Annotated in this window: 44 protein-coding genes and 1 pseudogene (1 of these 45 cut by a window edge); 30 read left to right on the top strand and 15 right to left on the bottom strand. The window is 38.6% G+C overall.

What is annotated here, in order from left to right:
• Nucleotides 1-111 precede the first annotated feature (111 nt).
• The 4 genes and pseudogenes from I6E85_RS08225 to I6E85_RS08210 all read left to right on the top strand — a co-directional run bounded on the left by I6E85_RS08225 (nt 112) and on the right by I6E85_RS08210 (nt 2,058).
• Complete coding sequence (locus I6E85_RS08225; RefSeq protein ID WP_197236821.1) at nt 112-456, top strand: hypothetical protein; 345 nt, start codon at nt 112-114, stop codon at nt 454-456.
• 26 nt (nt 457-482) lie between these two features.
• A complete protein-coding gene (locus I6E85_RS08220) occupies nt 483-641 on the top strand; it encodes a hypothetical protein (RefSeq protein WP_007378675.1) in 159 nt (52 codons plus the stop codon).
• Nucleotides 642-750: 109 nt separating this feature from the next.
• A pseudogene (locus I6E85_RS08215) lies at nt 751-1,155 on the top strand (hypothetical protein).
• 138 nt (nt 1,156-1,293) lie between these two features.
• Entirely contained in the window at nt 1,294-2,058 is a 765-nt protein-coding gene (locus tag I6E85_RS08210; protein ID WP_197236820.1) for a 2-keto-4-pentenoate hydratase, read from the top strand.
• Between the two features lie 73 nt (nt 2,059-2,131).
• Here I6E85_RS08210 and I6E85_RS08205 read toward each other — a convergent pair whose 3' ends face one another.
• Together I6E85_RS08205 and I6E85_RS08200 are read right to left on the bottom strand one after the other, a co-directional pair.
• The gene (locus tag I6E85_RS08205; RefSeq protein ID WP_197236819.1) at nt 2,132-2,995 is read right to left on the bottom strand and encodes a delta-class carbonic anhydrase; all 864 of its coding nucleotides are present in this window, start codon (nt 2,993-2,995) and stop codon (nt 2,132-2,134) included.
• Between the two features lie 103 nt (nt 2,996-3,098).
• On the bottom strand, nt 3,099-3,752 hold the full coding sequence (locus I6E85_RS08200) for a DUF6058 family natural product biosynthesis protein (RefSeq protein WP_197236818.1): 654 nt from the start codon (nt 3,750-3,752) through the stop codon (nt 3,099-3,101).
• 172 nt (nt 3,753-3,924) lie between these two features.
• Here I6E85_RS08200 and dapA point away from each other — a divergent pair, with 172 nt between their 5' ends.
• From dapA to I6E85_RS08095, 21 genes are all read left to right on the top strand, one after another.
• A complete protein-coding gene (gene dapA / locus I6E85_RS08195; RefSeq protein WP_197236817.1) occupies nt 3,925-4,842 on the top strand; it encodes a 4-hydroxy-tetrahydrodipicolinate synthase in 918 nt (305 codons plus the stop codon).
• Nucleotides 4,843-4,960: 118 nt separating this feature from the next.
• The gene (locus I6E85_RS08190; protein ID WP_197236816.1) at nt 4,961-5,674 is read left to right on the top strand and encodes a beta-ketoacyl synthase chain length factor; all 714 of its coding nucleotides are present in this window, start codon (nt 4,961-4,963) and stop codon (nt 5,672-5,674) included.
• The gene (locus tag I6E85_RS08185) at nt 5,667-6,449 is read left to right on the top strand and encodes a 1-acyl-sn-glycerol-3-phosphate acyltransferase (RefSeq protein WP_024591741.1); all 783 of its coding nucleotides are present in this window, start codon (nt 5,667-5,669) and stop codon (nt 6,447-6,449) included. Before I6E85_RS08190 ends, I6E85_RS08185 begins: the two co-directional genes overlap by 8 nt.
• A complete protein-coding gene (locus tag I6E85_RS08180) occupies nt 6,446-6,703 on the top strand; it encodes a phosphopantetheine-binding protein (RefSeq protein ID WP_007580830.1) in 258 nt (85 codons plus the stop codon). Before I6E85_RS08185 ends, I6E85_RS08180 begins: the two co-directional genes overlap by 4 nt.
• Before the next feature lie 21 nt (nt 6,704-6,724).
• Nucleotides 6,725-6,970 (top strand): acyl carrier protein, encoded by a 246-nt coding sequence (locus I6E85_RS08175; protein ID WP_002958648.1) that lies wholly within the window; start codon nt 6,725-6,727, stop codon nt 6,968-6,970.
• Nucleotides 6,971-6,974: 4 nt separating this feature from the next.
• Nucleotides 6,975-7,541, top strand: coding sequence for a hypothetical protein (locus tag I6E85_RS08170; protein WP_024591742.1), 567 nt, complete (start codon nt 6,975-6,977; stop codon nt 7,539-7,541).
• Nucleotides 7,534-8,898 (top strand): AMP-binding protein, encoded by a 1,365-nt coding sequence (locus tag I6E85_RS08165; RefSeq protein WP_197236815.1) that lies wholly within the window; start codon nt 7,534-7,536, stop codon nt 8,896-8,898. Before I6E85_RS08170 ends, I6E85_RS08165 begins: the two co-directional genes overlap by 8 nt.
• The gene (locus I6E85_RS08160; protein WP_024591783.1) at nt 8,882-9,247 is read left to right on the top strand and encodes a thioester dehydrase; all 366 of its coding nucleotides are present in this window, start codon (nt 8,882-8,884) and stop codon (nt 9,245-9,247) included. The genes I6E85_RS08165 and I6E85_RS08160 overlap by 17 nt, the downstream gene beginning before the upstream one ends.
• Complete coding sequence (locus tag I6E85_RS08155) at nt 9,240-9,989, top strand: glycosyltransferase family 2 protein (RefSeq protein WP_024591744.1); 750 nt, start codon at nt 9,240-9,242, stop codon at nt 9,987-9,989. Before I6E85_RS08160 ends, I6E85_RS08155 begins: the two co-directional genes overlap by 8 nt.
• Nucleotides 9,979-10,947, top strand: coding sequence for an acyltransferase (locus I6E85_RS08150; RefSeq protein WP_101216995.1), 969 nt, complete (start codon nt 9,979-9,981; stop codon nt 10,945-10,947). The genes I6E85_RS08155 and I6E85_RS08150 overlap by 11 nt, the downstream gene beginning before the upstream one ends.
• Nucleotides 10,940-12,484: a histidine ammonia-lyase gene (gene hutH / locus I6E85_RS08145; RefSeq protein WP_008137191.1), complete on the top strand. Its 1,545-nt coding sequence runs from the start codon at nt 10,940-10,942 to the stop codon at nt 12,482-12,484. Before I6E85_RS08150 ends, hutH begins: the two co-directional genes overlap by 8 nt.
• Complete coding sequence (locus tag I6E85_RS08140) at nt 12,477-12,905, top strand: thioesterase family protein (RefSeq protein ID WP_007580812.1); 429 nt, start codon at nt 12,477-12,479, stop codon at nt 12,903-12,905. The genes hutH and I6E85_RS08140 overlap by 8 nt, the downstream gene beginning before the upstream one ends.
• 23 nt (nt 12,906-12,928) lie before the next feature.
• The gene (locus I6E85_RS08135) at nt 12,929-13,438 is read left to right on the top strand and encodes an outer membrane lipoprotein carrier protein LolA (RefSeq protein ID WP_197236814.1); all 510 of its coding nucleotides are present in this window, start codon (nt 12,929-12,931) and stop codon (nt 13,436-13,438) included.
• Between the two features lie 46 nt (nt 13,439-13,484).
• The gene (locus I6E85_RS08130) at nt 13,485-15,725 is read left to right on the top strand and encodes an MMPL family transporter (RefSeq protein ID WP_197236813.1); all 2,241 of its coding nucleotides are present in this window, start codon (nt 13,485-13,487) and stop codon (nt 15,723-15,725) included.
• A 1-nt stretch (nt 15,726) separates the two neighbouring features.
• Nucleotides 15,727-16,965, top strand: coding sequence for an NAD(P)/FAD-dependent oxidoreductase (locus tag I6E85_RS08125; RefSeq protein WP_197236812.1), 1,239 nt, complete (start codon nt 15,727-15,729; stop codon nt 16,963-16,965).
• Entirely contained in the window at nt 16,953-17,513 is a 561-nt protein-coding gene (locus tag I6E85_RS08120; protein ID WP_024591750.1) for a DUF3261 domain-containing protein, read from the top strand. Before I6E85_RS08125 ends, I6E85_RS08120 begins: the two co-directional genes overlap by 13 nt.
• Complete coding sequence (locus tag I6E85_RS08115) at nt 17,510-18,679, top strand: beta-ketoacyl-ACP synthase (RefSeq protein ID WP_197236811.1); 1,170 nt, start codon at nt 17,510-17,512, stop codon at nt 18,677-18,679. Before I6E85_RS08120 ends, I6E85_RS08115 begins: the two co-directional genes overlap by 4 nt.
• Nucleotides 18,672-19,127 (top strand): hotdog family protein, encoded by a 456-nt coding sequence (locus tag I6E85_RS08110; protein WP_165722742.1) that lies wholly within the window; start codon nt 18,672-18,674, stop codon nt 19,125-19,127. The genes I6E85_RS08115 and I6E85_RS08110 overlap by 8 nt, the downstream gene beginning before the upstream one ends.
• Nucleotides 19,124-19,849, top strand: a complete 726-nt coding sequence (gene fabG, locus I6E85_RS08105; protein ID WP_007580797.1) for a 3-oxoacyl-ACP reductase FabG — start codon at nt 19,124-19,126, stop codon at nt 19,847-19,849. The genes I6E85_RS08110 and fabG overlap by 4 nt, the downstream gene beginning before the upstream one ends.
• On the top strand, nt 19,849-21,078 hold the full coding sequence (locus tag I6E85_RS08100; RefSeq protein WP_165722772.1) for a beta-ketoacyl-ACP synthase: 1,230 nt from the start codon (nt 19,849-19,851) through the stop codon (nt 21,076-21,078). The genes fabG and I6E85_RS08100 overlap by 1 nt, the downstream gene beginning before the upstream one ends.
• Before the next feature lie 90 nt (nt 21,079-21,168).
• Complete coding sequence (locus I6E85_RS08095; RefSeq protein ID WP_002958629.1) at nt 21,169-22,473, top strand: DEAD/DEAH box helicase; 1,305 nt, start codon at nt 21,169-21,171, stop codon at nt 22,471-22,473.
• A gap of 31 nt (nt 22,474-22,504) precedes the next feature.
• On the opposite strand, the gene I6E85_RS08090 is transcribed toward I6E85_RS08095, so the two are convergent.
• Together I6E85_RS08090 and I6E85_RS08085 are read right to left on the bottom strand one after the other, a co-directional pair.
• Nucleotides 22,505-24,004: an amidase family protein gene (locus I6E85_RS08090; RefSeq protein WP_197236810.1), complete on the bottom strand. Its 1,500-nt coding sequence runs from the start codon at nt 24,002-24,004 to the stop codon at nt 22,505-22,507.
• 95 nt (nt 24,005-24,099) lie between these two features.
• A complete protein-coding gene (locus I6E85_RS08085) occupies nt 24,100-25,707 on the bottom strand; it encodes an NAD(P)/FAD-dependent oxidoreductase (protein ID WP_197173683.1) in 1,608 nt (535 codons plus the stop codon).
• 194 nt (nt 25,708-25,901) lie between these two features.
• On the opposite strand from I6E85_RS08085, the gene fdxA reads away from it, so the two are divergent.
• From fdxA to I6E85_RS08065, 4 genes are all read left to right on the top strand, one after another.
• The gene (gene fdxA / locus I6E85_RS08080; RefSeq protein ID WP_002958626.1) at nt 25,902-26,225 is read left to right on the top strand and encodes a ferredoxin FdxA; all 324 of its coding nucleotides are present in this window, start codon (nt 25,902-25,904) and stop codon (nt 26,223-26,225) included.
• A 136-nt stretch (nt 26,226-26,361) separates the two neighbouring features.
• Nucleotides 26,362-28,605 carry a carbohydrate binding family 9 domain-containing protein gene (locus I6E85_RS08075; protein WP_197236809.1) on the top strand — a complete coding sequence of 748 codons (2,244 nt, stop codon included), beginning with the start codon at nt 26,362-26,364 and terminating at the stop codon, nt 28,603-28,605.
• Nucleotides 28,593-29,090, top strand: coding sequence for an Sbal_3080 family lipoprotein (locus tag I6E85_RS08070; RefSeq protein ID WP_231621024.1), 498 nt, complete (start codon nt 28,593-28,595; stop codon nt 29,088-29,090). Before I6E85_RS08075 ends, I6E85_RS08070 begins: the two co-directional genes overlap by 13 nt.
• Nucleotides 29,091-29,301: 211 nt before the next feature.
• Nucleotides 29,302-31,212: a bifunctional diguanylate cyclase/phosphodiesterase gene (locus I6E85_RS08065; RefSeq protein WP_197236808.1), complete on the top strand. Its 1,911-nt coding sequence runs from the start codon at nt 29,302-29,304 to the stop codon at nt 31,210-31,212.
• 63 nt (nt 31,213-31,275) lie between these two features.
• Here I6E85_RS08065 and I6E85_RS08060 read toward each other — a convergent pair whose 3' ends face one another.
• The 7 genes from I6E85_RS08060 to I6E85_RS08030 form a co-directional block, all read right to left on the bottom strand.
• Complete coding sequence (locus tag I6E85_RS08060; protein ID WP_024592113.1) at nt 31,276-31,977, bottom strand: TorF family putative porin; 702 nt, start codon at nt 31,975-31,977, stop codon at nt 31,276-31,278.
• Between the two features lie 9 nt (nt 31,978-31,986).
• The gene (locus tag I6E85_RS08055; RefSeq protein ID WP_197236807.1) at nt 31,987-33,204 is read right to left on the bottom strand and encodes a BCCT family transporter; all 1,218 of its coding nucleotides are present in this window, start codon (nt 33,202-33,204) and stop codon (nt 31,987-31,989) included.
• 158 nt (nt 33,205-33,362) lie between these two features.
• Nucleotides 33,363-35,030, bottom strand: coding sequence for a choline dehydrogenase (gene betA / locus I6E85_RS08050; RefSeq protein WP_197236806.1), 1,668 nt, complete (start codon nt 35,028-35,030; stop codon nt 33,363-33,365).
• Nucleotides 35,031-35,041: 11 nt separating this feature from the next.
• Nucleotides 35,042-36,505 (bottom strand): betaine-aldehyde dehydrogenase, encoded by a 1,464-nt coding sequence (betB, locus tag I6E85_RS08045; RefSeq protein WP_007580777.1) that lies wholly within the window; start codon nt 36,503-36,505, stop codon nt 35,042-35,044.
• 1 nt (nt 36,506) lies between these two features.
• Nucleotides 36,507-37,082 carry a transcriptional regulator BetI gene (gene betI / locus I6E85_RS08040; RefSeq protein ID WP_010553010.1) on the bottom strand — a complete coding sequence of 192 codons (576 nt, stop codon included), beginning with the start codon at nt 37,080-37,082 and terminating at the stop codon, nt 36,507-36,509.
• 378 nt (nt 37,083-37,460) lie between these two features.
• Entirely contained in the window at nt 37,461-37,796 is a 336-nt protein-coding gene (locus I6E85_RS08035) for a hypothetical protein (protein WP_197236805.1), read from the bottom strand.
• Nucleotides 37,796-38,053, bottom strand: coding sequence for a DUF3081 domain-containing protein (locus I6E85_RS08030; RefSeq protein ID WP_002958616.1), 258 nt, complete (start codon nt 38,051-38,053; stop codon nt 37,796-37,798). The genes I6E85_RS08035 and I6E85_RS08030 overlap by 1 nt, the downstream gene beginning before the upstream one ends.
• Nucleotides 38,054-38,199: 146 nt before the next feature.
• On the opposite strand from I6E85_RS08030, the gene I6E85_RS08025 reads away from it, so the two are divergent.
• Complete coding sequence (locus I6E85_RS08025) at nt 38,200-39,480, top strand: flavohemoglobin expression-modulating QEGLA motif protein (RefSeq protein ID WP_008169642.1); 1,281 nt, start codon at nt 38,200-38,202, stop codon at nt 39,478-39,480.
• 71 nt (nt 39,481-39,551) lie between these two features.
• On the opposite strand, the gene I6E85_RS08020 is transcribed toward I6E85_RS08025, so the two are convergent.
• The 4 genes in view from I6E85_RS08020 to I6E85_RS08005 are tightly spaced (at most 50 nt apart) and all read right to left on the bottom strand, a layout consistent with a single transcriptional unit that may run on beyond the window.
• Nucleotides 39,552-40,355, bottom strand: a complete 804-nt coding sequence (locus tag I6E85_RS08020; protein ID WP_197236804.1) for a DUF1338 domain-containing protein — start codon at nt 40,353-40,355, stop codon at nt 39,552-39,554.
• Between the two features lie 35 nt (nt 40,356-40,390).
• A complete protein-coding gene (gene astD / locus I6E85_RS08015; protein ID WP_197236803.1) occupies nt 40,391-41,857 on the bottom strand; it encodes a succinylglutamate-semialdehyde dehydrogenase in 1,467 nt (488 codons plus the stop codon).
• Between the two features lie 7 nt (nt 41,858-41,864).
• Nucleotides 41,865-42,899, bottom strand: coding sequence for an arginine N-succinyltransferase (gene astA / locus I6E85_RS08010; protein ID WP_007580762.1), 1,035 nt, complete (start codon nt 42,897-42,899; stop codon nt 41,865-41,867).
• 50 nt (nt 42,900-42,949) lie between these two features.
• Nucleotides 42,950-43,026: the final stretch of an aspartate aminotransferase family protein gene (locus tag I6E85_RS08005; RefSeq protein WP_007580760.1), read on the bottom strand. It continues 1,129 nt past the right edge of the window; 77 of the gene's 1,206 nt are visible here — the last part of the coding sequence; its start codon lies beyond the right edge, outside the window — the gene reads right to left on this strand; it ends in the stop codon at nt 42,950-42,952.

The raw sequence follows: 43,026 nt of genomic DNA, 5'->3' as shown, positions 1-43,026 counted from the left end.
AAAAAGCAGTTAGCTTATGAGCAACTGACCACTTAATCTAGCCAAAACAAGTTATGCACTTACAATTTGAATCTAGGGCCTTTAGCTGTATCAATTTATATGGAAATAATAATGAAAAAATTAATCGCAATAATAGCGTTGTTAGGCTTTGTCTCATTTGCACAAGCTAATGATAGTTTTGTAGTGAATGCCAAGTTTTATGATAATAAAAACTTAATTGGTTCACCTATTTTAGTAGTAAATTCAAACGAAGAGGCGTCAGTTTCAGTTGAAAATTCGTATAGTTTTGCTCTTACAGTAACGCCAATTGATGATTCTACTGTTAGTTTAGCAACTGACCTAAAACTAGGTGGAAAACATATGGCTCCCTCTTTAGTTGTTGAACTAGGCAAAGAAGCAAGTATCAATATTGATGGTAAAGAGCTTTCAGTTTTAGTAATAAAATCAAGCAGCTAACAAGTTAAAAATTAGGAGTGTAATTAATGAGAAACTCAAGAAATGAAATAGTAAAATATGGAGTCTCTTTTGGTACAGCCCTAGCAATTGCTATTTCATGGAGTGCTAACGAGTCTGTGTTATGGGCAATTTTGCATGGTTTTTTATCTTGGTTTTATGTTATTTGGCATGTAATTACGCGATAAGTGTTTTCGCGTGTGCACGGATTGATTATGTAGACCGCGGTCAATGTTAATAGTCGAGTAATTACCATTTAAAACGATTAAGTTAAAAATATAAAAGGAATAATTAATAATGAAAGGTGCGGGTGGAAGCTCTGGTGGTATTGGGCATTTTTTTATTGGTTTGATTATGATGTGCGGTGGCTTTTATATGCTGCTAAACGCAATTTCGGTGACCTCTAATTTTGGACTAAGTTCTCGCATTTATAGTGTTAATGCTTTAGGTGGCTTTGGCGTTACAGGCGGCATGGTTATGATCCCATTTATTTTTGGTGTGGGTCTGATTTTTTACAATTCTAAAAATATTTTAGGCTGGGTGCTATCTCTAGGTTCGTTAACCGCACTAATATTTGGCGTTATATAGAGTGTTCGATTTAGTATGCGAACTATGACGTCGTTTGATTTGATTGTTATTATAATTTTAGCGTTTGGTGGCTTAGGGCTGTTTTTACGTTCGCTTAAATCTATTGATACTTAAATAATTACCACGCTTTGTTTTAAATACAATTTTAATTATAGGCATTTAACATGATGTTCTAATGCCTAAGCTAATACATTAATAATATAACCCTTCCTATTTACTGCTTAACCAGTAACGTATTTTAAAGAGATTTATGTGAACAACTCAATACAGCTAAAACTAATTGCTACTCACTTATTAGCACAAAGAGAAGAAAACCCAGCGCGTTCAAACTTTCCTAAAGAGTTAGTACTAGACTCGACTGACGATGCAATAGAAGTACAAAAGTTGATGATTTATTTAAATGAGCAAACTATATATGGCTGGAAGTGTATGCTGCCTTTAGATGATGGCTCAATTATATTAGCGCCTCTTTTACATGCACCTATAAAACAAGCTGAAAATTGCCCACTGTATACAACAAACAACAAAGCGCTGATAGAACCTGAAATTGCATTTATTTTGCAAAGCGATTTACCAAGTGATAAAACCTATACAAATGAAGACGTAGATACTGCATTTGCCAGCGCCCATTTAGCACTTGAGCTTATTCAAAAAAGGTTTGATGAAGACACTCCAAGCACTCACATTGAAAAGCTGGCCGATGGCCTATCTAATCAAGGCGTGTATTTAGGCCCGCAAATAGATAAAGCCAAAGCGTATAACGCAAGTACTGTAAATATCAACGTTAAGCAAACTGAGCTGGAGTTAAACTTGGCAGGTGTGCACCCTGCAGAGCTTGCGCAGCTTCCACTTTATTGGGCGGTTAATTACTTATCAGCAAAGGGAATTAATTTAAAAGCAGGGCAAGTGTTTATAACTGGTTCTTACTGTGGTGTTGTTGAGCTTAATACCAATGAGCAAACATGTATTACATATGAAGATTTAAATACATTTAATGTGACATTTTTATCCCATTAAGCGTAATACTCATTTTAACGGTCATAATAAAACAACCCACTAATTAGCGGGTTGTTTTTTATTTGGCTAAATTTTAATTATTGATTTTAGAGAGTAATGCAGGATTTATTACGAGATTTCGTACGCCGTGAGCATGATCTTCATTAAAGGTGTTACTTTCACACCATTTGCCAACACTGTTTATATCAACCTTTGCTACTTTTGGTTTAACTGACCATGTTACTTGAAAAGGAGAGCCTGTCTCGTTGTAACTAGGACCAGTAGTTGAACCGCTATAAACAACCGGTTTACCCGTATTTATAGGTGTAGCAATAGCTTGATAGTAACCATTAACAGATGACACGGTGCTTATTTCAGCAAAATCAAGTGCGTTAGCATCGTTTACTAATACATATACTTGGGCTTCAACACGTAGTTGCGGATTTTTAATCGAATCACTTAAACAGCTACCCAAGGTAGGGCCTGGTTTTACAATTGCTGACGTATGAACGTTATGAACCTCAATGGTATCGCCAACTAAAAGCGCGCCGTGATCGCTTGGACAAATTTCAATTTTTGCTGGTTTACTTTCACTTTTAGTTAAAGAGCCTGAATATAAGTAGCCACTTTTAAAGCCTTTTCCATTACCATTTCCGGCATATTTACTAAACTCGCCACCGGCATGTTCAGCATTTTTATGAAAGTGTATATTACATAAGTTCATATTTGATGAAGTTGGGGCATGAGAGAAAACTACGGTGTTTTCGCCTTTATAATTATCAATATTGCGTGGAGATTGTGGGCCAAAGCCTTTATTCGCAGTGTTTTTAGCAAGTGCTGCACGCTGCATTTTTATTATGTCGTCATTTGCTATTTCGTGGTTAGCTTTAGCTAGCGTATTAAAAGATAGGATAGTGATTACAGCAGAAATTACACTTATTTTTGTTTTGATTGTCATTGAGTCAGTGCCTTTAAATCATGTTTTACGTAACAATTAAGTTAACAGATCTTGTTTTTCGTAAAATAATCCTAAAATGATAAATAATCAAACTATTGCAAAACTATTTTATAGATAAGTCGTATTTTAAAATAAGTGCATCTATATAGCGGGTGCGTAATGTGTGTTGTTTTTCATGATCGGCGCCATGCCCTAATGCTTTGTTTAAAAGCTTCATGGCGGGGTGCAGTAGCGCTCTTTCTTCTTGGTTTAAGCTCGCTTTACTGCGCAGTTCTGTAATGTCGTCAACTAATAGCCTGCCAATATCTACCGAGACTATTTCGTCTATTAATCCATTTTGAGTAAGCACGCCGTACTTACTGCATAAAAACTGTTGCCAAATTTGCTGCAAGTGCTCGTCTATTTCGCAGCCAAATAGCTCTTCGCTAAACGTAAATCCTTGCTGAGCGAGTTTAGTTAGGCTTGCAGTATATTGCTGTGCAAAATAATTAAAAGCATGGCTTGATGATTCTATTTTTTGTTTTAAAAGACCTTGACCCCAATTAACACAGCCGCGCGGGTAATAGTCGTCATACTCTTCGCATTCATACAAACCTGAATATGAGCTGCAGCTAAGTTGACTTTTAATACAATAGCTTGGTTTGGGGAAAACGCTGCGCTCTTGCCACGCTAAAAGCATGTCTGCATCTATATTTAATGCTTGGCATAGTTCATCGGTATTATAAAAATGAGTTGCTAAGTAGTCAGATAAACGCATAAAGCCTCTGGTATTGTTAAAATAAAAAGCACTGTTTATATATACAGTGATTCATTTTGTATTACCAAACTCAATAACACAAGAGATTTTATAATTAAATGTAGGCTTACACCTCCAAAAATATCGGCAAGTATGTTACAAATGGCGCAAGTTTTATAAATAATGAATTTTTATGCGCACCCTAGAGCAAATTAAACAAGCAAGCCTTATTACAGCGATTAAAACGCCATACTTAGCAGATGGTGAAATAGACCTAGCAAAATACGATGAACTCGTTGAAATACAAATTGCAGCGGGCGTTGATGGGATTGTAGTAGGTGGTACAACAGGCGAAGGCCAGTTAATGAACTGGGAAGAGCATTTAATGCTTATAGCGCACAGTGCAAACAAGTACGGTGACAAACTGGTTATTGTTGGTAATACCGGTAGTAACAACACGCGTGAAGCGATTAAAGCAACTAAATATGGCTTTGCCAGCGGTATGGATGCAGCACTGCAAATTAATCCGTATTACGGACGTACGTCAATTGCGGGTGTTAAAGAGCACTTTAAGCGCGTACTTGATATTGGACCTGCCTTTATTTACAACGTAGCAGGGCGAACAGGTCAAGACCTAACACCTGATATTATTGAGCCACTCGCTAAACATGAATATTTTATTGGTGTAAAAGAGTGTGGCGGTAATGAACGTATTGCCCATTATGAACAACAAGGTATTGCATGTTGGTCGGGTAACGATGACGAAAGTCATGATGCGCGCCACACACATAAAGCGCACGGTGTTATTTCGGTTACTTCTAACCTTATACCTGGTTTGTTCCGTCAGTTAATGGATACTAAAAATGATGAGTTAAATACATCATTACAACCATTAATGAACTGGTTGTTCTGTGAACCAAACCCCATTGCTATTAATACCGCGTTGATGATGACAGGTGCAGTAAACCCTGTATTTAGATTACCGTATTTACCGCTTAGTGATGAGCAGCAAGCTCAAGGCGAAGTATTAATTAATGAGTTGAATAACAACGATGTTGTTGGCGGCACAGCTAAGTGTATAAAGCAGGACGATATAGCCCTCCTTTCCTAGCAATATGAGCAAGCACTGAACAAAGTGTTAGTTCAGTGCTTTTTGTTAATGATTATTTACTTCTATTGCTAAAATCGGTAAAATTCCTTCCCTTATATCTTATAAAATATGCAGAGCTGTGAAATTTGTTGTTGAAGAACTCGCTATATGGATAAAGCCCGAACAGCGACAAATAAAAGAGAGTAATTGGTTTGATTCCTCTGTATTAAATCTTAGTTGGGTGCCTGCTATGCAGCGACGCCGAATGACTTCCTTTATTAAAATGGCACTCTTTAGTGCTCATCAAGTAAGCACTCAAGGTAACTACGTTAATTTACCGAGTGTTTTTTCTTCTCGCCACGGTGATTTTCACAAAACGTCTAACTTACTTATTGATGTAGTAAATGATCAGCCACTGTCGCCCACTGGTTTTGGGTTAAGTGTGCATAATGCCGCATCGGGACTTTTTGGGATAATACAGGGTAATACAAGTGCTACAAATGCTATTGCTGCAGGAGCCGAAAGCTTTATTTATGCACTCGTAGATGGCTTTGTAAGACTTGCTGATAACGATCAGCAACACATGTTAATAGTTCATACCGATGAGACTCTCCCCGATATTTACGCTCAGTACGCCGATGAACAGCAAATAGCACACTCTATTGGTTTAATAATAAGAGCGCCGCAAAAAGGCGAACCCCATTTTAGTTTAAACAAAGTATTTAATACGGGCATGGAAAAAAGCGACTTACCAATGAGTATTCAATGCGCTAAAGCTTTGTGTGAGCGAAGCAATACATTACTTGTTCATAACACGCTTGAGCACGATTGGCAGCTTACATACCATGCTTAAAAATGTACAAAGGCTATGTGGGTTGATTTGGCGGACTATTGCTACTGCATTTTGCTTTTCAGTTTTTGGAATGGGTGGTTTAGTATTAGCCTTTATTGTTTTTCCTGCTCAGCGCCTATTTCAAAGTGACTCAGTTAAACAAAAGATTAAGGCTCGAAAAACAGTACATTACAGCTTCAAATTGTTTGTTAGTTTAATGCATGTAACGGGCGTTATTCGATTTCATGTTAACGATAAAGCAAAAATTGAAGGCTTAAAAGGGCAACTGATATTAGCAAACCATCCTTCTTTAATTGATGTTGTTGTCTTAATTTCGGTAGTAAAAAATGCAGATTGCGTAGTAAAGGCGCATTTATTTAAAAATCCTTTTATGCGCGGCGTTATTAAAAGCACCGGCTATATAAGTAATGACGATCCGCAGGAGCTATTACGAGAGTGCGAGCGCAGTTTGCAAAAGGGTAATAACTTAATTGTATTTCCTGAAGGGACACGGACAGAGCCTCACAAAACATTAAAGTTTAAACGAGGCGCTGCAAATATTGCAATTAGATGTCATGCGCCCATTACTACTTTTTTAATTAAAATGAAGCCAAACACTTTAACCAAGGGCACACCTTGGTATAAGGTCGCGCCATATCAGGCGCATTTTACAATGGGGCTTGCGAGCCAGCAGTTTAATTGTGCAACGTACGACAGCGATATGCCTGCGATGCAATCACGCCAATTGACTAAAGATTTACAACATTATTTTACACAAGAGCTAAAAAATATATGAGCGAATTAAAAGAACAAATAAAACAACTGATTATCTCAAGCCTTGACCTTGAAGACATGACCACTGCTGACATACAAGATGATGACGCTTTATTTGTAGATGGCCTAGGACTAGACAGCATAGATGCATTAGAGCTTGGTCTTGCGATAAAGAAGCAATTTGATGTGAAAATAGATGCAAACTCTGATCAAACTAAAGCGCACTTTGCCTCAGTTAATTCTTTAGCAAAATTTATTGAACAAGCACGTTCTTAATATATAAAAGTAGGAAGAAAGATGAAAACCGCTGCTGAAATTTATGATGTATTACACGGCATTTTAGAAAACGAATTTGAAATAGACCCAGAAGATATTAGCTTAGAGGCTAACCTGTACCAAGATCTTGATTTAGACAGTATTGATGCAGTTGACTTAGTTGTGAAATTAAGAGAAATCACAGGTAAAAAAATTGAGCCTGATGCCTTTAAACTTGTGCGCACAGTGCAAGACATAGTCACCGAAATAGAAAAGTTAGTTAACTAATACTATGTTAAAAGCAGTTTTAACAACGTTAATTATGATTTGCTTGGCTTGCTACCCTATTATTGTGTACGTAGGCCTTACGCGTTTTAATAGTCAGATTATTACAGTATTACTGCTATTTTTACTCGGGCTTAGACTTTGGTTAAGCAGAGCCTTGTTTGATAAAATGCCGTGGTTAAAGCCCGCTACATTTTTAGCTGCCATTACTATTTTGATTTCCAAGGTAATGGATAGCGATTTAGGGCTGCGTTTGTATCCCGTAATCATTAATTTAGTCATGTTAGTTGTGTTTGCGTATTCTTTGTATAAAGGGCCTTCTATTATTGAAACCTTTGCGCGCATTACTGAGCCCTCACTTGATGAAAACGGTGTAATTTATACAAAAAAAGTAACGCTAGTGTGGTGTGTTTTTTTTGTATTAAACGGTGGCATTGCCCTGTACACCAGTATTTTTAGTAGCCTAGAAACCTGGGCTTTTTATAATGGTTTTATTGCTTACTTAGCTATGGGCACATTGTTTGCTATAGAGTGGCTAGTCAGACAAAAAGTAAAAAGGAACGCCGGTGTTTAATGCTTTTCAAAGTAATGCGATAAGAACATGTTTTAATCATACTGATAATGATATTTCGGAGCGTCAGTTTGTTAGTGATATAAACGAAGTTTTAGCAAAGCTATCAACGTTAAATGCTAAATCATCGGTTGTTTTATACACCACAGACACCTACAAATTTGCCGTGTACTTATTTGCTTTGGCACTACACGGAAACACAGTGATTTTGCCGCCTAATGGGCAACCTGCAACGTTAAACTCCTTGCTTAAACAAACACCTTTTTTTATTGGTGAGTCTGAATTAGTAGCCGATTTAGAGGCTGATTTTTTAGATATAGGAACCTTAGTCAATCAACCTCACTTTGTATCTATTGAAACAATTAAATGGCCTCAAGAAGGCACAATTGTTTTTTACACGTCGGGCTCGTCGGGTAAAGCAAAGCCAATTGTAAAAACGTGGCAGGTAATAAATAAAGAATTAAGTACATTAATTAATAGCTACGCACTGATTGATAATCCTATTTTTATAGCGAGTGTTTCGCATCAGCATATATACGGCTTATTGTTTAGATTGTTGTGGCCATTACGTGCAGGAAAGGTTGTAAATACAGAGCTATTGCATTATCCAGAACATATAGCTACAAAGCTCAAGTTATTTAAAAAAGTAGTGTTTGTTTCAAGCCCAGCGCAGTTAAAACGGTTATGTATTGATAATGTTTTAGTGGATGATAAGTCTCATTTACAATGGATTTTCTCATCAGGTGGACCGCTATTAAACGAAGATGCTGTATCGTTGTTTACGCAATTAAATAAACCAGTTACACAAGTTTTTGGTAGTACCGAAACCGGTGGTATTGCATATCGACAAGTTACTTCACTTGAAAAGGTTAGCCTTTGGCAGCCTTTTTCGGGTATTAAAGTACGGGCTTTGGACGATCAGTGTTTAATTTTAAACTCACCGCTCGTTCGCGACAAAAATTACCCTTTAGATGATAGAGGCGAAGTACTTAAAAATGGTCAATTTAGATTATTAGGCCGATTCGATCGAATTATAAAATTAGAAGAAAAACGATTAAGTTTAGATGAACTAGAACAACATTTGTGTACTAGTGAGTGGGTAAGTGAAGCTAAAGTAATCGCCTTGCCTGGTGAGCGGTTAATTGTAGGCGCTATTGTTGTGCTTACGCATAAAGGGCAGATATTTTTTAATGGTGACGGTAAGTTAGCTACAAATAATTTATTAAAAGCGCATGCATTAGCGCGCTTTGAGCGAATTTGTATCCCTAAAAAGTGGCGTTTTGTAGATCAATTACCATACAACTCACAGGCAAAGTTAAATTTAAAAGCATTGGAGAGTCTTTTTGCAAAAGTTGACTAAAACACAGCCTGATTTACTGTCTTGTGAAAAAGCAGAGCAAAAGTATAAATTAAGCTTACTAGTTCCTCATGATTTAGATTATTTCAAAGGACATTTTACGGATGGCCCAATACTCGCAGGTGTTGTGCAATTAGACTGGGCTGTGGCTGCAATTTGCAAACATTATAATGTTCAGCAACCTGTTAAAAATGTTGAAGTATTAAAATTTCAGGTAGTGATTACCCCAGGTATAACAATCGAATTATTGCTAGAGCAAAAAGCAGAGAATAAATATACCTTTTCGTATAATTCAAACAAAGGACAGCATGCATCTGGCCGTGTTATTTTTGATAGCCTGATAAATGAATAACTTTTGTATTGTTATCCCAAATTATAATCACATTACGGTTATTGATGATGTACTGAGCCAATTATCGTCATTTAATCTTCCTATTATTATGGTTGATGACGCAAGCAACGTCGAAGCTAAAAATGTGTTTAGTAAGCTTGATGCAAAACACGCGCAGTTGAGTGTAGTTACCCACGACGATAATCAAGGCAAAGGCGGCGCGGTACAAACCGGCTTAAAGCAAGCATATAAGCTAGGTTTTTCGCATGCGATACAGGTTGATGCTGATGGTCAGCATGACTTATCTGATATTAAAAAACTAATAGCGCTTTCAAACGCTCAGCCTAAAGCGCTTATAAGCTGTTGCCCAATATATGACGATTCAGTGCCTAAACACCGTTATTTAGCACGTTATTTAACGCATGTTTGGGTATGGATTGAAACGTTAAGTTTTACAATTGTAGATTCGATGTGTGGCTTTAGAGTGTATCCGCTTGAGCAAAGTACAAAGCTAATTGATGAGGTATCGCTTGGAAAACGCATGGATTTTGACCCCGAAATTTTAGTGCGTTTATATTGGCGCAATGTGCCTTTTGTATTTTTACCTAGCCAAGTAATTTACCCCGAAAATGGGCTTTCTCATTTTCAGCCATTACACGATAACGTGCGTATTTCGTGGTTACACACCCGCTTGTTTTTTGGAATGTTGATTCGCTCTCCTGTGTTAATTTGGCATAAATTAAAGAGGCGTTATGGCCGCTAAACACTGGTCTAAAATGCAAGAGCGCGGTAATTTCTTAGGTATTCAAATACTGTTATTTGCTCATAAATTACTGGGTAGAAAAGGGCTGTGGATTGTTTTGTTTCCTGTGGTTTTTTATCTTTTTTTAACAGGAAAAGTAGCGCGTGTAGCATCTAAAGCGTTTTTAGCGCAGGTTAATGTTTACCAAGGCTGCAAACAACCTGTTACGTTTAAAATGCAATTAACGCACTTTTGCAGTTTTGCAGATAGCGCATTAGATAAAATTGATGCTTGGCTTGGGCGAATAACCCAACGTGATATTAAATACACTAATGAGCATTTATTTGCTGAGCTAGATGAGCAAAATCAAGGGGCTATTTTTATAGGTTCTCACTTGGGTAATTTAGAGGTGTGCAGGGCACTTAGCCAGCACCGCAGCAGTAAAAAAATAAATGTACTGGTGTTTACCCATCACGCTGTTGAATTTAATAAAATGCTTAAAAAGATTAACCCAGATGTGTCGGTTAATTTAATACAAGTGACTGATATGGGGCCTGACTTAGCTATTTTACTAAAAGAAAAAGTAGAGCAGGGAGAAATAATCGTTATTGTTGGCGACAGAACAAGCACAACAACGGCTTCTCGGTCGGTACAGGTACCATTTTTAGGCAAAAATGCCCCATTTTCACAGGGGCCTTTTATATTAGCCGCGCTGCTTGATTGCCCTGTTTACTTTTTGTTTTGTTTAAAAGATAAAAAAAGCAAAAAGTATCAAGTGATATTTGAACATTACAGCCAATCATTAAAAATGCCTCGACGAGAGCGACAGCAGGCGCTAACACTTATTATTACTGACTATGCACAGCGTTTGAGTTATTACGCAGCTTTATATCCTTATCAGTGGTTTAATTTTTACGATTTTTGGAAAAGTGATCAGCAGGTAGTGCGCGATCAATCAATGGAGAACAAGTGTGACTGAACAAAATATACAGCTTTTTGGCAATCAGCGATTATCAATTGAAGATATTGTTCGAGTTGCCTTTAATGAAACACAAGTGCAATTAAATAGCTGTGAAACTTTTAGCGTTAAAATTAATAGCGCTTTGCGTTTTTTAGACACACTTTTAAAAGAAGATGGCGTGATTTACGGCGTTACTACTGGTTACGGTGATTCTGTAACGGTGGCTGTACCCCTTGATTTAGTTGATGAACTACCTCTGCATTTAACTCGCTTTCACGGCTGTGGACTCGGGGATGTATTTAATAAAGTGCAAGGGCGTGCAATTTTAGCGACCCGCTTAACATCACTTTCACAGGGCTACTCTGGTATTAGCTGGGAAATGCTGCACCTACTTAAAGATTACTTAAATAACGATATAGTGCCTGTGATCCCACAAGAAGGGTCAGTAGGTGCCAGTGGCGATTTAACCCCGTTATCTTACGTTGCAGGTGCGATGGTAGGCGAGCGTGATGTGTTTTACAAAGACCAAGTACGTAACAGTGCAGAAGTTATGAAAGAAGTTGGCTTAGAGCCACTAACACTAAGGCCAAAAGAAGGTCTTGCGGTTATGAATGGCACAGCGGTAATGACTGCATTAGCGTGTTTAGCGTTTGATAGGGCTAATTACTTAGCTAAACTGGCAAGCCGTATTACTGCATTATCAAGCTTAGCGCTTAAAGGAAATAGCCATCATTTTGATGAGATATTATTTTCAGTTAAGCCACATCCTGGGCAGCAACAAATTGCTCGTTGGATAAGAGAAGATTTAAACCATCACGATCACCCTCGTAATGCAGACAGACTTCAAGATAGGTATTCAATCCGTTGTGCACCCCATGTTATTGGTGTTCTGCAAGACAGTCTGCCGTTTTTTAGGCACATGATAGAAAACGAGCTTAATTCAGCAAACGATAACCCAATAATTGACGGCCAAGGTGAACATGTATTACACGGCGGGCATTTTTACGGAGGCCACATTGCAATGGCAATGGATAGCATGAAAACAGCCGTTGCAAACCTTGCTGATTTAGCCGACAGACAAATCGCTTCTTTGGTTGATACTAAGTACAACAATGGGCTACCTTCAAACTTGTCTGATAGCGCACCAGAGCGCCGTTATATTAATCATGGTTTTAAAGCGGTTCAAATTGGCTGTAGTGCTTACACAGCAGAGGCATTAAAACTAACCATGCCGGCCAGCGTTTTTTCTCGCTCTACGGAGTGTCATAATCAAGATAAAGTGAGTATGGGGACTATTGCGTCTCGCGATTGTTTACGTATTTTACAGCTAACAGAACAAGTGTTAGCAAGTACGTTATTAGCAAGTATTCAAGGTGTTAGATTGCGTATAAAACAAGGCGATCTTGAGTTTTCGACTTTAACGCAAGATATGCAAAACATGTATACCGATATAACTGATTACTTTGAAAACCTCACTGAGGATAGACCAATGGAAGCCGTGCTAAGGCAAACAATAGGGTATATTCAAACTAAACGTTGGGCGTTGTATGAATAGTAAAGGTGCATTATTAACGCATGTTGTAGAAATTGAAATTCCATTTCATGACTGCGATCCAATGAATGTTGTATGGCATGGTAACTACCCACGTTACTTAGAAGTAGCGCGCTGCGAGTTACTGCGTTTATTTGATTATGATTACCCACAAATGCATGAATCGGGCTACGCGTGGCCTATTGTTGATATGCAAATAAAGTATGTCGCCTCAGCGGTATTTACTCAAAAAATTAAAGTAGCGGCTTATTTAAAAGAATACGAGAATAGACTACGGATTGATTACGTAATCACTGACTCGCTAACTAATAAGCGCCTTACTAAAGCCTCAACCACGCAAGTTGCGGTTGAGGTTAGCTCCAAAGAAATGCAATTTGAATCACCCGCTATTTTATTTAATAAGTTAAAAGCGGTTTTGAATTAAATTTTTATTTTATAGGCGATTAAATGAATTTTTTAAAATGTTTTACATTGAGCATAGCCATTAGCTTTTTACTGTTTTGCTCTGTAGTAAATGCAGCAGTTATTAAAGGTGAGTTTAAGCAATATAAGCAATTTAATGGATTTGCTAAGCCTTTTATTTCGTCGGGTGTTTTTTCGTTAATTGATGAAAAGCTCATTTGGCAAGTGAAAATGCCTGTTGAGAGTATGCTCATAATAGAAAACGGCAAAGTGCTTGCACAAAATGCCAATGGTGAGTTAATACCACAACCCGGTAGCGAGCAATTTGTAGGATTACTGAGTGACTTACTTAGCGTAAATATGAGTGCGCTGGAAACACGTTTTGATATTGCTAAAATGCAAGACAGTTGCACACAGTTAACACCAAAAGAAGCGATGCTACAGCAATTATTTAGTGATTTTATTTTATGTGAAACTGCTAAGCAAGTGAGCAGTATTACACTAAATGAGCACTCAGGAAATAACACAAAAATTGAGTTTACTTATTCCAAATAAAATTATGTTTTTAAATAATGCAGTGGTTAATTAAGGGAATAGTGCAGTGACAAAACGAATTACCGTTATTGTAGGGTGGTTTAGCAGTTTAATTTTACTTTTTGCTGCAGCTTTTTGGCTGTCTAAACCAACGTTTAGCGCCGATATGTTTAGCTTATTGCCAAAATCGCATTCCCAAATTGCACATGCGGAAGATGTTTTTTTTCAGCAAAATGCTAATCGTATTATGTTCTCGATTGCAGGAAGTAATAAAAATAAAGCATTTGATGATTTCCAAAAATGGCTCGGCGATAATGCAATTAAAAGCACATTTAACTTTCCGTCCATTAACGATTTAGCGCAAACATTCTCACCTTTCAAACATGCGTTATTAAGTGATACTTACAAGCAAATATTAAGCAAAAAAACAACGTTTGAACATTATTACCTTGAGCAAATAAATCAGTTAGGCAACCCATTTGTAAGTGCTACCTTAAGCAAAGATACAAGTTTGAGCTTAGCGGCCTTTATAGAAGATAACTTAAAACAAAGCCAATTGTTTACGCTTGAACAAGGTCGTTTAACTCGACGTTTGAATGGCGTTGAATACCGTGTCATTTTGGCAAACTTAGCGCCCGAAAATTTAGGGGTTAATAAATCAATTGATTTAGCTGGCGCGATAATTAAACAGATCAATATACTTAATAAAACCTACCCTGATTTAAGCATTACTTACTCTGGTGTGCTATTTCATACGGCTGAAAATGCTAAACAAGCTAAATACGAGATGAGCCTGTTTGGTGGCATTAGCTTATTAGCTCTTATTGCTATGGTATTTTGGGTATTTAGGCGTTTAAACAGTATTTTATTAGCAAGCTTTACCGTACTGAGCGCACTTATTGGTGGCGCTATCGCTATGGTGTTTCTGTTTAATACTATTCATTTATTAACGCTTGTTTTTGCAGTTACCTTGATTGGTATTGCCATTGATTATGCATTTCATGGTATGACTGATTTAGCCAAAAAAGAGCATGAAAAAGGCTACAGCAAAGGGACACAATCTGCGCTTTTATTGTCTCTTATTACGACTATGTTGGGTTATTGCTGCTTACTAGGTGCGCCACTAACGTTATTATCTCAAGTTGGTGTGTTTGTTATTGCGGGTTTAGTGAGTGCTTGGCTATTTACAGTTTTAGTTTTGCCATTGTGGCAATCTACACTCACGTTATCGCCTTCGAGTTTATTGATGAGTCAAAAGCTCATTAAGGTTTTTTTATACTGCAATAGTTTAAAAAAACCAATACTCATTACGTTATTAGTCCTTATAAGTGCGTTATTTTTGATAAAACCTATTAGCTTTAATGACGATGTAAAGCTATTAAATGCAAGCTCCGAACATTTAATGCTAAACGAAAAAAAGCATTTGTTATTACTTGGGCAATGGGATAGCCAAATTGTTTTTATGTTTGCAGATAGCGACGAAGCGCTATTACAAAAGCAAGAACAGTTTTTAAAACGCTTAACCCAACTAAACCCTAATTTTAAACATAATAGCATTAGCCATTGGTTGCCTAGTTTACAAAAGCAGAGGGATAACCAAGCCTTGTTTGAACAGGCTAAAAACAAAGGGACTTTGGATATTGCAGAGCGCATTACAGGGCAAGCGTTAGTAAGTACAAAGGCACCGTTATTAACTTATGAAACACTCGCCACGAGTACATTTAAACCATTACTGCTTTCTCAAATGGTTGTTGAGTCAGAACAATCGATAACGTGGGTGTCTATTTCGGGTATTTCATCTGATCAACTAATTAATGAGGTTGAAAAAAACAATGGAATTTACCTTTATAATAAACCTAAACAAATTAGTGCTTTATTAAGTGATTACCGTGAATATTTACTATTAAGCCTAGTGCTTGCGGGTTTTATTAGTTGGCTGCTTTTTAGTTGGCGATTTACGATTAAGATAGCGCTGCTGCAGGTGACCATTTTATCTGTTGTGGTGTTGAGCATGCTTTGGGTATGTAATGCGATTCAAGGTAGCTTGTCGTTATTTAATTTACTCGGTGCGTTACTTGTTATTGCCTTAGCAATTGATTACCTCGTTTTTTATCAAATAAATAAGTTAGAGCCCAAAAATGTGTTAGCGATTAGCTTATCGGCTGCGTCATCAATGTGGGTATTTGGCATGTTGAGTGCATCTGATACACCCGCTATTTTTAGCTTTGGGCTGAGTGTAATGGTAGGGATTTTAGCTATTTACTTTTTATCACCGCTGAGTGTTTTAAAGCCTCAAAAGGAACAATAATTTGAATAACCTTGAGCAGTACGATGTTGTTGTTATTGGCGCTGGGCCTTCGGGTGCATTGGCTAGTAGTCTTTTAGTTCAAAAGGGATGGCGGGTACTGGTACTTGAACAGCAGGCGTTTCCACGTTTTTCAATTGGTGAAAGCTTACTGCCGCAATGTATGGCGTACTTAGAAGACGCGGGCTTAATCGATACATTACATGACAATGCAGCGGCTTTAGGTTTTCAGTTTAAAGATGGCGCTGCTTTTCATCGGGCAGGGCAAAATACAACTATAAACTTCACCGAAAAATTTACTAAAGGCCCAGGCACTACGTATCAAGTGAAAAGAGCCGACTTTGACAAATTATTAGCAGACAAAGCACAAGGGCAAGGCGTAGAAATCAGATATAAGCACACGGTGGTTGACTACTGTGATGAGCCAAATGGTGCATCATTAGTGGTACACAATGAGCAGCAGCAAGCTTATCGCGTTAATGCCCGATTTGTATTGGACGCAAGTGGCTTTGGGCGTGTATTACCAAAATTGTTAGATTTAGAGCTTCCTTCTAACTTTCCTGTTCGAAGCGCTTATTTTAGTCACTTTAAAGACAATATTAGTGATACAAGCTTCGATCGAAATAAAATTTTGATTACCGTACACCCTCAATATTCAGACGTGTGGTATTGGCTTATTCCCTTTAGTGATGGTACTGCGAGTATTGGGGTTGTGGCGCAGTCAGAGCGTTTTAATGATGATGAATCTAGCGATTTACTAAATCAATTTATAGAGCAAGACCCTTATTTAAAAACACTGTTAGCACAGCGTGAGTTATTAACTCCAGCAAAAGATATAAAAGGCTACTCGGCAAATGTGAGTAAGTTATATGGTAAGCACTTTGCTTTATTGGGTAATGCGGGGGAATTTTTAGACCCGGTATTTTCATCAGGTGTAACAATTGCACTCAAATCTGCAAATTTAATTGCCCCACTTGTTGATCGCTATTTAAAAAACGAAGTCGTCGATTTTGACGCTCACTACGCACAGCCATTACAAGCTGGGGTCGATTGTTTTAGAACATTTGTAACAGGGTGGTACGATACGCGTTTTCAGGATGTGATATTTTACTCTGAACAAAATACTCAGGTGCGAGGAATGATTAGTGCTATTTTAGCGGGTTACGCATGGGATACAAATAACCCATTTGTTGCACAAAGTGAACGCCGTTTAAATGTGTTGGCTCAGTTATGTCAAAATTAATTAAGTATGTGGTGTGTAGTGTATTTATATTTGCTGTATTGAGCGCATGTACGAGTTTTACAGCATCTAAAAATAGAGTGTATCTATCACCTAATATTCAATTAAATATTAATAGTGTGCCAGCACAAATGTTTGATAAGTCTTGGCAGCATGTTTTGTATATTACGAATCAGCAAAACACACACACTGTATTTGCCCAATTAGCTATAAATGACAAAGGTGCAATTAAGTTATTGTTAATGACAGTGCAAGGCTTTCCGATTATGGAGCTTGAAAAACCTTTAAATGGCCCAGTAAAAACACGAAATATGCTGGCGGTAGAAGGGATAGACCCTCATTATATTTTAGCGGATATTGCATTAGTACATTGGCCAGTAGCATTTTTACAAAAGCAGTTAGAGGGTGCTTTAATAGAGCAGGTTGGCTCTAATCGGGAAGTATTTAACGATGAAGGTACATTTATCACCATTGACTATAGTGATGAGTCGACAACGTTGAACAATATTTTACATCAGTATCAAATAACATTTAAAAAGGTAGAACAGTGACATATTGGCTGAATGATTTAGGCATTGTGAGTGCGATGGGCATAGGCCAAGATGCAACCACAACAAGCTTAAATAAATATAACCCTGCAACTCCTTTATTAACTTTAAATAAAAGTTTAAGTGCTGAGCAAACTCCGCTGTATGTCGGGCAAGTTCAGTCTATTGCTTTATCAAATAATAAACGTATCAATACATTTATTGATCTAGCTTTAGAGCAGATTAAGCCAACCTTAGATAAACTTTCGCATATTGATAAGTCGCGTATCGCAATTGTAATGGGTACTAGTACATCAGGTATTCATGATGGCGAAAGAGCGCGTAAAAACTATGAAAGTACAAAACTCTGGCCTGATGACTTTAGTTACAGTGATCAAGAGTTAGCTACACCCGCTCATTATATTGCACATAAAATAGGGGCTCTAGGGCCTTGTTACAGTATTTCTACTGCGTGCACGTCGAGTAGCAAAGCGTTAATTAGCGCCCGAGCTTTGCTAAATGCTGATTTAGCCGATGTGGTAATTTGTGGTGGTGCGGATAGTTTGTGCCAATTAACAATTAATGGCTTTGACTCGCTCGCTTCTTTAAGCTCGGGTTTATGCCAGCCTTTTTCTAGCACCAGAGACGGCATTAATATTGGTGAAGGGGCCGCTTTATTTGTAATGACTAAAAATAAGCCAATAACAAATAACGGCGTTATGTTACTAGGCAGTGGCGAAAGCTCAGATGCGCATCATATGTCAGCCCCCGATCCTAATGGGATGGGCGCCCAAGCCTCAATGGAAAAAGCACTAAAAAGCGCAAAGTTATCCTGTGGTGATATTGATTATATTAACGCTCACGGTACGGCTACTGTAAAAAATGACGAAATGGAAGCACTTGCAATTAATCGCGTGTTTGGCAACAATACCCCGCTTAGCTCAAGTAAGCATTTAACAGGGCATACTCTTGGTGCTGCAGGCGCCATTGAAGCCGGTATATGTTGGTTATTATTAAAAGATAGCGGCCAACATATGCTGCCGTATAACGTGATTAAAGAAGGCAGTGATTTGGCTGATATAAAAATAATAAAACAAGCGTTTAAGCCCGCTCTTAAATATTGCTTATCTAATTCATTTGCGTTTGGCGGTAATAATGCCAGCTTAATATTGGGAGTTAACGTTGACTAATTACCCTATAGAGCAAGTAGTCCCGCATGATGCGCCTATGATTTTAATAGATAGCCTTTTAACACACAGCGAAGATGAAGCTCAATGCGGCGTTACTATCACTGAGCAAAGCCCTTTTTTTAGTCCTGCAATTAACGGCGTACCTAGCTATATTGGTGTTGAGTACATGGCGCAGTCTATTGCCGCTTACGCTGGTGCGTTAGCGAATGATGAAAATAAACCTGTAAAAATTGGTTTTTTAATTGGCACGCGAAAATATCAAACTTATCAACCGTGTTTTAAAAACGGCAGTAAGCTGACTATTGAAGTGAAAAAGCTATATCAAGAAGAGTCAGGTTTAAGTGTATTTGAATGCCAAATACTCGCGTGTGAAACTCTACTTTGCCAAGCAAAAATTAATGTATTTCAGCCTGAAAACCCGTTGGAATTTATAAGAGAAAATCAATGACAAAAAGAATTTTAGTTACGGGTTCAAGCCGTGGTATTGGTAAAGCTATTGCGTTAAAACTTGCTGAGCAAGGGTTTGATATTGCAGTACATTGCAGAGCGGGTGTTGAGCAAGCTCAAGCAACATGCGATGAAATTAATGCATTAGGTAGAGCCACCAGTTTATTACAATTTGATGTATGCGACAGAGAGCAGGCCAAAGCACAAATAATAGAAGATATAGCTCAGCATGGCGCTTATTATGGTGTGGTGTGTAATGCAGGTATTACTAACGATATGGCATTTCCTGCTATGCAAGGGGAAGACTGGGATTGTGTAATACGTACAGGCCTTGATGGGTTTTATAATGTAGTACACCCAACTGTAATGCCTATGGTACAAAGCCGTAAAGGTGGGCGAATAATTACAATGTCATCGGTGTCAGGTATTGCAGGTAACCGAGGGCAAGTAAATTATAGTGCAGCAAAAGCCGGTATTATTGGGGCCACTAAAGCACTTGCATTAGAATTGGCAAAACGCAAAATCACAGTTAATTGTGTGGCACCTGGTTTAATAGAAACCGCGATGACTGATGAATTACCTATTGATGAAATGATGAAAATGATACCCCTTAAACGCATGGGGAGCGTTAAAGAAGTTGCGGGAACAGTCGCTTTTTTAATGTCTGATGATGCAGCTTACATAACACGCCAAGTGATTTCGGTTAATGGTGGCATGGTTTGATTAAACGCGTTGTTGTAACAGGGATGTCGGTGGTCACTGCATTGGGCGATGATTGGTCTGAATTCAAACAAGCCTTAATTAAAGGCGAAAATGCTGTTGTTACTATGCCAGAGTGGGATATAGCTGACGACCTCAATACTCGTTTAGCCGCGCCAGTTAAACACTTTGAGCGACCAAGTCATTACAAACGAAAACAAATCCGTTCAATGGGGCGAGTGTCACTTATGTCAACTCGTGCTACTGAATGCGCACTTGAACAAGCCAAACTACTCGAGCACGAAAGTCTAACAGATGGCTCTACGGGCATAGCGTATGGCTCATCTACGGGCTCTACTGAGCCACTACTCGCCTTTGCAAATATGATGGAAACGGGGTCGATGTCAGGTGTAACAGCCACGAGTTACATTAAAATGATGGCGCATACTGCCCCTGTAAATGTTGGTGTGTTTTTTGGTTTAAAAGGGCGTGTTATAACAACAAGCTCTGCTTGTACATCGGGATCTCAAGGAATAGGCTACGCCTATGAAGCGATTAAGTTTGGCCGACAAAAAATAATGGTGGCTGGTGGAGCTGAAGAGTTATGCATTACTGAAGCCGCCGTATTTGATACGCTTTATGCAACATCTACAAAAAATGAAACACCAAAACAAACACCAAGACCTTTTGATAAAAATCGCGATGGCTTAGTGATAGGCGAAGGCGCGGGTACACTTATTTTAGAAGAATACGAACATGCAAAAGCGCGCGGAGCAACAATATTAGCTGAGGTGGTTGGTTTTGGTTGTAATTCTGATGGACAGCACGTTACTCAACCAACATCAAAAACAATGCAACTAGCGATAGAAATGGCACTGCAAGATGCCAATTTAGAACCAGAAAAAATTGGTTACGTTAATGCTCATGGTACATCAACAGATAAAGGTGATATTGCCGAGTCTCACGCAACGTTTAAAGCATTGGGCAGCAAACCTATTAGCTCGTTAAAAAGTTATTTGGGGCATACATTAGGTGCTTGTGGTGCAATAGAAGCATGGGCAAGCATTAATATGATGGCAGATAACTGGTTTGCACCAACAATTAATTTAGATAACGTTGATGACGAATGTGCTCAGCTTGATTACATAAGGCATCAAGGGCGTGAGATTAATACCGATTACGTGATGAGTAATAACTTTGCGTTTGGTGGTATTAACACCTCTTTAATATTTAAACGCTATAAAGTAGATTAAACACGTTAAAAGATAAGTTATAACTAACTGTTAGCTCGTTTTTACTGTATAATTTGCGACCCTTGATAATGTGGCCGTAGGTTATACAGCATGAATTTTAAATCTTTTAGTTTCGCTCCTGAAATCATCCAGGCGTTGGACGAACTTAACTATCACACCCTTACGCCCATTCAGCGCGCAGCAATTCCTGCTGTTCGTAAAGGTAAAGACGTTTTAGCCAGTGCACAAACTGGTACCGGCAAAACTGCCGCGTTTGCTTTACCTATCATCCAAAAATTGGTTGAGTCTGAACTCAGCACAACTAATGCACCTCATGCATTAGTACTTGCTCCAACGCGTGAACTTGCAGAACAAATTGCAAATAATTTTAGAGATTTTGCAAAGCATACATCACTTAAAGTCGTTAGCTTATTTGGTGGTGTTAGCACTGCCGGCCAAGCAAATGCTTTAAAAGAAGGTGTAGATATTGTTGTTGCAACGCCAGGTCGTTTATTTGATCATATTCGTTTAGGTAACTTAAGCCTTGCAAGTGTTAAGCACCTTGTTCTTGATGAAGCTGACCGTATGCTTGATATGGGCTTTATTGAAGATATGCAAAACGTTATTAAAAGCTGTGCAGAAGAGCGCCAGATTTTACTTTTCTCTGCTACATTCCCTGCAGCAATTAAACAATTTGCATCTAAAGTATTGAAACAAGCTGAAATAGTCCGTGTTGATCAAACTAACAGTACAGCAAGCACCGTTGAGCATGTTGTTTACCCAGTTGAAGAACGTCGTAAGCAAGAGCTACTTTCTGAATTGATTGGTAAGAAAAACTGGCAACAAGTGCTTGTCTTCGTAAACATGAAAGAAACAGCTGACGAGCTTGTTAAAGAGCTTAACCTTGATGGTATTCCGGCAGGCGTTTGCCACGGTGATAAATCTCAAGGTAACCGTCGTCGTGCTTTACGTGAATTTAAAGAAGGCAAGGTACGCGTATTAGTGGCTACAGAAGTCGCTGCTCGTGGTATTGATATTGATGGCTTACCTCGTGTAATTAATATTGATTTACCATGGCTTGCAGAAGATTACGTTCACCGTATTGGCCGCACAGGTCGTGCTGGTCGCCAAGGTCAAGCAATCTCATTTGTTAGCCGTGAAGAAGAAAACACTTTGTTTGAAATTGAAACGCTAATCGGCCAAAAAATCAAACGTGTATATTTAGAAGGTTATGAAGTAAGTAACCGTGAAGTACTAATTGATAAAATTGGTAAAAAACCAGCGCATTTACGCCGTACACGTTCTAACAAGTTATCAGGACAAGCAACCGGTGAAGCGAGAGCAGTAAATCGCTCACGTATTTCAAGCGTTCGTAAAAGCTTAAAAGGCGAAAAACTGTCACTTAAAAAGTCATAGTTAACGCCGTTTAGTTTAAAAAAACCTGAGTTTACTCAGGTTTTTTTGTGCCTGGTGATAACACCTCATCAATAATATTTGCGTATAAATAAGCCGCTTGCTCGTCCTCTTTATTTGCTATTATGGACAAACCAACAGGTAAACCACTTACTTTTCCGACCGATAGGGTTATGTGCGTTGTGCCTGCAATAGCAGATAACGAACTACTACTGCCATTAAAATTATCACCATTAACTAAGTCTGTTTTCCAGGCGGGGGATACTGTAGGCGCTATAACAATATCAAGCTTGTTGTTTTTATATACATTAACAATGGCTGTCGTTGCTAAAGTGCGATAGCGTTCTTTAGTCTCCTGGTATTTTTGTTTGTTAGTTAAATCAATAGCCTGCGATTGAACTAGGATGTCTTGCTCAAAGTGGGGCATTTCTGTTTTTTTATTTTGAATATTAAAATTAATAAGTGCTTTTAGGCTTTTAACAGCCACTTGTGTTGGAGTGTTTGCGAGGTAATGATTAATTTCGGCTTTGAAGTCGTAAAGTAAAATATAGTATTCATCAGCAAATAGCGTATCTAAGTTATCAGTAATATCTACATTAATAACAGTATGCCCAGCCTGTTGTAATGCTTGTAACTGCTTGGCATAAAGGCGCTGCGTTTCAACTGTAAATTTGTCGCTAGGCAGTGCACCAATAATAAGTGACGATTTTGATTTTATATTACCTGTTTTTAATTCAAACCCTGTAGTTGTTGCATCAAGGGAGTCCTCACCTTGCAAAACTGATAAAACCAGCAGCGAATCTTTAAGTGAATGCGCCATCGGCCCTACTGAATCTTGGCTACTTGAAAGAGGCACAACACCTGAGCGTGATACTTGGCCCATACTCGGTTTTATTGCATAAACTCCATTTACTGAGGCTGGGCACGTAATTGAACCGTCTGTTTCAGTCCCTAATGCTATGGGCGCAAAGTTAAGTGCTACCGCAACTGCAGAACCTGCGCTAGAACCACATGGATTACGTGTTACATCGTGCGCATTATGTGTTTGTCCGCCTACGGCACTCCAGCCTGAAGATGAATAGGATGAACGAAAATTTGCCCACTCACTTAAATTAGCTTTACCTAAAATTATAGCGCCCGCATTACGTAGTTGTTTAACAACAAAAGCATCATTATCAGTAACGTTATTTTTAAGTGCTAAAGAGCCAGCCGTTGTGGGAAGTGTGCCTTTAGTTTCTATATTATCTTTAAGAAGTACAGGTATGCCGTGTAACGGACCTGCCCACGTGCCTTTGGCGGCAAGTTCATCTAACGTTTTAGCTTGAGCAATAGCTGTAGGCTCTAAACTAATAACCGCATTATAGTGTGGATTAAGTTTATTAATTCGGTCTATATAATTTTGGGTGAGTTGCTGTGCATTAATAGAATTATTTTTATATGCACTGTGAATTTCATCGATGGTTTTTAGCTCTTGTGCTTTAGCGTTAAAAATTGCTAATACACTAAGCAACGAAAAGGTAAATGTTTTGATCATTGTTGAGGTGCTTGGGTTGTTATTATTTTCTATACATTTAGCACAAAAAAGCCTCACAAAGTGAGGCTTTTCGATAAACAGCTTAAAAAAGAGGTTTAAGCGTTTTCTAACATAGACAGTGCGACCGCTTCAGCCGCTTTAATACCATCAATACCCGCTGATAAAATACCGCCCGCGTAGCCTGCGCCTTCGCCTGCAGGGTAAAGCCCTTTAGTGTTGATGCTTTGGAATGTTTTATCACGCTTAATACTAATAGGCGACGAAGTACGTGTTTCAACGCCGGTTAGTAAACCGTCGTTAGTTGAAAAGCCACGAATTTGTTTATTAAACGCTGGTATCGCTTCGCGAAGGGCATCAATAGCAAATTGTGGTAGTACTTTACTCAAGTCAGTTAACTTAATACCGGGTGTGTAAGAGGATTGTACTTCACCTAAGTTTTCTGATGATTTACCTTTCAAAAAGTCGCCAATTAACTGTGCTGGTGCATCGTAGTTGCTACCACCAAGCTCATACGCTTGTTCTTCAAGTTTGCGTTGTAAGTCTATTCCAGCAAGAGGGTTACCCGGGAAATCTTGCTCTGGTGATATACCTACCACAATAGCGCTGTTAGCGTTGCGCTCACTGCGTGAATATTGGCTCATACCGTTGGTAACAACGCGGCCCTTTTCAGAGGTTGCAGCGACTACTGTGCCACCTGGGCACATACAAAAGCTGTAAACTGTGCGGCCATTGTCGCAATGATGAACAAGTTTATAATCGGCAGAGCCTAAAATTGGGTTTCCTGCATTTGTACCAAAACGACATTCATCGATCATTGATTGTTTATGTTCGATTCTAAAACCGACTGAGAATGGCTTTGCTTCAACATAAATCCCTTTTTTGTGGATCATATCAAACGTGTCACGTGCGCTGTGACCAACGGCTAATACAACATGGCGAGTGTTTAGTTGCTCGCCATTTGAAAGCGTTAAACCTGTTACTTGCCCGTCGTCTAAATGAATATCGTCAACACGTGTGCTAAAGCGAATTTCGCCGCCTAGTTCTATTATACGAGCGCGCATTTTTTCAATCATGGTGACAAGCTTAAACGTACCAATGTGTGGCTTACTTACGTATAAAATTTCATCGGGTGCGCCTGCTTCTACAAATTCAGTAATGACTTTACGACCGTAATGTTTTGGATCCTTTACTTGGCTGTATAACTTACCGTCTGAGAATGTACCTGCGCCACCTTCACCAAATTGTACATTTGATTCGGTATTAAGTGTGCGTTTACGCCAAAAGCCAAACGTGTCTTTTGTACGTTCACGTACCTCTTTACCGCGCTCTAATATAATGGGATTAAAGCCCATTTGAGCAAGTAATAAGCCTGCAAATAAACCACAAGGGCCAAAACCAATCACGACAGGGCGCTCTGTTATATTTTCGCTGGCTTGGGCTACAAATTTATAGTTTGTGTCTGGCGCTACTTTTACATGTTGGTCTTTTTCAAATGCCGCGAGTAGCTCGGCTTCGTTATCAACTTCTATATCGAGTGTATAAATCAGTAAAATAGCTGATTTTTTACGTGCATCATAACCACGCTTAAACACATTAAAACTGTGCAATTGTTCTGGTTGGATTTTTAGTTTATTTACAATTGCTTGACCAATTGCATCTTCGTCATGATCAAGTGGCAGCTTTATTTCGGTTAGACGTATCATTTATATCTCTTTTAGGTGTCATAGCGGGGTATTATTACCGCTCACAATAAGGGGATGCAGGGCACAACGGGTGTGCAAACATAAGGCGCGTATTTTACGTTAAAATAGGGTGATATGGCACTTATTTATTGTATTTTTGGAGTGGATGGGTATGATCCACAACTGTTGTTTAAAATCTTAGGTATTAAAATAGTATGGCGTTTGTAGTCACCGAAAATTGTATAAAATGTAAGTACACCGATTGCGTATCAGTGTGCCCAGCAGATGCATTTTTTGAAGGCCCTAATTTTTTAGCAATTAGCCCGATTGATTGTATCGATTGTGGTTTATGTGTCCCTGAGTGTTCAGCTGATGCTATATACCAAGAAGATGAATTACCAGAATCTCAAAAAGAGTTTACTGAATTGAATGCTGAACTTGCACTGGTCTGGCCGCGCATTACAGAGGTTAAACCTGCACCAGAGGACGCTGATGTATGGAATGGCATAGACGATAAACTTAAACTACTCGAAACATAATACGTAACAATTAGTTACTCCTTTATCATTAAATAGTTAATTTTTTATTTCAAAGTATTAACAAATGTACCTGGATAAATTACAATCCCCAGCTTAAGTTACTCCCTATGAGTAATTACAGTCTAAATGGATGTTTATGCAGTACTTTATAACTATAATAAAAAAGTTTACCTTCCTATTTTTAAGTTTCGTTTTATTACTCTCAAGCCTTGATGTAGCGGCTAGTAAACAGCAAGTATCCTTATCTCGTATTGATTCAAATATCACTATTGATGGTGTTATGGATGAAGCGCACTGGCAAAATGCGACACGTATACCTCTACTCTACCAAGATGAGCCTAACGAAAAAGGCACACCTCCTGTAAAAACTGATGCCTTTATTTACGAAGATGGCACAAACTTATATGTTGCCTTCATTGCAGAGGATCCAAACCCTGAACAAATTCGTGCATCACTTCGTGACCGCGATACGCTATGGGAAGACGACGTAGTCATTCTTGTTATTGATACATTTAATGATGAACGCAGTGGTTATGAATTTCATGTGAATCCCCTTGGTGCACAAGGCGATATAAGAATGACCGATACCGATGGATGGAGCTCAGATACCTCATGGAATGCTATTTGGGATAGCGCGGGACAAATTAACGAGAAAGGTTACGTTGTTGAAATGCGTATTCCTTTTAAGGCACTGCGCTTTCCTGAAAATAAAAAAGAGCTAACGTGGGGTTTTTCAGTCATGAGAAACTACCAACGTGATGTTTTATATCAGTTATCAAATATGGGGTTTGATAGAAATATAAAATGTAGCCTTTGTCAGTTTGATAAGTTAGTGGGTTTTAGCGATATTGAATCGAGTAAAAATATTCAATTAACACCTACATTGACAGCACTTCGTAACGATAATAAATCTGAATTACCGGGTAACTGGGATAATGGCGATATAGATACCGAAGTGGGCTTAGATTTACGCTGGGGTTTAACCAAGGACGCTGTTTTAAATGCGACTATCAACCCAGATTTTTCGCAAGTAGAAACAGACTCTTTAGAGCTCGATGTAAATACAACCTTTTCTATTTATTATGCTGAAAAACGTCCTTTCTTTTTAGATGGAGCTTCTTACTTTAAAAGCAGCTTATTTGAGCTTTTATACACGCGTACAATTGCAGAGCCTACTTTAGGTGCAAAATTAACGGGTAAAACGGGTGATCATAGTTATGCGTTAATGCTCGCTGATGACGACAATAGTAATATTTTACTGCCAACGAATCAGGGCTCTGGCTTTGCAAGCTTAAACGAAAAAACGAATGCGGCCGCAGGGCGTTATCAATATGACCTAGGTCAGCAGGGTACTATTGGCCTTTCAAGCACGCACAGAGAAAGTGATGACTATCACAACACTGTATTATCAGTGGATGGTAGCTACTGGTTTAATCAATCGGATACTCTTTTGTATCAAGTATCATCTGCTAATACACGTAACTCTGAATTTTTAATTCAAAATTATAACTTATCTGAAACTCAGTCAGATGAAGCATATGCTCTGGAACTTACCCGCGATAAACGTGATTACAAATTATTTGCATCTTATGAAAATATTGGGCAGGACTACCGCACCGATTTAGGTTATCAAGCTAAAGTCGATTATGAAAAAGTTGGCTTTGGTGGCGGACAAACATGGTACAGAGATGAATCTGATTTACTTACCTCATGGTCATACGAAGCTGACTGGGATAAAACGTGGGCGCAAAACGGCGACTTACTTGAAGAAGAATACGAAGGTTTTTTAAGCTTCAAAGGCCAAAAACAATCTATTTTTGAAATTGGTTTAGTGCACCGTTATGAAAACTATAACGACAATTTTTATAATCAAAATATTGGTTTTATTTATACGGGCTTTAAACCCACTAAAGATTTAAAGCTTTCGTTATATATTGAATACGCTAGCCGCATTGATTATGCAAATGAGCAATTAGGCGACGCGTTTGACACTCAAACCCAAGTGGTGTGGGACATTAACGACCATTGGCAGCTCGATGTAAAACATAACTACAGTCAATTAGATAACCCGCAAGGGGATCGCGTATTTACTGCTAACTTGGTCGACTTTAGGCTTCATTATAAATTTAGCATGCGTTCAATTCTTAAATTAATTTTACAATTTGAAGACATTGATAGAGACGAAAACGCCTACTTTTACCAAGTTAGTCAAATCAATAAAGACTACGGGAGCCAGCTTGTTTACTCATATAAAATTAATGCGCAAACACTGTTTTATTTGGGTTACTCAGATAGAGGTTACCAAGACGATTCTCTTAAAAATATTGAGCGAGATCAGCGTACATTTTTTACAAAAGTTAGCTATGCATGGCAGCTTTAAATATTAAAAATAAAAAAGGAATAAATATAAATACGTTAAAAATAACAGTTGCAGCAGCAATGGTTGCCACCTTGGCCGGTTGTGCTGCAAAGCAAGACATTACTCGATTTGAAACAAACATACCTAAAACAGTATGTATTGCTGAACATAAGGCTGTTAAAGCTGGTGTTATAGATGCAATGAAAAAAGGTTTTGCAAAGCATGATGTTGAAACTCGGGTAATTCCAGCCAATTATGTATTGAAACACCAAGACTACCAGACCGAATTACCAGGTGCAGATACGACAGGATGTAATGCAGTGGCTTACTACGTAGCAAATTGGCGTTGGGATATAGCGCTCTATATGGCATACGCAAATATTTGGATTAAAGACGTTGAAACGAATGAAAAAATAGCACAAGCATCTTATCGCACCGGTGGTGGATTGGATAAGTTTATAGACGCTGAAGAAAAAATTATAGAGCTTATTGACGGTATGTATTAAATTTTAAACAATTAGAACCTTTTTGTTTATTTTTGTTAATCCCACCTATACTATATATCAAATATAATTAGTTAATCCGTTATTGTTACAATTTTTTGTTATTCTAATGGCTTAGGATTATATCAATGCTTGCGTAGTACTAAATGCAAGCGATATAATCCGTTTTTGGTAATAGGTTTGATAGGAGAAGCAAAGTAGATGGATTTTTTTTATGAGTAAACTTAAGCCGCTCGGTTTTATTTTCCTAATCATAATTCTATTTTGTTTTTGCATAAACATAGAGTTAACGAATCAGATTAATCGTATAAATTTATTTAGTACCAGTATTGATATACGAAATTTCGAAATAACGAATACCACTCTTGATATGGCTCCTTGGTATAATCCGATCTTAAATGGCCACTATATAATTGAGCTGCCCACTGCTGACTTTTTGCTTATTAAAACCACTGACACCCAGTTTGTAGCTGCTGATTCAAGTAAGTTAATTATAATGACACTTGCATCACCTATTAATTTTTTACTTTTATGTATCTTAATATTTGGTTCTGGCCTGTACTTACGCAGAGAGCGTAGAAAGCGTCATTATAAAAATCAAATAGCGGAGCTTAATCTTCAAGCCAATAGCTTACTCACTGCATTTAATTTGCAAGTAAAATCGGCAGAGAACCCTTTGGGTGTAAGCAGCTTAAGCCAATCAATAAATAGTTTAAATACGCATGTGGCTAATTATGTAAAACAAACTCAAACCAGTATATGCCAAGATAAACTGACGTTATTAATTGACCGTCATGCATATATTGAACATATCGACAGACAAATTAATCATGCTAATCAAGAAGATCTCAAGTGTGCGCTCCTGTTTATAGACCTTGATGGCTTTAAACAAGTAAACGACTCGTTTGGTCACAGTTTTGGTGATGAAATATTAGTTCAAGTTGCTAGCCGACTTGCGAATGTATTACGCCACCATAAATTAAGTAACATAAATAGTGCTAACCAATTAGAGCAAAACTTATCAAGGTTAGGAGGGGATGAGTTCTCCATTTTTATAGAATTACTTGATGATAGCGACAGAGTCGTTGAAATTGCTAAGCATGTGCTAAGTGAGCTTGAAAAAGACTTTGTGCTTGGCAATAAAATAGTAAAAATTAGTGCCAGTATTGGTATTGCGGCTTACCCAGAAAGTGCATCAACGCCTCAAGCGCTTTTACAATTAGCCGATGTAGCTATGTATAGAGCTAAAAGTGATGGTAAGGGAATATTTAAAGTTTACTCGCCAGAAATGGGTAACAAAATGCGCCGTTACCATTATTTACTTGAAGAGCTGCGTTTAGCAGTCGCGTGTAAAGATTTTTACTTATCTTTTCAGCCAATTGTGCATGTTGAAGATTGTATGATTGATTATTTCGAAGCACTTACCCGATGGGACCACCCAGTTGAGGGCATGATCCCCCCTTCAGAATTTATTCCAATAGCAGAGGAGTCTAATTTAATATTAGAACTTGGCGATTGGATTATGCTTGAATCATGTAGGCAAATGGCTGCATGGCACAATGCAGGTATGCGTAAAGTAAAAATATCAGTAAATGTTTCGGGCATTCAATTAAAGCACCGTGACATTTATGATTGGATAATGAAGAAGCTCAAAAAAACCGGTTTACCGGCTACGTCTTTAATGCTTGAAATTACCGAATCAACATTTATTAAAGCCAGTCCTAAAATAATTAAAGAGCTAAGTAGGCTAAGAGAAGAGGGTATCACTATTGCTATTGATGACTTTGGCACAGGTTTTAGCTCGTTGAGCACATTAGCGGATTTACCAATAGATGTTATTAAAATTGATCGCTCGTTTATAGCTCAAGCTAATAAAAGCCAAAAATATAATGATATATTAAATACAATTAGTGAGCTTGGACAAAAGCTTGGCCTTAAAATTGTAGCAGAAGGCGTTGAAGAAATAGGGCAGTTTGAACTTGTTAAAAAAATGGGTGTGAGTTCTGTTCAGGGTTATTTAGTAAGTCGACCTGAGTCATCAGCTAATGTAGGTAATAAAGTATTACGCAATAACACTAGTAACCTTTCAGCATCGGGTACAAGTGCTTGGGATATAGTTAGTTAGTTTACAAATAAAAATGCCACTCTAAATAGAGTGGCATTTTTTGTTTAATCAGTAATTATTGTATTAAAGATCAAATGTGCGAGAAACGGCAAGTACGATACGCTCATCAGCATAATCGTAATCTAAGCTTGTGTTTTCAGCGGCCACTTCAATACCAAACCCTTCATAACTAGTTTGATATGCTAAACGGTAATGATTGTATGATTTTTTCTCGTTTACGTCCCACGCCCATTTTTGTCCATCAAGCGAGTTTGAAATATCAAAGCTTGCACGTAGTGCATGATTTGGAGCCAGCTCATAGGTGTGTGCAATCATTGAGATTACATGGCCTCCACCTTGACCAAAATAATCCCAGCTGTACCAAAAGTTAAGCTCAGTTTGGCCGTATTCACTTGCATAACCAAACTTAGTGTAAGCTTCAGCGTAGTTACCATCGCTGTTATTACCTTGATAAGTGTAATAAGCAATACCGTAGTCAACGCTCAATTGCTCATTAAGCTGCACATACTTACCTACATAAGCATCAAGTTCAAAATCAGTGTCATCACCAAAATCAACATTTGAAGCCCATACGCCTGCGTATACACCGCTATCAAAAGCATAGTCTAAACTGCCTTGAATAGCAGGATCGCTATCAGTTTGGCTCACACCGTTAAATGTATAATCAGAGGCTGCAGTGATTGTTGTTGACCAATCAGCAGCTGCGGTTGTTGATAAAAGTGCAAATGGTAGTGCTACTACAAGTTGTTTTAGTTTGTTATTCATTATTAATCCCTAGTGTACTGTATCTATTTTTGTGTAATCAATTTCGTTTGCTTTTGGTGAGCTGTCTATGTTTGTAACTGTTTTAAACTTGCTGTATCCGATAAAACCAGCACAGATAAAGAACAATCCAATAACCAATGCGCCTACCCACTGAATTTGTAAAAATTCTAATTTAAACAATAGTGTAAGTAACGATAAAGCGACAACATTTCCGATCATGTATTTCATTTTGCCAAAACGCTTTACGGTAAAGTTTAGGTTATCTGTATATAAACGCACTAACGAATCAAGTGAGTTAATTACAAATACAATACCTACAAATACCATTGCAAAGTTTTTAATGCCTTGAGTTGGAATGCCCGCTTCATGGTATTGGTATAGCACGCTAAACCAAATCGCAATAGGAATAGAAGGGAAAATCAACATAGCACCTAATACTTGGTATGTTTTAAGTCCACCAACAAAGCGTGATGTAAATTGACCAATCATTATGCTCCACGCAAACCACCAGAATAAGTAGAACTCATGGTAATCATTAAGCGGTAAAACAAATTCATTAATGTTTGCAAAGTAAGTACCAATAGAGCCTAAGTTATCTGTAAATGCTGACATTTGACTATCACCAATCACAAATGCGCCAGCCCACATAAAGGCGATTAAAGCTAAAAATAACCACGTAGTAGAAATACTTAAAATACGTACATATTTAATATCAGTACTTGAGTACACAGCAAAACAGATAGCCGCAAACACAATTAAGTAAAACTCAGAAACTATACTTGTTCCATCACCTAATTCGGGTAAATACCACGGTAGGTTTGTAAGCAGCAAATAAGCGGTAAATGCACATGTACCAATAATTACAACGTTATTGATAAATTTAACCCAAGGAATTTCGAAAAATTTCACTTTAGGTTCTATTACACAGAAATAAAAGCACGTAAGAAAGTAAAATCCCCAGATCAAAAATCCCCAGTAGCCAAACTCAATAGCCAGTGGATTTGCAAACGCGTATTCTGGGCTTGCTTTTATGTCTGCATAACCTGCAAACTCAGTTAAAGGAAACATGATAAGGCCAACATCTAGGCCAGAAGTAAATAGTATTGCTATAAACGTAAAGGTTCGAACTGGTGTTACACCTACTACGCGAACATTACCCCATTTAATTAAAATAGTGATAATGGCAAGTAAGGTAAAAATGATCCCTGCATTAAGCCAAATAGTCATTGTTACCCTCCAGTAATGAATAAAAATAATTCATAAGCACTCCGTATTTTATTGTTTTATTCTCGCATTAACACAACGTAACCTATTTACATCGTGTGCCACTGCAAGGCACGCATTGGCTTAGCCCGACGAGACTAAACCTAAGCATGTGGCTAAAGTTAGATCTCCGTACTACGTTGTGTTTCTTGCCAGTTTGTTGTTATGGCAACATTCACATCCGATTTCTGTAATGGGTCTTTACCTAAAATTATGTCAGCTGCTTTTTCGGCAACCATAATAGTAGGCGCATTCAAGTTTCCGTTAGGAACAGTTGGGAATATAGATGAGTCAACAACTCGTAACCCTTCAATACCACGTACTTGCGTATTTGAGTTAACAACGGCCATATCATCTTCACCCATTTTGCATGAGCAAGAAGGGTGGTAGGCACTTTCTACGGCTTGGCGTACAAAGGCATCTATTTCTTCATCTGTTTGAATATGTTTACCGGGTTGAATTTCTTCATCGCGGTATTCATCAAAGGCACTTTGTTCGATTATGTCGCGTGTTAAGCGAACGCATGCTCTAAAGCCTTCAATATCGTCTTGATGTTCAAGGTAATTAAATAAAATGGTTGGTGGTTGCTCAGGATTAGCAGAAGCAATAGTCACACTACCGCGACTTTTTGGTTTGTTATGACCAACATGTACCTGAAAACCATGACCTGCAAATGCACTTCTACCATCGTAACGCATAGCCGCTGGTAAAAAGTGATACTGAATATCTGGCCATTCAACACCGGGCTTTGAGCGAATAAACGCACACGATTCAAAATGATTCGTTGCACCTAAACCCGAACGCGTTAATAACCAGCGCGCGCCAATCAAACCTTTTGAAACAATGCCTAGCTTGCCGTTAAGTGTGATAGGTTGCTTACACTTGTATTGAAAGTAAAACTCAAGATGATCTTGTAAGTTTTGACCAACACCTGGTAAATGATGCTGTACTTCAACGCCTGCTTTTTCAAGCACTTGAGTATCACCAATACCAGAGAGTTGTAAAATATGTGGAGAGCCAATTGGCCCTGCACTTAGTACAACGTCTTTTGCAGCATGTGCAGTTTTAACGTCGCCATTTACTTTGTATTCAATGCCAGTGGCTTTTTTACCATCTAAAATCACGCGTTGTGCTAGTGCACCTGTAATAATTGTTAAATTACTACGCGATTTAACAGGGTCTAAATACTCACGAGAAGCAGAGCTGCGCACGCCGTCTTTTACGGTCATGTGCATTGGGCCAAAACCCTCTTGCTGCGACGCATTATAATCATCTGTAGAAGCATAACCGGCTTGTACACCTGCTTTGATAAAGGTGCGGTAAAGCGGGTTTTTCATTTCGTTGCCGTTATTAACGCCAAGCGGGCCTTTGCCACCACGGTAAGTATTTTCACCAAGGTAAAAGCTTTCTGCTTTTTGAAAATACGGTAAACACGATTGGTAATCCCAGCCGTTTGCACCGTGTTGCTGCCATTCGTCAAAATCTTTTGCGTGGCCACGTACATATACCATGCCATTAATAGATGACGAGCCGCCTAACACTTTGCCTCGAGGACAATGCATCTCACGGTTATCTAAATGAGGCTCAGGCTGCGTATGAAACTGCCATGCGTATTTGTCACTATTCATAGGAATAGATAACGCGGTTGGCATTTTTATAAAAATACTTTTATCGCTACCGCCAGTTTCAAGTAGTAACACGCGGTTGCTTGAATCTTCAGATAAACGGTTTGCTAAAACACAACCAGCCGAACCCGCGCCAACAATAATATAGTCGTAATGATTACTCATAGTAGGGCGCCTTAAAATGGGCTTTCTATGTCGGCCATACCAACATAAATAGACTTAGTTTGCGTGTATTGATCAAGAGTTTGTATACCATTTTCACGGCCAATACCCGATTGCTTATAACCGCCAACTGGCATTTCAGCAGGTGAGTTACCGTATGCATTAATCCAACAAATACCGGCTTGTAACTTATGAATTACGCGGTGCGCACGTTTAATATCGCTAGTAAATACGCCTGCAGCTAAGCCTAGGTGAGTCCCGTTAGCGCGTGCAATAACATCGTCTTCATCGTCAAAAATAAGCACGCTCATTACAGGGCCAAATATTTCTTCTTTAACAATAGTCATGTCGTCATTACAATCAATAAACACAGTCGGTGCTACAAAATAGCCATTAGGTGCAGATTTAGGTGAAAGCGTTGTACCACCGGTTAATAGCGTTGCACCTTCTTCGATGCCTTTATTAACGTAGCTCATTACTAGTTCTTGGTGCTTTTTAGAAATAAGTGCGCCAAAGTTAGTATTTAAATCTTGTGGGTCGCCAGCAATAATGTTTTTCTCAGTGCGCGCTTTAAGCTCATCAATAAACTGCTGATATACATTTTTATGAACGTAAATACGTGTACAGTTAGTACAAATTTCGCCTTGCGTATAAAAGTTACCTAACATAGCAGCGCTAACTGCTTGCTCAATGTTGGCATCATCAAATACTAATAATGGAGATTTACCACCAAGTTCCATCGTGACATCTTTTAAAGTACCGGCAGCACTTGCCACTACTTTTTTACCTGTGCCTACTTCACCCGTAAACGATACTTTATCAATATCGCTATGCTGTGTTAGCCACTGGCCTACATCGCCCGCGCCTTGAACAACATTAAACACACCTGCAGGTACGCCAGCTTCAACAAATACTTCTGCAAGTTTAATTGCGCCAAGTGGTGTTTCTTCAGATGGTTTGAATATAAATGCATTACCAGCTGCAAGGGCAGGGCCCGACTTCCAACACGCAATTTGTAGTGGGTAGTTCCATGCACCAATACCCGCACAAATACCTAATGGCTCTTTACGTGTGTAGTAAAAGTCATCACCAACCATTTGTTGTTGTCCTACTTGTGCTGGCGCAAGGCCTGCAAAGTATTCAATTACATCAGCGCCGGTTTCAATATCAACACAATTTGCTTCTTGCATTGGTTTACCGGTGTCGAGTACTTCTACAAGTGCAAGCTCATCGTTGCGCTCGCGTAAAATAGCCACTGCTTTTAATAAAATGCGACTACGTTCAATGGGTGTCATTGCTGACCACTGAGCAAAACCTTGCTTTGCACTGGCAATGGCTGCGTTTTGAATAAATTCGTCGGCAATTTCTACTGCGTAAATAACCTCGCCCGTTGCTGGGTTTGTTACATCAAATGTTTTGCCGTTCTGGTTTGCAAGAAAATGGCCGTTAATAAAATTTTGATAGACAGGTGTAGTCACGCTAGGCTCCATATTGCTTGATAAGTGAAAGTACGTAGCTTTTTGCTAACTTTTCACTGTGTTTAAACTGATTATTGTCTGATTTACTCAGTACTGCTCTTAACCATAGGCCATCGATCATTGCGGCGCTAAGTTCTGCAGCTTGCTTTGCTTGCTCAATAGGCATTAATTGCTTAAAAGAAAATGCTAAATTACTTTGCAAGCGTTTACTGTTTACGTTTTGTAGTCTGTGTAATTCTTCATCATGCATCGATTGCGCCCAAAAACTTAACCACGTTCGGGTTGTATCATTACGCTGTTGTACAAGCGCAAAGTTGGCTTCGATAATAATCATTAAACGTTCAATGGCATTCGTTTGGTTATTTACTTTACTTATCAAGCCTTGTTTTAAGCTTGTTAGTAAGTATCTAACAGTGGCTTCAATTAACCCCTGCTTACCACCAAAATAATGACTAATAATGCCTGACGATAAACCGGCATTTTTACTAATGCTGTTTATAGTTGTGCCTTGTAGTCCATTAGTTGCAACTGACTCTATAGTCGCGTCAATTAGCTGCTGACGTCTGACAGGTTCCATTCCGACTTTAGGCATAATTTTTATTAATTGAACGTTCAATAAACATAAGCTTAAGGTAATAGCTCTAACAATTCAAGGCTGAAGTAAATATCTAGATGCCAAAATGTAGATTAATCATTAATAAAAGCGCAACTAATGCGATAAAGAAGATAAGGTTTTACTTTGTTTTATTTTATTTAAAACAAAGGCTTGTGAATTTTATTTTGAAATTAAATAATAGTAATGATTTGTTTACAGCAATAAATGAATAAAATGATCAATAATCATTAGTGCAGTAATAGTTAGAGTACTAATAGTATTAATTTAATACAAAAGCGCACTAAACCTGCAATTGCTTAGTGCTCTAATAAATTTATATAGAGAGTAAACTTTGTGGTTTTATCGTTTTAAAGCGCTTGGTTTTGGAAGGTCGGCATTATTAATAACGCCTTTAAAAAGTAGGGGGTAACGTCTTAGTCTATTGCCAATATAGTCATCAGCTAAAATTTGCTGGCAAATAAAGTCTATATCTTTGCTTGCTTCAAAAACCCAATCAAAGCGCTCTATAGCCAGTAAAAAACCACGCTTTAAATGAGTTTGAGCACGGTACTGTTCTAAATTGTCTTGAATAATTGAGATTTTGCTTGGATCAGCTCTAAGCTCTTCTACTACTTGGTTTATAAAAGTAGTATTGAGCTTACTGGTAGGGCGGTGTCTGCGTTTTCGTGGGTGCATTAGCTCTCGTTTGCAATGTTATATAATTTTTTCAAAAAGTCGTCTTTATGCTTTTCATGTTCGTAGTCAAGGTGGTAAGTATTATGAAAACCAAAGCGCAGTTCAACGCCGCTACCTTGTAGGTATACTGTGTAGCCATCTACGTCTGAATAAGCAGTAACACCTTGATAATGCTTGCCTTCATCAGTCATTTCACCTTTTTGAATTATACGTTCATATACGGCTAAAATCTGTTTATTGTCGATTTCGTTTTTCATGTTTTATGCCCTTCGTTTAGTAACTCATACGATACAGATATGAGGGTCGATCATCTTAAAAACAATAGCTAAAAAAGTGTGATATTGCTTTGTAATTTCGCTTTTTTAAATTATGCTCAAAACTCATTTATTGTTGAGCTTAGAGCATGATAGACAAGGCGTTACTACTAAAAACTCGTGAGTTATCGGATCAATTAATTGCATTGCAAACTCCAATTAGGATACTCGATGCTATTAATTGGGATAAACAAACTAAAGAGGAGTTTTTTAGACAGAAATGTCAAAAAAACCCACTCATCGATCGTGCATATTATCAACAGCGCGACCTTGGTTTTGTACCTAGCGAGTTACGCCAAGCATTTTCTACTTTGCACCGTAACATTATTAACCAATTGGGGCAGTTAAATCCGATTGCTCAATATATGGGAAAAATGTGCACCGAGTATAAAACGGTATTAAGTATGCTTGAATATCGTGGAACGCCAGAGTTTCATGACTTATCGGTGGAGTTATTTGGTCACCCTAAAGACTTATTCCATGCTGGTGAGCCCTCACTTTCTGAGCTAGCTAATATGCTAGATAAACCGCTGCAAAATTTACTTATAGCCGACATACTGCCTGACGACCCTAAAAATATTGATGCTGTTGATGCTGTGCGTATTTTGTCTGAGCAAGTAAATGCCAGTATGGCAGGCATAAATGTAGAGGTAATGCTTAGCGATGGTATTGTTAGTGATGCAGCCGCAGGTGCTAATAATATAAAGCTTAATCAAGATGTTAAGTTTTCTCAGCGTGAACTTGATATATTGGAAGTTCACGAAGGGTGGATACACGTAGGTACCACTCAAAATGGTTTAGCTCAGCCTTATTTAACGTGTTTGAGTAAAGGCACGCCTAGCTCTACTATTACCCAAGAAGGCCTAGCGGTATTAACCGAAATTATTACTTTAAAATCGACTCCAAGGCGTTTATCTAAATTAGTGAATCGTATTCAAGCCGTTACAAAGGTAATAGATGGCGCTGAATTTGTAGATATTTACCGTGACTATGTAGCGCAAGGTTTATCAAAAGATGACAGCTACACACTCGCGCAGCGTGTATTTAGAGGCAGTACGCCAACAGGCCTGCCTTTTACAAAAGATATTGCCTACATTAAAGGCTTTGTACTGGTTTATAACTTAATACGCGTGGCGATACAGCTTGGTCGAATAGATAGACTCCCTTTATTACTGGTAGGTAAAATATCGATAGATGACTTTAGATTAATATCGCAGCTTCATGATTTAGGCGTAATAGAGAGCCCACAATTTGTGCCACCACACTTTAAAGACTTACGCGGTTTGGCAACTTGGTTGAGCTTTGGCCGCTTTATTGGCGATTTATCGTTTGAAAAGTTAGAAAACGATTATAAACCGTTATTTTTATAATTAATCAACATAACCTACCGACATAAAAAAAGCCCATAACGGGCTTTTTAAATAAAGTACTTTAGGTTTTGCTATCGAGCATTGGTGCTTTCAAATATTTTGTCAGCTGAGGCTGCAACAAAACCAGTATAAAGCTCACCGTCGGCTTTAGGGTAACGAATAGCAAACTCATAAAAACAGCTAGGGATGCTCATATCACCGTCACTAAAGGTAACAGAGTATTCATCAGCAAGTGTTGACGATTGCTCTAGTAACACCTCTGGTGAGCCTTTAACTTCGCCGCCTGACGTATTAAGCGAAAAGCCAGCGTCTTTTAGGGCTTGGTTAACATCATGAATGTTATCAAACTTAGCAAGCGTATTAATATTTACGGTAAAGTGATTGGCGCGGTAGCCCCACGCCGACATCCACGCTGCATATTCGCTTTCAGCTAGCAGCTGCTTATAAGTATCGGTGCTTACTTGCCAATGCGTGCCTGAATACAAAAAGTTATCAGCTGTTACTGCGCTTTCATCAATTTTGTCAACCATGTCGGTTACGATGGCTTGTAACTCAGGCGAGCATTTTTCAACTAATAGCTCAGAAATAAACACTTTTGGCTGATTAGGATCGCTATGCTCGTAGTGCTTTGCATAGAGTTTTTTAGCTTCAAAATGGTACTCACCACATTCTTTGTAACCAATAGCTAAAAAGTGAGCAGCGAGCTTTTCAAGACCCACTTTTTCAATATTAAACGTACGCAGCGCAATATGATCGTTAATAATGTCATTTTTTTGCGTTGACCCTAAAAGGTCATGAATTTTGACTGCCGATGGTGTTACGTTTAAGTAGTTTTTCCAAAGGCTCTCAAATAATGTGTTTACATCAGTATGCATGTTAAATCCTTAAATCTAAAATTTTGGTTTATTACTTATTCAATTATCAAGCCTGGCGCTAGGGTTTGCGGTAAGCTCACTTTGTCTGACTCAACAGATGCCACAGGGTATGCACAATAATCAGCGGCGTAATAGGCACTTGCTCTGTGATTACCACTGGCGCCAATACCGCCAAATGGAGCTGCACTAGAGGCACCCGTAATAGGGCGGTTCCAGTTAACAATCCCTGCACGAATGCGCTTTAAAAAGTGAGTGTAATCATCTTCGTTATCAGCCAATAAACCTGCAGATAAGCCAAAGCTTGTGTTGTTGGCTTCAATGATTGCGCTGTCAAAATCATCAAAGCGATATACTTTAATTAGCGGTCCAAAATGTTCTTCATCTGGCATGTTGGTAATGTTTGTTACATCGATAATGCCCGGGCTTACAAAGCCCGTGCTTGGTTTTAATTGCTTAAGTTCAACAAGGATTTGCGCGCCTTTTGACACTAATTCACTTTGCGCAGCGACCATACCCAGTGCTGCTTTTTCGCTTATCATTGCACCCATAAAAGGCTGCTCTGTAGCAAAACTGTCGTCTACAACTATGTTTTTAGTCGCGCTTATTAGCTTTTCTAAAATAGCATCGCCATTGAGCGATTTTTCAATAAATAAGCGGCGTGCACACGTACAGCGCTGACCTGAGGTAATAAAGCCTGATTGAATAATATCGTGCACAGCAGCGCTTACATCACTCACATCTTTTACAATAAGAGGATTATTACCGCCCATTTCAAGTGCTAAAATTTTGCCAGGGTACCCTGCAAATTGCTTATGTAGTAAGTGACCTGTGTTTGAGCTACCGGTAAAAAACAATCCATCTATATCTTTATGAGAAGCAAGCGCTTTGCCTGTTTCAATTTCACCTTGGACAAGGTTAATAACACCCGCTGGTAAGCCCGCTTTTAACCAAAGTGAGAGGGTGAATTCTGCAACGTGCGGTGTTAGTTCTGATGGCTTAAATACTACGGTGTTGCCTGCTAAAATTGCAGGAACAATATGCCCGTTTGGTAAATGCCCCGGAAAGTTATACGGACCAAAAATAGCCACAACGCCATGCGGTTTGTGTCTAATAAACGCTTTAGCACCTGGCATTGGGTTTTCGGTTGTACCGGTACGTTCATGGTATGCTTTTACAGATATAGCTACTTTGCCTGTCATTGCGCCCACTTCGGTGCGGGTTTCCCATAATGGCTTACCTGTTTCGCGTGCAATTATGGTCGCAAATTCTTCACTGTGTTCTTTTAATTGAGCTGCGAAGTTTTCTAAAATGGCTATACGCTCTTCAAGCGGCTTATCTGCCCATTGTACCTGTGCTGCTCTGGCTGCTTTTATAGCTGAATCTACTTGATCAGCGTTTGCGCCATTACCTTGCCATACCACATCGCCATTACTTGGATTGATTGACTCAAATGCTGGACCAAGGCCCACATGCCACTGGTTATTAATTAGGTGTGTATTCATAAATAATTTACAGGCGGAAAAATCGCGCTGCATCTCCTTGACTTAAATTAAGTGCTTTAGCCACATCTTGGCTAATGACGAGAGTATGTTTTGCATGATTGTAATGTGCGTCTTTGGTAAATGTTGCTCTAAAGCCACTTACGCCTTGATTACATACAGCCAGCGTATCAGAGCTATTTTGTGATATGTGATCAAGCTCACCAATAGTAATAGGGCAAACTTGAGAGTCGCGAATGCTGCGAATATTACCAAGCTTTGCTTCAACCGTTGGACCTGCGTCAAATAAGTCAACGTAGCCTCTGTGCTCAAAACCTTCTTTTTCTAATAATTTTAGCGCAGGTTTTGTTTTTTCATGCACATGCCCAATAACTGCTTGGGCTTTCTTGCTAAGCAAGTTCACATAAATAGGGTATTTAGGCATTAACTCGCTAATAAATACCTTATCGCCTAAGCCAACTAAGTGATCCGCTTCTGGAAATTCAATACTAAAAAAGTGCTCTTGCAGCCATTGCCAAAAAGGAGAATGGCCGTCTTCGTCGCTAACACCGCGCATTTCTGCGATAACAGTATCGGCAAAACGCTCGCTATGCTGAGCCATAAACAAAAAGCGTGAACGTGATAAAAATCGACCTGTTAAACCTTTACGGCTATTTTCGCGCAAAAATAATGTGCATATTTCAGAGCAACCTGTGTAGTCGTTACACATGCTCAAAATATCAACGGTGTTATATACATTTAAAGTAGGCGAGTGGTGTACTGTTTTACCTAAATGATAATGATATAAAGGCACCGATAAACCTACTGCGGCTTCTATAGCGGTTGTGCCAATAACGTCACCTGTTTCACTGTCCTCTAAAACAAATAAATAGCTTTCATCAAGTGGCTGGTTAATGTTTTTGGCAAAGCTTTTTTCAGCACGTTCAATTTTTTCTTTAAGCTGTGCATCGTCCACAGGTAAAGAGGTAAACCCATGACCGGATTCAATCGCTATTTGTTTAAGCGCGTCAAAATCATTGGCAGTAATAGGACGTAATACTTGCATTTATTGCTTGCTCCAATAGCACGCCAGTAGGCGTGCTAATTTAAACTATATTAACCGTTTACTACATCGCTAACGGCTTTTTCAAAGCGCGCTAAGCCTTCTTTAATATCTTCAAACGGGATAACTA

This window comes from Pseudoalteromonas sp. NZS71 (assembly GCF_015864715.1).
In the GTDB taxonomy this organism is placed as follows: domain Bacteria; phylum Pseudomonadota; class Gammaproteobacteria; order Enterobacterales; family Alteromonadaceae; genus Pseudoalteromonas; species Pseudoalteromonas arctica.
Note: the sequence above shows the minus strand (reverse complement) of the source record. Positions and strands in the feature narration are given on the sequence as shown.

Coding starts and splice junctions, on each gene's coding strand:
- I6E85_RS08225 (WP_197236821.1), top strand. CDS start 112: ATGAAAAAATTAATCGCAATAATAGCGTTGTTAGGCTTTGTCTCATTT.
- I6E85_RS08220 (WP_007378675.1), top strand. CDS start 483: ATGAGAAACTCAAGAAATGAAATAGTAAAATATGGAGTCTCTTTTGGT.
- I6E85_RS08205 (WP_197236819.1), bottom strand. CDS start 2,995: ATGACAATCAAAACAAAAATAAGTGTAATTTCTGCTGTAATCACTATC.
- I6E85_RS08200 (WP_197236818.1), bottom strand. CDS start 3,752: ATGCGTTTATCTGACTACTTAGCAACTCATTTTTATAATACCGATGAA.
- dapA (WP_197236817.1), top strand. CDS start 3,925: ATGCGCACCCTAGAGCAAATTAAACAAGCAAGCCTTATTACAGCGATT.
- I6E85_RS08185 (WP_024591741.1), top strand. CDS start 5,667: ATGCTTAAAAATGTACAAAGGCTATGTGGGTTGATTTGGCGGACTATT.
- I6E85_RS08180 (WP_007580830.1), top strand. CDS start 6,446: ATGAGCGAATTAAAAGAACAAATAAAACAACTGATTATCTCAAGCCTT.
- I6E85_RS08175 (WP_002958648.1), top strand. CDS start 6,725: ATGAAAACCGCTGCTGAAATTTATGATGTATTACACGGCATTTTAGAA.
- I6E85_RS08170 (WP_024591742.1), top strand. CDS start 6,975: ATGTTAAAAGCAGTTTTAACAACGTTAATTATGATTTGCTTGGCTTGC.
- I6E85_RS08155 (WP_024591744.1), top strand. CDS start 9,240: ATGAATAACTTTTGTATTGTTATCCCAAATTATAATCACATTACGGTT.
- I6E85_RS08150 (WP_101216995.1), top strand. CDS start 9,979: ATGGCCGCTAAACACTGGTCTAAAATGCAAGAGCGCGGTAATTTCTTA.
- I6E85_RS08140 (WP_007580812.1), top strand. CDS start 12,477: ATGAATAGTAAAGGTGCATTATTAACGCATGTTGTAGAAATTGAAATT.
- I6E85_RS08135 (WP_197236814.1), top strand. CDS start 12,929: ATGAATTTTTTAAAATGTTTTACATTGAGCATAGCCATTAGCTTTTTA.
- I6E85_RS08120 (WP_024591750.1), top strand. CDS start 16,953: ATGTCAAAATTAATTAAGTATGTGGTGTGTAGTGTATTTATATTTGCT.
- fabG (WP_007580797.1), top strand. CDS start 19,124: ATGACAAAAAGAATTTTAGTTACGGGTTCAAGCCGTGGTATTGGTAAA.
- I6E85_RS08095 (WP_002958629.1), top strand. CDS start 21,169: ATGAATTTTAAATCTTTTAGTTTCGCTCCTGAAATCATCCAGGCGTTG.
- I6E85_RS08090 (WP_197236810.1), bottom strand. CDS start 24,004: ATGATCAAAACATTTACCTTTTCGTTGCTTAGTGTATTAGCAATTTTT.
- I6E85_RS08085 (WP_197173683.1), bottom strand. CDS start 25,707: ATGATACGTCTAACCGAAATAAAGCTGCCACTTGATCATGACGAAGAT.
- fdxA (WP_002958626.1), top strand. CDS start 25,902: ATGGCGTTTGTAGTCACCGAAAATTGTATAAAATGTAAGTACACCGAT.
- I6E85_RS08075 (WP_197236809.1), top strand. CDS start 26,362: ATGCAGTACTTTATAACTATAATAAAAAAGTTTACCTTCCTATTTTTA.
- I6E85_RS08070 (WP_231621024.1), top strand. CDS start 28,593: ATGGCAGCTTTAAATATTAAAAATAAAAAAGGAATAAATATAAATACG.
- I6E85_RS08065 (WP_197236808.1), top strand. CDS start 29,302: ATGAGTAAACTTAAGCCGCTCGGTTTTATTTTCCTAATCATAATTCTA.
- I6E85_RS08060 (WP_024592113.1), bottom strand. CDS start 31,977: ATGAATAACAAACTAAAACAACTTGTAGTAGCACTACCATTTGCACTT.
- I6E85_RS08055 (WP_197236807.1), bottom strand. CDS start 33,204: ATGACTATTTGGCTTAATGCAGGGATCATTTTTACCTTACTTGCCATT.
- betA (WP_197236806.1), bottom strand. CDS start 35,030: ATGAGTAATCATTACGACTATATTATTGTTGGCGCGGGTTCGGCTGGT.
- betI (WP_010553010.1), bottom strand. CDS start 37,082: ATGGAACCTGTCAGACGTCAGCAGCTAATTGACGCGACTATAGAGTCA.
- I6E85_RS08035 (WP_197236805.1), bottom strand. CDS start 37,796: ATGCACCCACGAAAACGCAGACACCGCCCTACCAGTAAGCTCAATACT.
- I6E85_RS08030 (WP_002958616.1), bottom strand. CDS start 38,053: ATGAAAAACGAAATCGACAATAAACAGATTTTAGCCGTATATGAACGT.
- I6E85_RS08025 (WP_008169642.1), top strand. CDS start 38,200: ATGATAGACAAGGCGTTACTACTAAAAACTCGTGAGTTATCGGATCAA.
- I6E85_RS08020 (WP_197236804.1), bottom strand. CDS start 40,355: ATGCATACTGATGTAAACACATTATTTGAGAGCCTTTGGAAAAACTAC.
- astD (WP_197236803.1), bottom strand. CDS start 41,857: ATGAATACACACCTAATTAATAACCAGTGGCATGTGGGCCTTGGTCCA.
- astA (WP_007580762.1), bottom strand. CDS start 42,899: ATGCAAGTATTACGTCCTATTACTGCCAATGATTTTGACGCGCTTAAA.